Source organism: Caenispirillum salinarum AK4 (assembly GCF_000315795.1).
GTDB lineage: Bacteria > Pseudomonadota > Alphaproteobacteria > Rhodospirillales > Rhodospirillaceae > Caenispirillum > Caenispirillum salinarum.
In genome coordinates, this window is sequence record NZ_ANHY01000017.1 from 1 (window position 1) to 56,776 (window position 56,776).

General features: G+C 65.6%; 51 protein-coding genes, 1 tRNA gene and 2 pseudogenes (1 of these 54 cut by a window edge). 24 read left to right on the plus strand and 30 right to left on the minus strand.

All coding sequences use genetic code 11. The features are described 5' to 3' along the window. From C882_RS15990 to C882_RS16000, 3 genes and pseudogenes are all read left to right on the plus strand, one after another. On the plus strand, positions 1-969 hold a 969-nt coding region (locus C882_RS15990), incomplete at its 5' end, for an efflux RND transporter permease subunit (RefSeq protein ID WP_043646022.1). 23 nt (positions 970-992) lie between these two features. After that, on the plus strand, positions 993-1,340 hold the full coding sequence (locus C882_RS15995; RefSeq protein WP_009541689.1) for a copper-binding protein: 348 nt from the start codon (positions 993-995) through the stop codon (positions 1,338-1,340). A gap of 185 nt (positions 1,341-1,525) precedes the next feature. After that, a pseudogene (locus C882_RS16000) lies at positions 1,526-1,753 on the plus strand (aldehyde dehydrogenase family protein); the annotation flags it as partial. 111 nt (positions 1,754-1,864) lie between these two features. Here the strand turns inward: C882_RS16000 and C882_RS24055 are convergent. After that, positions 1,865-2,314 (minus strand): cupin domain-containing protein, encoded by a 450-nt coding sequence (locus tag C882_RS24055; protein ID WP_160166793.1) that lies wholly within the window; start codon positions 2,312-2,314, stop codon positions 1,865-1,867. 155 nt (positions 2,315-2,469) lie between these two features. Between C882_RS24055 and C882_RS24060 the strand changes: the two are divergent. Next, positions 2,470-2,865: pseudogene (locus C882_RS24060) on the plus strand (transposase family protein); the annotation flags it as partial. Between the two features lie 474 nt (positions 2,866-3,339). Next, positions 3,340-3,804, plus strand: a complete 465-nt coding sequence (locus C882_RS25835) for a transposase (RefSeq protein ID WP_083875956.1) — start codon at positions 3,340-3,342, stop codon at positions 3,802-3,804. Here C882_RS25835 and C882_RS25275 read toward each other — a convergent pair. The 3 genes from C882_RS25275 to C882_RS16025 form a co-directional block, all read right to left on the minus strand. After that, complete coding sequence (locus tag C882_RS25275) at positions 3,701-4,063, minus strand: hypothetical protein (protein ID WP_201448391.1); 363 nt, start codon at positions 4,061-4,063, stop codon at positions 3,701-3,703. The two genes, C882_RS25835 and C882_RS25275, sit on opposite strands and share 104 nt — an antisense overlap. An 81-nt stretch (positions 4,064-4,144) precedes the next feature. Continuing rightward, entirely contained in the window at positions 4,145-4,858 is a 714-nt protein-coding gene (locus C882_RS16020) for a hypothetical protein (protein ID WP_043646028.1), read from the minus strand. A gap of 118 nt (positions 4,859-4,976) precedes the next feature. After that, positions 4,977-6,605, minus strand: a complete 1,629-nt coding sequence (locus C882_RS16025) for a site-specific integrase (protein WP_043646030.1) — start codon at positions 6,603-6,605, stop codon at positions 4,977-4,979. Between the two features lie 724 nt (positions 6,606-7,329). On the opposite strand from C882_RS16025, the gene C882_RS16030 reads away from it, so the two are divergent. Together C882_RS16030 and C882_RS24070 are read left to right on the plus strand one after the other, a co-directional pair. Continuing rightward, a complete protein-coding gene (locus tag C882_RS16030) occupies positions 7,330-7,776 on the plus strand; it encodes a hypothetical protein (RefSeq protein WP_152415370.1) in 447 nt (148 codons plus the stop codon). Positions 7,777-8,019: 243 nt separating this feature from the next. Further along, positions 8,020-9,177 carry an AAA family ATPase gene (locus tag C882_RS24070; RefSeq protein WP_236262706.1) on the plus strand — a complete coding sequence of 386 codons (1,158 nt, stop codon included), beginning with the start codon at positions 8,020-8,022 and terminating at the stop codon, positions 9,175-9,177. 534 nt (positions 9,178-9,711) lie between these two features. Here the strand turns inward: C882_RS24070 and C882_RS24075 are convergent. The 4 genes from C882_RS24075 to C882_RS16045 form a co-directional block, all read right to left on the minus strand. Next, entirely contained in the window at positions 9,712-10,587 is an 876-nt protein-coding gene (locus C882_RS24075) for an HNH endonuclease (protein ID WP_085952445.1), read from the minus strand. A 270-nt stretch (positions 10,588-10,857) separates the two neighbouring features. Beyond that, positions 10,858-11,364 (minus strand): hypothetical protein, encoded by a 507-nt coding sequence (locus C882_RS16035; protein ID WP_152415371.1) that lies wholly within the window; start codon positions 11,362-11,364, stop codon positions 10,858-10,860. A 41-nt stretch (positions 11,365-11,405) separates the two neighbouring features. After that, complete coding sequence (locus C882_RS16040; RefSeq protein ID WP_009541698.1) at positions 11,406-14,207, minus strand: BPTD_3080 family restriction endonuclease; 2,802 nt, start codon at positions 14,205-14,207, stop codon at positions 11,406-11,408. A 4-nt stretch (positions 14,208-14,211) separates the two neighbouring features. Next, positions 14,212-17,460 (minus strand): site-specific DNA-methyltransferase, encoded by a 3,249-nt coding sequence (locus C882_RS16045; RefSeq protein WP_009541699.1) that lies wholly within the window; start codon positions 17,458-17,460, stop codon positions 14,212-14,214. 281 nt (positions 17,461-17,741) lie between these two features. On the opposite strand from C882_RS16045, the gene C882_RS16050 reads away from it, so the two are divergent. From C882_RS16050 to C882_RS25840, 3 genes are read left to right on the plus strand one after another with little or no spacing between them, the layout of a single operon-like run. After that, a complete protein-coding gene (locus C882_RS16050) occupies positions 17,742-18,821 on the plus strand; it encodes an SIR2 family protein (RefSeq protein WP_043646036.1) in 1,080 nt (359 codons plus the stop codon). Between the two features lie 9 nt (positions 18,822-18,830). Next, positions 18,831-20,597, plus strand: coding sequence for an ATP-binding protein (locus C882_RS16055; RefSeq protein ID WP_009541701.1), 1,767 nt, complete (start codon positions 18,831-18,833; stop codon positions 20,595-20,597). Beyond that, on the plus strand, positions 20,587-20,862 hold the full coding sequence (locus C882_RS25840; protein WP_083875962.1) for a DUF3375 family protein: 276 nt from the start codon (positions 20,587-20,589) through the stop codon (positions 20,860-20,862). Before C882_RS16055 ends, C882_RS25840 begins: the two co-directional genes overlap by 11 nt. A 571-nt stretch (positions 20,863-21,433) precedes the next feature. Here C882_RS25840 and C882_RS24085 read toward each other — a convergent pair. Continuing rightward, positions 21,434-21,691, minus strand: a complete 258-nt coding sequence (locus tag C882_RS24085) for a helix-turn-helix transcriptional regulator (RefSeq protein WP_043646041.1) — start codon at positions 21,689-21,691, stop codon at positions 21,434-21,436. Positions 21,692-21,787: 96 nt separating this feature from the next. On the opposite strand from C882_RS24085, the gene C882_RS23420 reads away from it, so the two are divergent. Continuing rightward, the gene (locus C882_RS23420; RefSeq protein WP_052000189.1) at positions 21,788-22,219 is read left to right on the plus strand and encodes a MucR family transcriptional regulator; all 432 of its coding nucleotides are present in this window, start codon (positions 21,788-21,790) and stop codon (positions 22,217-22,219) included. Further along, positions 22,194-22,859, plus strand: coding sequence for a hypothetical protein (locus C882_RS16075; RefSeq protein WP_043646042.1), 666 nt, complete (start codon positions 22,194-22,196; stop codon positions 22,857-22,859). The genes C882_RS23420 and C882_RS16075 overlap by 26 nt, the downstream gene beginning before the upstream one ends. A gap of 287 nt (positions 22,860-23,146) precedes the next feature. On the opposite strand, the gene C882_RS16080 is transcribed toward C882_RS16075, so the two are convergent. Both C882_RS16080 and C882_RS16085 read right to left on the minus strand, forming a co-directional pair. Then, positions 23,147-25,030 carry a site-specific integrase gene (locus tag C882_RS16080; RefSeq protein WP_083875963.1) on the minus strand — a complete coding sequence of 628 codons (1,884 nt, stop codon included), beginning with the start codon at positions 25,028-25,030 and terminating at the stop codon, positions 23,147-23,149. A gap of 109 nt (positions 25,031-25,139) precedes the next feature. Then, positions 25,140-25,213 (minus strand) — tRNA-Gln (locus C882_RS16085). Positions 25,214-25,557: 344 nt separating this feature from the next. On the opposite strand from C882_RS16085, the gene C882_RS16090 reads away from it, so the two are divergent. From C882_RS16090 to C882_RS16100, 3 genes are read left to right on the plus strand one after another with little or no spacing between them, the layout of a single operon-like run. Continuing rightward, complete coding sequence (locus C882_RS16090; protein WP_236262703.1) at positions 25,558-26,649, plus strand: Ppx/GppA phosphatase family protein; 1,092 nt, start codon at positions 25,558-25,560, stop codon at positions 26,647-26,649. 6 nt (positions 26,650-26,655) lie between these two features. Then, positions 26,656-27,447: an RlmE family RNA methyltransferase gene (locus tag C882_RS16095; RefSeq protein WP_009541706.1), complete on the plus strand. Its 792-nt coding sequence runs from the start codon at positions 26,656-26,658 to the stop codon at positions 27,445-27,447. Further along, on the plus strand, positions 27,444-28,055 hold the full coding sequence (locus tag C882_RS16100) for a septation protein A (RefSeq protein WP_009541707.1): 612 nt from the start codon (positions 27,444-27,446) through the stop codon (positions 28,053-28,055). The genes C882_RS16095 and C882_RS16100 overlap by 4 nt, the downstream gene beginning before the upstream one ends. A 256-nt stretch (positions 28,056-28,311) precedes the next feature. Here C882_RS16100 and C882_RS16105 read toward each other — a convergent pair whose 3' ends face one another. Beyond that, positions 28,312-29,259 (minus strand): homocysteine S-methyltransferase family protein, encoded by a 948-nt coding sequence (locus C882_RS16105; protein ID WP_009541708.1) that lies wholly within the window; start codon positions 29,257-29,259, stop codon positions 28,312-28,314. Between the two features lie 187 nt (positions 29,260-29,446). On the opposite strand from C882_RS16105, the gene C882_RS16110 reads away from it, so the two are divergent. Next, positions 29,447-30,109, plus strand: a complete 663-nt coding sequence (locus C882_RS16110; RefSeq protein WP_236262704.1) for a TetR/AcrR family transcriptional regulator — start codon at positions 29,447-29,449, stop codon at positions 30,107-30,109. On the opposite strand, the gene C882_RS16115 is transcribed toward C882_RS16110, so the two are convergent. After that, a complete protein-coding gene (locus tag C882_RS16115; protein WP_009541710.1) occupies positions 30,088-31,032 on the minus strand; it encodes a LysR family transcriptional regulator in 945 nt (314 codons plus the stop codon). The genes C882_RS16110 and C882_RS16115 overlap by 22 nt on opposite strands. Before the next feature lie 127 nt (positions 31,033-31,159). Here C882_RS16115 and C882_RS16120 point away from each other — a divergent pair, with 127 nt between their 5' ends. Both C882_RS16120 and fghA read left to right on the plus strand, forming a co-directional pair. Then, positions 31,160-32,275 (plus strand): S-(hydroxymethyl)glutathione dehydrogenase/class III alcohol dehydrogenase, encoded by a 1,116-nt coding sequence (locus C882_RS16120; RefSeq protein ID WP_201448387.1) that lies wholly within the window; start codon positions 31,160-31,162, stop codon positions 32,273-32,275. An 11-nt stretch (positions 32,276-32,286) separates the two neighbouring features. Beyond that, positions 32,287-33,144 carry an S-formylglutathione hydrolase gene (gene fghA / locus C882_RS16125; RefSeq protein WP_009541712.1) on the plus strand — a complete coding sequence of 286 codons (858 nt, stop codon included), beginning with the start codon at positions 32,287-32,289 and terminating at the stop codon, positions 33,142-33,144. A gap of 84 nt (positions 33,145-33,228) precedes the next feature. Here the strand turns inward: fghA and C882_RS16130 are convergent, their stop codons facing one another. After that, entirely contained in the window at positions 33,229-34,422 is a 1,194-nt protein-coding gene (locus C882_RS16130; protein ID WP_009541713.1) for a phosphoglycerate kinase, read from the minus strand. Between the two features lie 233 nt (positions 34,423-34,655). Further along, positions 34,656-35,663, minus strand: a complete 1,008-nt coding sequence (gap, locus tag C882_RS16135) for a type I glyceraldehyde-3-phosphate dehydrogenase (protein ID WP_043646049.1) — start codon at positions 35,661-35,663, stop codon at positions 34,656-34,658. Between the two features lie 278 nt (positions 35,664-35,941). On the opposite strand from gap, the gene pap reads away from it, so the two are divergent. Then, on the plus strand, positions 35,942-37,507 hold the full coding sequence (pap, locus tag C882_RS16140) for a polyphosphate:AMP phosphotransferase (protein WP_009541715.1): 1,566 nt from the start codon (positions 35,942-35,944) through the stop codon (positions 37,505-37,507). 200 nt (positions 37,508-37,707) lie between these two features. Further along, entirely contained in the window at positions 37,708-37,965 is a 258-nt protein-coding gene (locus tag C882_RS16145) for a YjhX family toxin (RefSeq protein WP_009541716.1), read from the plus strand. Between the two features lie 56 nt (positions 37,966-38,021). Here C882_RS16145 and C882_RS23425 read toward each other — a convergent pair whose 3' ends face one another. From C882_RS23425 to C882_RS16180, 7 genes are all read right to left on the minus strand, one after another. Next, a complete protein-coding gene (locus C882_RS23425) occupies positions 38,022-38,630 on the minus strand; it encodes a DUF6647 family protein (protein ID WP_009541717.1) in 609 nt (202 codons plus the stop codon). Positions 38,631-39,053: 423 nt separating this feature from the next. Further along, entirely contained in the window at positions 39,054-40,352 is a 1,299-nt protein-coding gene (locus C882_RS16155) for a bifunctional folylpolyglutamate synthase/dihydrofolate synthase (RefSeq protein ID WP_009541718.1), read from the minus strand. Between the two features lie 8 nt (positions 40,353-40,360). Further along, positions 40,361-41,497, minus strand: coding sequence for an acetyl-CoA carboxylase, carboxyltransferase subunit beta (gene accD / locus C882_RS16160; RefSeq protein WP_009541719.1), 1,137 nt, complete (start codon positions 41,495-41,497; stop codon positions 40,361-40,363). A 48-nt stretch (positions 41,498-41,545) separates the two neighbouring features. Beyond that, entirely contained in the window at positions 41,546-42,406 is an 861-nt protein-coding gene (gene trpA, locus C882_RS16165; protein WP_009541720.1) for a tryptophan synthase subunit alpha, read from the minus strand. Beyond that, entirely contained in the window at positions 42,403-43,629 is a 1,227-nt protein-coding gene (trpB, locus tag C882_RS16170; RefSeq protein ID WP_009541721.1) for a tryptophan synthase subunit beta, read from the minus strand. The genes trpA and trpB overlap by 4 nt, the downstream gene beginning before the upstream one ends. A gap of 39 nt (positions 43,630-43,668) precedes the next feature. Continuing rightward, on the minus strand, positions 43,669-44,343 hold the full coding sequence (locus C882_RS16175; protein WP_009541722.1) for a TetR/AcrR family transcriptional regulator: 675 nt from the start codon (positions 44,341-44,343) through the stop codon (positions 43,669-43,671). A gap of 322 nt (positions 44,344-44,665) precedes the next feature. Further along, on the minus strand, positions 44,666-45,100 hold the full coding sequence (locus tag C882_RS16180; RefSeq protein WP_009541723.1) for a hypothetical protein: 435 nt from the start codon (positions 45,098-45,100) through the stop codon (positions 44,666-44,668). Positions 45,101-45,277: 177 nt separating this feature from the next. Here C882_RS16180 and C882_RS16185 point away from each other — a divergent pair, with 177 nt between their 5' ends. After that, positions 45,278-45,910 (plus strand): YfbR-like 5'-deoxynucleotidase, encoded by a 633-nt coding sequence (locus tag C882_RS16185; protein WP_009541724.1) that lies wholly within the window; start codon positions 45,278-45,280, stop codon positions 45,908-45,910. A 108-nt stretch (positions 45,911-46,018) separates the two neighbouring features. Further along, the gene (locus C882_RS16190; protein WP_009541725.1) at positions 46,019-47,233 is read left to right on the plus strand and encodes an MFS transporter; all 1,215 of its coding nucleotides are present in this window, start codon (positions 46,019-46,021) and stop codon (positions 47,231-47,233) included. A gap of 24 nt (positions 47,234-47,257) precedes the next feature. Here the strand turns inward: C882_RS16190 and C882_RS23430 are convergent, their stop codons facing one another. The 7 genes from C882_RS23430 to mbhE all read right to left on the minus strand — a co-directional run bounded on the left by C882_RS23430 (position 47,258) and on the right by mbhE (position 54,368). Then, complete coding sequence (locus C882_RS23430; protein ID WP_009541726.1) at positions 47,258-48,385, minus strand: GGDEF domain-containing protein; 1,128 nt, start codon at positions 48,383-48,385, stop codon at positions 47,258-47,260. Between the two features lie 122 nt (positions 48,386-48,507). After that, entirely contained in the window at positions 48,508-48,906 is a 399-nt protein-coding gene (mnhG, locus tag C882_RS16200; protein ID WP_009541727.1) for a monovalent cation/H(+) antiporter subunit G, read from the minus strand. Further along, entirely contained in the window at positions 48,903-49,289 is a 387-nt protein-coding gene (locus tag C882_RS23435; RefSeq protein ID WP_009541728.1) for a monovalent cation/H+ antiporter complex subunit F, read from the minus strand. Before C882_RS23435 ends, mnhG begins: the two co-directional genes overlap by 4 nt. After that, positions 49,286-49,759, minus strand: a complete 474-nt coding sequence (locus tag C882_RS16210) for a Na+/H+ antiporter subunit E (protein ID WP_009541729.1) — start codon at positions 49,757-49,759, stop codon at positions 49,286-49,288. The genes C882_RS23435 and C882_RS16210 overlap by 4 nt, the downstream gene beginning before the upstream one ends. Then, on the minus strand, positions 49,756-51,273 hold the full coding sequence (locus C882_RS16215) for a Na+/H+ antiporter subunit D (protein WP_009541730.1): 1,518 nt from the start codon (positions 51,271-51,273) through the stop codon (positions 49,756-49,758). Before C882_RS16215 ends, C882_RS16210 begins: the two co-directional genes overlap by 4 nt. After that, complete coding sequence (locus tag C882_RS16220; RefSeq protein WP_009541731.1) at positions 51,270-51,629, minus strand: Na+/H+ antiporter subunit C; 360 nt, start codon at positions 51,627-51,629, stop codon at positions 51,270-51,272. The genes C882_RS16215 and C882_RS16220 overlap by 4 nt, the downstream gene beginning before the upstream one ends. A gap of 3 nt (positions 51,630-51,632) precedes the next feature. Beyond that, entirely contained in the window at positions 51,633-54,368 is a 2,736-nt protein-coding gene (mbhE, locus tag C882_RS16225) for a hydrogen gas-evolving membrane-bound hydrogenase subunit E (RefSeq protein ID WP_152415372.1), read from the minus strand. Positions 54,369-54,631: 263 nt separating this feature from the next. Here mbhE and pyrF point away from each other — a divergent pair, with 263 nt between their 5' ends. Together pyrF and C882_RS16235 are read left to right on the plus strand one after the other, a co-directional pair. Continuing rightward, positions 54,632-55,387, plus strand: a complete 756-nt coding sequence (pyrF, locus tag C882_RS16230) for an orotidine-5'-phosphate decarboxylase (RefSeq protein WP_009541733.1) — start codon at positions 54,632-54,634, stop codon at positions 55,385-55,387. Then, a complete protein-coding gene (locus tag C882_RS16235; RefSeq protein ID WP_009541734.1) occupies positions 55,387-56,028 on the plus strand; it encodes a phosphoribosylanthranilate isomerase in 642 nt (213 codons plus the stop codon). The genes pyrF and C882_RS16235 overlap by 1 nt, the downstream gene beginning before the upstream one ends. A 187-nt stretch (positions 56,029-56,215) precedes the next feature. Here C882_RS16235 and C882_RS16240 read toward each other — a convergent pair whose 3' ends face one another. Beyond that, positions 56,216-56,776 carry the 3' portion of a creatininase family protein gene (locus C882_RS16240; RefSeq protein WP_009541735.1) on the minus strand. 195 nt of this gene lie beyond the right edge of the window, so the window shows 561 of its 756 coding nt (coding positions 196-756); its start codon lies off the right edge, out of view — the gene reads right to left on this strand; it ends in the stop codon at positions 56,216-56,218.

Below are 56,776 nucleotides of genomic sequence, written 5' to 3' on the forward strand. Positions count from 1 at the left end.
GACGTGGTGCGCACCGCCATCGGCGGCATGCGCATCTCCGAGACGGTGGAGGGCCTGGAGCGCTACCCCATCAACATCCGCTACCCCTACGACGACCGCACCAGCATCGAGGCCCTGCGCGACCTGCCCATGGTCACGCCCTCGGGCGCGCAGATCGGCCTGGGCGACGTGGCGGAGATCACGGTCACCGACGGGCCGGGCATGATCCGGTCGGAAAACGCCCGCCTGAACGGCTGGATCTACGTCGACATCGCCGGCCGCGACCTTGGCGGCTACGTGGAGGAGGCGCGCCGCGTGGTGGCCGAGCAGGTCGACCTGCCGCCGGGCTATTCCGTCGCCTGGTCGGGGCAGTTCGAGTTCCTGGAACGGGCGGAGAAGCGGCTTGGCATGATCGTGCCGGTGACGCTGCTGCTGATCGTCGTGCTGCTGTTCATGGCGTTCGGGCGGGCGGTCGACGTCGCCGTCATCGTCGGCACCCTGCCCATCGCCCTGTCGGGCGGGTTCTGGCTTCTGTGGATGCTGGACTTCGACCTGTCGGTGGCCGTGGTGGTCGGCTTCATCGCGCTCGCCGGCGTGGCGGTGGAGACCGCCATCATCATGCAGGTCTACCTCAACCTCGCGCTCGACAAGCGGCGGAAACAGGCGGCGGCGGAGGGGCGGCCGGTCACCATGGACGACGTGCTCGACGCGGTGACGGAAGGCGCGCTGCTGCGCCTGCGGCCCAAGATCATGACCGTCGCCACCATCTTCGCCGGCCTGCTGCCCATCATGATCGGCAGCGGCACGGGGGCGGAGGTCATGCGCCGCATCGCCGCGCCCATGGTCGGCGGCATGGCGACCGCGACCCTTCTCACCCTGTTCGTCATCCCGGCGGTGTTCGTGCTGGTCAACCGCATCGACGCCGTCCGCAACCCCAAAACCCTGTCCCCCACCCCCGGCGCCATGGCCCACGGCCACCCCGCCGAATGAGTCACTCCAGGAGACTTGAACCCATGAAGACGATCCTTTTCACCGCCGCCGTTCTCGCCGTTCAGCCGGCCGCCGCCATGGCGGGGTCCTCCCACGCCATGTCCGACCACTCCAAGATGGCCGGGGCGGCGCATAGAGAGGAAGCGGCCGTCGCCGGTACCGGCACGGTCAACAGCGTCGACGCGGACGCCCGCAAGATCAACGTGACGCACGAGCCCATCCCGGCCATCGGCTGGCCGGCCATGACCATGGATTTCGCCGTGGCCGAGGGCGTGGACTTCGCCGCGCTGGAGGCGGGCGCGCCCGTGTCCTTCACCCTGAAGCGGGGTGTTGACGGCATCTATATGATTGAGACGGTGCAATCCCGGTAAGGGAAGAAGCGGCGGCGGACGCCTTGGCGCCTCCGCCGCCCTTCGTGTCCGCCTGCTCGGCGGCGGGCCGTGCTGCGGTCGCTCTCTTTCGCAGGCCCTAGGCGACGGCGCAAGGCGACTCCTTTCCCAAAGCCCCTCCGACTGTCCCATAGGCGCGAACGTCGGAGAGTTACGGGTCTGGGCCGGAGGTGGGGGAGCCGCCTGGCTGCCACATGGACGTGGACATGGTCTCCTTCACCGGATCGACAGAACCGGGGCGCCGGTTCCTGAGCTATTCCGCCGGCTCCAACCTGAAGGAAGTCGTGCTGGAGATGGTCGGCAAGAACCCGTGCATCGTCATGAATGATGCGGAAAACCTGGAGGACATCCCGACGCCGGTCTATGGCGTGCAGCAGGGCCACCACCTGTCGTGACCGCCAAGCGGACCCGGCCGGCCCCCTGCCGGCCGGGTCTTCGGCTGGTGCCGTTGCCGATGGTCTCTGGCGCGGGATGTGGACCCATCGACGCGGATAAGTCCTTTTCGCTCACTGCGCCGCATCGTCTGCCTTCGCTTCTTGCTCAAGGAAGGCGGCGTCGACGGGGCTGACTTGGAAGACCACTGCCTTGGCGGGCACGTCGCCCTTGTTCACGACGCGCATCCGGGCGTTCAACGGTTCCGCCGTCGCGTCCCCGGCAGTCAGTTCGTTCACCTCCTTGCCTTCGACCTCCATCGAAAGGGAGCCTTCTCGAACGAAGACGTAAACCGGCGAGGGGTGAGTGTGCCAGGCGGCCGCGGTTTTCGGATCAACGGTCGCGGTGACGACTCTGATCTTGTGCTTGCCGGCCGGCAGTTCGATCTCCTGGCCCAAGACCTCAACGAGTTGGGACGCCGGCTTGTCTATTTCCTTGATGCCACCAGCGTCTTGAGCCAATGCGGCGGGTGCGCCAACAGCGAGCATGGAGGCGGCGGCGGAGACAAGTAGAACCTGTCGCATTTGCTTTCTCCAATGCCATTCCCCCGCTGTCCACCGGGTAACAGGACGGCAGGCCGCGCGTTTCATTCTCTATCATGCAATTGTGGACGACCCTCACGACCCAAAGATTCGGGAAGGCTTCGACGGAAAGAGCGGCTTCAATCCGGCTGACCGACTTCCACGGCCTGCCCGAGGAGATCGTCATGGACAACGGCCCGGAGATGACCAGCAAGGCCATGTTCCTGTGGTCGCTCAAAACGGGTGTCCGGTTGCGGTTCATCCAGCCGGGCAAGCCGATGCAGAATGGCTTCGTCGAGAGCTTCAACGGGCGGTTCCGTGATGAATGCCTCAACGAGCACTGGTTCACCAGCCTCACCGAGGCCCGCCGCATTATCGAGACCTGGCGGCGCCACTACAACGAGGAGCGCCCGCACAGCGCCCTGGACTACGACACGCCGTCAAACCTTGCCCGACGGTCTGCTGGCCTTCGGTCGCACACGGCTCCCTCCGGCCAGCAGCCCGTCGCCAGCAGCGGCCAGAACATGATATCAACCGAAACACTCACCCTCTGAACGGATCGACTTCAGGGGGAAGGTCAGCTGCTCCAGATCAGGAGGTTGCCGGGCGTCGTTGCCGCCCCGCCATATTGGCAGCGGCTATGCGCGTTCGCTCGCGCCGGTTACCTTGTGGACGTTCTTCGGGAGTTTGATTTCGACGTTCAGGACCTGTCTATCGCTGTCAATGCCATGCACGACGGCCTTGATTGGCTGGCGCAGGCGGTGAGCCTGCGAACAGAGCCGATGTGGGCGTCGACATCGGTTCAGAACGTTGAGTTGGCTGCGGAAATAGTGGGAAGGCTCTGTTTGCTGCGCGAGCGAGAAACGCTCGCCGGGCGATCTTTTCCGATGAGCATAAAACTAGACGCAGCTATCCGACCGATGACCGACCGAGGCGCTCATCCGTTCGCGCCCGGCCCTCTGTGCCAACGTCCTTGCGGCACTCTAATGGGTGTCGTTTAGTGAGTTCGACAGAGGGGAAGCCGAGCGATGACCAAGGGTGCGCCTACGTTTGCAGTTGATGGGCCCGTGCCTTCACCGGCACCTCCGGATCCGGAGGTGCCGGTGAAGGCACGGCGGCGCACGTTCACGGCCGCCTACAAGCTGGCGATCCTGGCAGAGCTGGACAAAGCCAAGCCCGGCGAGACGGGCGCGGACCTGCGGCGAGAGGGCCTGTACTCATCCTCTCTCGTCGAGTGGCGGCGACAGCGGGCGCAGGGAAAGCTGCGGCCGAAGGAGCCCGCGCGGCGGGGGCCGCCCGCCACCGTTCCGGCGGCCGATGCCGCGGAGATGGAGAAGCTCCGGCGCGAGAACGCGCGCCTTGCCCGCCAACTCACCAAGGCTCAGCTTGTCATAGATATCCAAAAAAAGCCTCCGGATGCACCTCCTTCTGATCGCCCCGCTCGTCCAAGGGCTTTTCAAAGATCTGGCCCAGTTGCGAGAGATACCTGTTGATCGTCTTTAAGGAGAGGCGGCGCGTCACGTCCTCAATGCTGGTCTTGCCCGTCAGACGCTCTGCAATCTGCCGCTTTGCCGCCCTGTCACCACGAGCGGCGCGGGCCTTGAGATCATCCATCTTCTTTGCGAGGGCGACCTGCTGCTGGACCGTCATGCCCTTTCTGTAGATGCTCCGGTTAACGAGATACGGTACTTCGCACAAGAAGTCTCGGAACTTCAGGACCTGCTCTCTGGTCAAGTCGGCCTTCGTCGTCACGCCCGTGACCTCCTGGAACCAGCTCAGAGCGCGCCGCGCTTGTTCGGTTGTCTTCACATTTTTCCAGTCCTGCTTCGTCTTTTAGCGCAGGGCCGTCTCGAAAGCCTCATCCAGTTCGGTCTTTTCGCCCGACTTCCTGGCTTGCTCCGCGGATGCCGCCGCTTCGGGCGCATTCGATGGTGCCGCGATAGCGGTGACGGCGGCCTCGCGGTCGCACGTTTCCGACTTGCCGCTTTTCTCGTCGGCGGGCTGCTTTGCCGGTTCCGGGGCCTTCGCGTGGATGGGCGTGGCGCGCGGTTTCGGCACGGCCGCAACCGTTTCCGTCGTGACCATTGGAGGGGCGACCGCCGGCGCGGTCGGCGCGGAAACGGGAAGGGGCGCATCGCCGTAGTTCCCCGCCATCCGCGCCTCGAAGACATCATGCGCCCGGACCACCGCAGACAGGGCGTTATGGCAGAGCGCGCGGTGCGCATGAGTGTCGGGAGCCACGGAATGCCCCAGAATGGCCGCAGCAACTCCGGCCCATTTCTCGCCCATCCACCACTGGTACCCGTTGCGGGCGCGCTCCGCGATCTGCCGTCCCAATGCGTAGCTCTGGCGATGGTGCGCATAGCCCTCGGGCTCCGCGTCGGCGAACGCCAGTTCCGCGGCCTCCAGCCCCTCCAGAACCCGTTCAAACACCCAATTGCTCACAGCGTCGCGCATCTCCGGCTGGAGTGCCTCTTGCACGGACGACATGAGGGCAGCGGGATCGAGAACCGTGGGCAGATCGGCAAGGGCAGCGGTGGCTGACATAACGAGGGAACTCTGCGGCTGTGCTCCGGCCGAGCGCCGCGCGCGCGCTCGAGCCTTCCACACCCTTGAGATATGCGGCGTTCTGAAAACGAGCGCGAATTTCGCAGAAAATTTTCGATCAGCCGCCGGAATGCCCTTCTTCACTCCCCTCGGTGATGGCCAGAGCACGCCGCACGTCGCCCGCGTAATGCACGTCTTCGAGGTAGGGCAGAAGGTCCGCCACCTCGAACCCGCTGAAGTAGTGCTCGTAGTTCACCCCGCCGTGCTCGTGGCCGAGCAGATAGTGGCGGCCGGCGTCGGATCGGTGCTTGCGCTGGATGGAGGTGTTGAAGGTCTTGCGGAGAGCGTGGAAGTCGCGGCCCGGATGGTCGAGCCCGATCCGCTTCCGGTAGCTGCCGAACACCTTCGAGAACTGGTACCCGAGCGTGTTGTCGGGGCCTCCGGGCCGGAGTTCGGGGAAGATCGCCTTGTGCCCGCGGGCGCGCATCGCCGCCGCGTGCTCGGGAAGGCCGAGGTCGACCAGAAGCGGGTGGAGCGGCACGGTGCGCTCCGACGCCTCCGTCTTCAGGCGCTGCGTCTCGGAGGCCTGGATGCGCAGGCACCAGGCCCCGCCGATGTTCATGACGGCGTTGACGGGAATGCGCAGCGCCTCCTCCAGGCGAAGGCCGTTGAATCCGGCAAGGAGCGGCGCCCAGTAGAGCGCGTCCTTCGTGATCCGGGCGCCGGGTTCATGCCGGGCGTCGCCGTGTCCCTGATACAGGGGCGAGGCGAACAGCCGGACCAGGTCGTCGTCGCTCCAAACGTCACGCCGCCGGCGCTGGTTCTTCTTCATCTTGGCCTTGCTGAAGAACAGGCCGGCGAAGGGGTTCGTGTCCTTCGCCCGGTAGTGATGCTCTTCGGCGAAGGCGAAGATGGCGCGGAGGGAGCCGACGTGCTTGTTGTTGGTCTTGGGATGCAGCCGCTCGAGCAGTTTCTCCACCGCCATCTCGGAGCGCCCGATCATGCGGTCGCGTTCCTCGGCGGCGGCCGCGTCGCCCTGTTCGGCCCGGCGGACGAGCGTCTCGAGCCGGTCGGCCTTGGCGATCGACTGTGGCCCGGTCAGGCCCTTGTAGATGCTCCGGCCGTGCCACGCCGGGAGCCGCCCGAGCAGGCGCTGGAAGTCCGATGCGTCGATTGCCGTGAGACCGCGCGCCGTACGCTCCCCGATCATCTCGGTGAAGAGGGCGACCGCCCGATCCGCGTCGCGCACCGTCTTGCCGGTCCATTCGGTCTGGCCCTTGCTCTCGACGCAAGCGGCGAAGAGGTCGGGAAGGGCGACGTCCCGACGCAGGGTCTCGGCCGGCACCGGCGTCGGAGGCGTCGGCGCCGCCGCCTGCGGTTGGGGCGGCTCGGCAAGCGGCGGGGCGACGAGCCTCTGCACCAGATCGACGGCCCCGGCGATGGCGGCCCGCAGAAGCCGGACGAGCCTGTGGGCGAGGGAGGCGGGCTCGGGATCAGCGGCGGGAAGAAGGGCGGCGATCCGATCCGCGGGGTCCGGCGGGATTCTCAGCGGCTGAGAATCCTCCTCGGCATAGGCGACATGGGCGAAGACGGCGGCCACGCGGGCCGCGCGCGCCCGGGCGGTCCGAAGGCATCGCGTGTGCAGGGAAAGCTGGATTTCCGCGGGGTCGCCGGCCTCGCGGAGCCGGGAGGGGATGCGTCTGCGCCAGTGGTAGACGGCGCCGCGACGGAACACGTGCTCGGGCATGACGGCCTCCTTGTGGGCCGCCTCGTCGTCGGATTCTCAGGGATGTGGGGCACCCCTGTGGTACAAACGACGAAAGCGGCCGCCTGGGGCGACCGCTTTTCGAGGACTTCCGCGGCTTTCAGCGCGGGTTTGGCTGGGGGACCAGGACACGCAGCCAAGCTGGAATGGCCTGCGTAAGCCCCTCAAAAACCTGCAAATTCGTTGACGCGCCGGAATGCAGCGGACGCCTCAGTGGACCACTGCGGCGGACCATTGTCAACGGCCGTCTTGTCGCCGGAGATGCCGCTCATGCGGCAGTGGCTCGCGGGCCGTTGAGATTCTCCGCAAGCAGACAACAAGGATAAATCACGACACAAGGAGGTGCATAAGCACATAGATGGCCGACACATCTAAAGCGCTGCAAAGTAATGTTGACAACTGGCGAAGTACCCAAGGATAAAAAGCGTTGCGATCAGGCTTGTATTCTGTAGTGTAGCTGACGTGCTCGATGCGGCATGCAACGTGAGCACCGCATTTATCGGTGAGCGGAGTGCGAGGATGACAGGCGTCACTAACTACAGCCAATGGCTATGCCGAGGAGATGCGCTGGTGCTGGTGGCAGATGACGGCGCGTGCCTGGGAGTTCGCCGAGGTGTGGTTGTCGCCATCCAAGCCGATTGCATGGACGGAGATGAGACTCGCCTCCTGGTGGGGCGCGAGTGGCTGTCGGTGGAGGCGCCGTTTAGTGCAATTGCTGACTGGTTTTCTGGGCATGGCTCTGAGCGACGAGCAGGGCATCGTCGGAAGGTCTCCGATGTACGATGAGGTGGAGCCGCATGAACAGGTGCTTATCATTAAGAGACTGCTGCGCCTCGCACACCGTGTCTTGGCGCGGCAACTTGCGACCGAGCCGGAACTCGTGGATAGGATCCGAGAGGCGCTTGATGTCGCATTGCAGCAGCCGATGACTCTTGCCGACCCAGCGGCGCTGCTGGAGTGGCAGAGGTTGCTCGATTTCCCACCAACCCTCGTGCGGCGTGCGATCACCATGCAGGGCCGGGCGATGGACCTGATGCGTGCCGTCAGCCCACTCCTATCAGCAAGGCCATGCAGTGAGGCCGAGCGGCAGCGGCTATGGCAACTGGCGGTCAAGGGCTGCCTTCACGCGAAGTCGCGTCTGCCTCTGGAGTGATGGAGAGGAGCGATGACCGACAGCTGGAGGCCGCATGATGAGACTGACGCAGCGGAAAATGCTCAGCTGGAACTTGCGGCTTGGCGAAAGTGGCCGAGAAATCAGCTTAAGGCGAAAGCGAGCGATCTTCTGAACTTACTGTTGAGCAAGACCTCGTTTGCGCCATCCGATCCGGCGCTCCCGCTTATCGGGCGCGCTAGCAGGGCTGAGCCGGAGGCCGCATACCTGATTGCGTTGGCGGTCATGGACAGAGACCGTAGCTCTGATCTCGCATGGTCTTGGGCGTCGCTCGCGGCCCTTCGGGGGCATCCGATTGCTCAGCAGGGGCTGGTCGCCGAATTGCGGCGGCGGGCTGCCGCTGCGCATGGACTAAGTACATCGAGATACAGGCGAGTCGTTCTGTCTTGGGCTGACCACGTCACGCTGGCTGATTTACATCCTGGCGGACCTAACAGCAGCAGGTTGTACGAGGCCCTGACAGAGGCCGTGCCGAACAACCCAGCCTCCCGGCTGTCGGACGGGTTAAGTGCTGATGCTCTCCTAGTGCTGAAAGGACCGCTGCCCGACGACAATCGGGAGGACAAGTACCTTAGCAAGGCGTGGCAGAGCCTGACGCAGCCGCTTCCGCTAGCGTCGCCGCCACCTTTGGAGATTCTGCGGGCCGTTCTGGATGAGGAGTTTCCCTGGCTCAAGGAAGCGATAGCTGCCGTGTTGGCAGACCTACAACTTCACCAGTGGGCTGGATGCACAAGGACCAAATGGCGGCCTTTGTTGTTGGTGGGACCACCAGGCACCGGAAAGACGCGCTTTGCGCGCCGTCTGGGGGAGCTCACTGGGGCGGGGTTCGGCGAGGTGAACGCCGCGGGTAGTTCGGATAATCGGGCTCTGCAGGGAACTGCCCGAGGCTATTCAAGCGCCAGCCCCTCGCAGGTGTTGCATGTTATGCGGAGGACGAAGACTGCAAATCCAGTGATCCTGGTCGACGAGATCGACAAGGCGCAGGGATCGCAAAACGGGGACATCCGGCAAACCCTTCTCACCATGCTTGAGCCTGAAAGTGCCAAGTCGTGGCCTGACGAATGCCTGTGCGTGCCGTGCGACCTTTCGGCAATTAATTGGGTTCTTTGCGCCAATGATGTTTCCCGTCTCAGGGGGCCTCTGCTAAGTCGCCTGCGCGTTGTCCAAACGCCTCAGCCGGAACATAGGCATCTTCCTGCCGTACTCGCAGGCATTCAGCGCGATCTCTGGTTGGTGATCGCGCCTCACGATCTCCCTGAACTTGATCCCCAGCATGTGGATGCGTTCGCGCACGGACTACGGCGTGGCGTTTCATTACGTCGAATAGCAATGGCATACGAAAAGTTCGTTCAGAATGCGCAAGCGCCCAAGCGTCTCAACTAAGGCAACGGTGAGTGCGGAAGCTGGCTGCGACACCGGAAAAAGAAAGGAAACTCTTGATGCGGGTAGACCTATCGTGTGCTCTTTACGAGGCGAATGAGTGGGAAACCGGAGGGATCCTGGAGGTGCTGGAAACTCACGCTGCATCCTTTGAGGCCGTCTTTGAACCTGAACGCCTTCTTGGGATGGAACCGGGGGCATCAGTCGTCGTGGAGGGTGTTCGCAGCGAGTATTTGCGGACATCCGAGACCGGCATTCTTGTCCCGCACTGGCAAGACACGAATGGCCGGTGGCAAGTTCGGATCCCGCGACTTTTGTCTGCGCGGAGGGGTCTTACAGAGGAGCAGTTCCTAGCCGCGACCAGAACCACCCGTGCCAGGGTTGTATTTTGTCTCGGGCACGGAATTCGACTGCTCCCCGAAACCATTTACATCCACCATCTCAATAGAAATCCGAGTGATGACAGGCTGGAAAATCTCGCGCCAATGTATGCGGCGACGCATATGCTAGGCCATCGCACCGAGGCTGCGGAGCGGGCTAACCTTCGGCGGTCCTGAGGTCGTGGATAGTCCCTGGATTGATCGCGGCCCGTGGTAACGGCCGCGAAGAAAGCAACTGCAGGACCGCATCACGATCCATGGTCAATGGCACGTCAATTCTCTTTCCATCCAGTTCCTGGTAGTCTCTGGATATACTGCTGTGGAAAATGGCCACACCGTCGGAACGGAAAGTTAGGAGGCCCGCGTCGAACAAAGCATGCAGATCGGCTCTGAGGATGATGCTGTTTTGCACAAAGTCGCAGCCACCCTCTGAGACGGGATGGATATGACAGGCTTCTAAAGCCACCTCTGCAGAACAACCTGATAGAGCACATGCGCCTCCCCAGTAGCGTATAGCTATGCAGCGAAATAGGCGAGACCTCATTCTCCGTCGCGCAAGTTCGAAGGGACGTTCCTCCAGTCCATCTGCCGTGCACGCCGTTTCCGCCAGCGCCAAGACGGCCTCTCTGGTGTGCCTCAGGCGCGAGAATCCGGCAATGCGAGGAAGACCTGAGGGTAAATTTTCCGGGGAAACCTCTGCCCAGGAAACCTGCCGAAAGTGCCGATAGCCCTCTACGCGCGGCTGAAAATAATAGCGGGACTCAACCACACCAACGGCAGCCCTCTGACGGCTGTGGTCACGGGTGACAACCAGATCACCTGGCCGGACCTCAAACATGAAGTCCACGCAACTCTTGGCTCCGCCCCTGTTATACCCCTTGGATCGGACGTGCTGCTTGAGCTCTTCTGGGGAACAGAAAGATGAGAAGTCATCGGTGCCGTTCCACCCGATGCGCATCACGCCTTCGCTGATGAAACTGTCCCAATAGTCATCGCCATCGAGGGAACCCGTCCTAACGAGCCAGGCTTCCATTTGTGCGTCCCCCGCTGCAGCGCTTGTTATCCGTCGGCAATGGGACGTTCGTGTCCCCCTCTCCGCAAGCAAGCTGAAAAGCACCGTCTTCACGAATATCACGAACCGCACGCGGGCCACTATGGGATGGCAACCGGGCGATCCGCCAGCTGGGCTTCCGATAGCTGTCATTATCGGAAGTTGGTATCGCTTTCAGCGGCTACATATAGACCGGCTTCGGGGGCAGGCATCATGGATGCTCTGGTAGAGGGCGAGAGCCCGCCCGGCGCCTCACGCGAGCGCATCCTCAAAATTCCTAGTCGAAGCGCGCACGTAATCGATCACCTCGACAAACGCCATCCATTCCTTCTTGCCGAGCCGCCCACGTAGCCGTAGGACTGGCTTGTCCGGGTCGAAGATTTCGACGCTTTCCGCATGAATGATCTTGTTGCAGGCTTCACGGAGTTCGAGCGGAATTTTCTTGTCTTGCTCGGCTTCCGGATAGAGTTCGCCGCATACGGATTCGACCATACTGAAGCTCAGTTCATCCGGATTCTCCCGCAGATTCCGCATGTGCTCCATTTGCAGGCGGTTCATAATGGCCGTGCTGACAAGCTGATGCACAATCTCGTCTTCGGTGAACTGCTCTTGCAGCGCTCTCAGAGGATCATTCTCGGCCGCCGCGACGGCCCTGATTGGCGAATATGCGAGAAACGCAGACAGAAGCCTGTGCAAATCGCGTAAGATCGTGGCTGAGTTCAGCCGATAGCCAGGGGTATGTGGTGAATCATTACTCATGAACCTTTTCCGCTTTCCATGGTTTAGGAGCGCTGGCGTGATCAGTTCTTCGCGTGTCTGTCTGAGCCAGCATGCTTCCCAATGATGTCCTGCACGTCACCGGGCTTGAACGCGACATCCCATGCCCACTGGCCGAAGCCGCCCGCAGCGTTGATGGCCTTGACCCACTCGCTAAGCGCCTCGCGCTTGGCCTTGTTCTGCGGGCTGTCCGTACCCTTGATTTCGAGCGCCAGGATCGTTCCGTCCACTAGTCTCACCAGGAAGTCCGGAACATACCGTCGCCGCGAGCCCGCCCACATGTAGTAAATCTGGAACCCGAGGTGATCGTTCTTGGCATAAGCGGCGACTATGTCAGTCCGCTTCTCGAAAACGTTGGCGGCATGGCCTTCCCACGATGAGTCTCCCACAAGGTGGCTGATATGCGACCTGTTGGTCGGGAAGCACGGCTTGGAGGTGTACCAAGTCCGCATCCGGCCGGTTGCACCGATCGGGTTCTCCTCGTCGAACACGGGGGTGAGGCGTTCGGCGTTCTGCTCGGTCACGTTGCTCAACACATGCTGGACGACCCGGTCGATGTTGAGCGCGATGAGGATGCGCCGCCGGAGCGGGTCCGAGTGGAACAGGGACGGGATCTCAAGGCGCTCCGACGTCAGGAACGTCTCGACAATCCTGACCAACTGGGCAGCCAGGTATTCGGGCGTCCCTGAGAAGCCGTGGCTGAGTTCGGCAAAAGCCTTTCGGGCGGCCTGAAACACGAGGCGCTGCAGACGGAAGCCGTCTGGCAGCTTTTCGAGATCAATCTCCGTGACCTTTCCCATGTCGGTTGCGCCGCCGAGAGCCGGGGCGAGTTCTGCGCTGATCGCTGTTTCGGCAGGGTCGAGCTCAAGCGATGAAACCACGCTCCAGTCGATCGTCAACTGCGGACGGATGACCGTCTCCACGCGCAGCACGTTTGGCCACCGGATCTCCAGATGAGCCCGGTCGGGCATGACTTCGATCTGCGTGGTCGGCTTTGGTGGCGGCGGGGCCTCACCGCCTTCTCCGGTTTCCGAGATAGTCAGAGGCACCCCGAAGACGTTGACGTATTCGGGGAGGAACAGCCCGTTCTCGTCAGTGTCGTAAGACACCCGCCGTAAACCGCGCCCGACGACCTGCTCGCAGAGCAACTGGGAGGTGAATGCCCGAAGCCCCATGATGTGGGTAACATTCTTGGCGTCCCACCCCTCCGAGAGCATCGCCACAGATATGACATTCTGAAGATCCTGCCCAGCCGCTCCTCGCTTCCCAACGTTGTCCACGATCTCGCGCAGTAGTTCCTCTTTCTTCAGCGCGAGGAACTTCGCGCGGCGCGTCTCAGGAATGCCTGCCGCATCAATGATCGCCTTCAGGCGCGCATCGTAGTCTTTGTCAGATGATGCTTTTTCACCGCTCTCCGCCTTCTCCAGCACCTTCGAATCGACGCGAAGCGTCTGGGTCGGCGCATGAAGTTCGGGCCAATGCGCATCGCCCTTGTTGAAATAGTTCTCGATACGGGCCGCGGTCTCCGTGCGATTGCAGACGGTGAGCATGACGGGCGGCGAATGGTGCCCGGCCTCCTCCCACTGCCGCCGCGTTTCCCGCCAGTCGGCGCCAAGCAGCGTGTAAGCGTCCTGTACCAGCTTCGGCAGGGCCTCGTGCGGTTCCGCCTTTGGCCGGTTCAGGTCCTCGGAGACGGACGGATCGCGGTAGATGTGATAGAGCTTCGAGCGTAGCGTCTTGGCATCCGGCACGGCATCATCGCGCACCACGACGCGGGGCGTCTTGACTAGCCCAGCCTCAATGGCATCGTTCAGACCGAAGTCCGAGACGATCCAGTCAAACAGGCCGACATCCGTGCTCTTCTTACCGGTCGGCGCGAAGGGCGTGGCCGAAAGGTCGAAGCAGCGCTGGATCCGCCGGGTCTTGTGGATGCGGTCCAGCCCCTCGATCCAGCGCGTTGCCTCGTCCAGGTCGATGCCCTGCTCGGCGGCCGCCTTCTTGCTGATCTTCACCTCGGGCGGCTTACGATAGGCGTGGTGCGCCTCGTCGTTGATGACGATGATGTCCTTGTGTGTGGCCAGCTTGCCCAGAACGCGCCGCGTGAACGCTTCGTCGGACTCGCGCCCCTTTCTCACGACTGACCGGTCCGCTTCTTTGAGCGGCATAAGCGTGTGCCAGTTCTCGATCAGGACCTCGGCCTGGTTTAACTTCTGGCGCAGCGCCTCGGAGGGACACAGATTGAACTCGTCATAGTAGCTGCCCTCACTCGGCAGCAGCACCTGAAGCCGTTCCTTCACGGTCAAGCCAGGCGCAACGATGAAGACGGCGCGGCTGAAATCCTTGTTGCGCTTCGGATAGGTCAGAGCGTTCAGCACCTGCCACGTGATGATCATCGCCATCACGGTGGTCTTGCCCGCACCCGTAGCCATCTTGTTGCAAAGACGCTGCCACGCCCCGCCGTCGCCGGGAATCGCTATACCCTGCTTGTAAGCCTCCGCGCCCTCGACCCACCAGATCAGGGTCTCGATAGCCTCGAGTTGACAGAAATAGAACGAGTACTGCCGAGCGTCGCGGTCGTACCAGTGCTCCAGCAGCTTCCGCGTGACAATGGTCACGCCGGGCCAGCCGTCCGCCCGCCACTCGTCCACACGTGCCCGGATCGTGTTCACCAGATCCAGACCCTCGGTGCGCTTGGTGTTGTTGCGCGCGTCGAAGACCTCGTAGCTCGCTGGACGCCGCTCGGACTTGATCTCCAGTTTGCTACCTTTGCCTTCGACCCAGTGCTGCGTCGGACAGTCGAAGGGCGAATTGATGATCAAGGACATCCGCTCACTCCCCGAGCGGCATGATCTTGAGCGACTCGATGCCGCGGTCATCCACAATCTTGACCGCGATCCGCCGGTTGTCGCCCGCCTCGAAGGGCAGAGAGACGGTGCCGTGGAACTGCTCCAGCAGGTCTTCGTCCAGTTCTGCCCGCACAGTCTTACGCAGACGATTCCAGCCGCCCTTCGCATCCGCCATCGGGAAGAACACCTGATGCGGCATCAGCGAGCGATTGTCGTAGTCCACGTCCAGAGACCACATGGCAATTTGCTTCTTTCCGCCCGAGACGAGGTCGCCCTTCTTCGGGTCGAAATAGTCAAAGCCGTTGACCTCGACCTCCCACATCCCGTCCTTGCGCTTGCGCAACTCCACGTCGGGCTGGCCCATCAGCCAGAACGACTGGTTCGAGGACCGCTTCTTCTTCAGGTCCTCCGTCAGCAGATCGGTGTTCATCTGCGCCTTAAGGAGCGTGACGCCAGGCCAGGTCACTTCGTCTATGTCCTTTGCAGCTTCCGGATCGAAGGTGAAAGCGCAGAACAGGACGAACTTGGGTGACGGTCGCAGCGACTGGGCCTCATCAAGTGCAAGCTCCACCTGCCGCTGCTCCAGCGCTGCGTGCTCGGGACCAAAGCTGACGACGACGCGGTCGCCCGTTTTGGCGAGGGAGCCACTGGCGTGGATGTACCTCAAGCCGGGAAGCGTTTCGAACTCGGCGAACCGGAGCATCGCGCCCCCCTTGCCGCGCACGCCAGTCTTCAGCAGTTCATCCCGCCACATCGCCTGTCGAGACGTCTCGCCGGAGCGAGCTACGGTCTCATCAGCTTCTTGCGGCGGAATGCTCTCGTCCAGCGACAGGACGGTCGGCGCTGGCACGGCCTCAACGGAGAAGGGCCCGCAGATGCGCAGCTTGTTCGGGTCCTTGCGAGGCTGATCGTAAAGCGTCTCCTGCTCGGCATGGTCTGCGATGGACTGGTCCATGCGGCGCTGCATCGCCTGTCGGGCAGCGTGGAAGACATCGAAGGGCTCACCGGCGCCCTTAGGCCAGTCCTTCGGCCAATCGAATGGCACCTCCCATTCGTGCAGGGTGTCGCCCTTGGCGAAGTCCACCAGCTTGCCCTTGCGCACGCCCTGCGTGGGCTTGAGCGGCTTCGGCGGGGCGGCGACCAACGCGGCGTTCAGGTTGGCCAGCGCCGCCGCGATCTTCGGGTGGTCCTCGTCGTAGATCGTGTCGATGTCGGGATTGTTGGCGATGCTTTTCAGCGTGATGTGCGGCACCGTCTCGTAGTCGAATCCGCCCTTCAGCCCCTCATGCGGATAGCGGAGGCTGTAGTAGTCGAAAGAGGCGGTCATCAGCCGCTGCTTGGCCAGCGTAATCGCCACGCGCGAGGTGTCGCAGGTGATCCAGCGCCGCCCCCATTTCTCGGCGACGAAAGCGGTGGTGCCGCCGCCACACGTAGGGTCGAGCACCAGATCGCCGGGATCGGTGGTCATGAGGAGGCAGCGTTCGATGACTTTTGCATTGGTCTGAACCACATAAGTTTTTTCTGCCCCGTAACCTCCGCTCGCAGTGTCTGTCCAATTATTCGAGTACGGAAAAAAGGGGAAATCGTCCGTGTATCGTCGGAAGGCGAGAGTGGTGCCGTAGCTTTCCAAGCGATTGCTTCGATAGAGTTTTGAAAGACCATCGGAATTTGTCTTCCAGCCTCCCTTGCCCGGCGCAAAAGTTTTCCCAAACGCCTCAAACGGGACCAATGTGGATTCACTGCTGGAGGCTGACGTCAGAGGTGAGCGCCGGTAAACGGCCGCATCATCAGGCAGGTTCTTCGAGTCGCTTTTCTCGGCCTTCGTCATTTTCCGGAAGGCGACGTCATCATGACGGATGAAATCGTAATTTACCCACCCGAATCCTTCGCGCTTCTGATACACGACGTTGAACTTAGCGGCGCTTTTATTACGCGCATACCAAGCTATGTAGTCGTTCGTGTCTGGTAAGAAATTTCCAGATTGACCTGTTGTCTTCCGAAACGAAACAATGCCTACGAAATTCTCAACGCCAAAAATCTCGTCCATCATTTCGCGCACGTGATGCAAGTTTTCATCAGAAATCTGCACGAACACTGAACCGCTTTCTGTCAGTAGTTCCCGTGCCAGCGTCAGCCGGTCACGTAGATAAGTGAGGTAGGAGTGGATGCCCAGTTCCCAGGTATCCCGGAACGCCTTGATCATCTCGGGTTCCTGGGTGAGGTCGGCGTCCGACCGGTCCTTCACGTCGCGTTTGTTCGTGAAGGGCTGGAAATTGGAGCCATATTTAATGCCATAGGGCGGGTCGATGTAGATCATCTGAACCTTGCCGCCCATGCTCTCCTTGGTCAGGAGAGAGTTCATCACCAGCAGGCTGTCGCCAGCCACCAGTCTGTTCATCCAGTCCATGGGGTGTTTGTAGTACTCCATGGCCTTGCGGAGCGGCAGGCGCTCAAAGTTTGCCTCGAAGAAACTGGCTTGTCGCCAGTCATGCGCCGCTTCCTTCCCCTTCAGCCGCTTCGCCGCATTGGCCAGGATCGTCGCCGGGTCCACCCGTTCATGGACATGAAGCGAGACGGTATCAACTTCGAAGCTCGTCTTCTCCGCTTTGCCCGTCCAGTTGAGATAGGGCTCCTGCAGCCGCTTCAACTCCTGCAGCGCGTCCTTCATCCGCTCGGGATCGTCGCTGGCCAGCGCGTCATCTATCAGCCGTTCGATCCCCGCCCGCGCGCTATCAAAGTTCAGCACCGGGTCCAGATGCGGGTCGTAGGCCCAGGCCGTCTTGTCACCATCGGGATCAGTGCCCGCATGGACCATGCCGACCTCGGGGTTGTTCACCCGTGTTTCGCCATGACGATAGCTCAGCACCTCCACTGGGCCATCCGCCTTGCGGGCGGCTTTCTTCTGTCGTCCCGCGCCCGACCGTTTCCGTGGCGTCGGCTCGTCCGTCGGGACCAGTTCGAACCCGTCCACCTCGTCTTCATCATCCTCGTCGGAGGTGCTTTCGTCCTCCTCATCGTCGGCATCGTCTACCGCGCGCATGATCGATCCGCCCCGCCCACGGCCGCGAGCCAGAATCCCCTCATCGACCAGCGCATCGCGCGCGGTGAAATAGTCTTCGTCGGAGAGGCTCGGCACGTGTTCCCGCAGCAACGCCATCATCGCGCCATTGCCGATGGAAGAGCCGTCTTCAGGAGTCAGAGAAAGGATGAGGTCGGTCAGGTCATTGGACATCGCTGGGCGCTTCTCACTGGTTCAAAATGCGCTTACCTCTCAGCGGATAGCACAGCTGAGCTAACGTCGCACGCTCCAAAATCGGGATACATGCCTGAAAATGCAGCGCACGGTGGCGCAGAAGCCCGCGCCCGGAGATAACGCAAGCGGCTCAGCCTATCAGCCAGAATCGGGAATCGAACTGTAACAGGAGACCGAACCAGTTCGGCCTGATTGCCACCGGAGAAGGGATTGTATATAGCTATCTTTTATCTGCATAAGTTGAGCGACCGGAGAAACTAATGGCAGCGGATGCACTGGATGTGGACCCAAAGGCGGTCGCTGAGCACGCTGAAGAGCTTGTGCGGGACTGCTTGGCCTTAAACCCTGTTGTCGTCCTGGGCAGCGGCGCCTCGGCAGGGCTTGGTCTTCCCACCATGCCGGAACTTGCAGACCGCATCCTTGAGGCGGTCGACGTCAAGACGCTCAAAGACCCGGACAAGCCCAGGTGGGACATTTTCCAGAAGGCGCTCGCCGCGGACGAGGGCCTTGAGCCAGCGCTGAACAAGGCAAACCTGGACGAGGATTCGCCCCTATTCCATCAGATCGTTGACATCGTGTGGAAGGCGGTGATCGAGAAAGACGCAGCCGTTTTCGAGGGGTGCCGCATTGGCAGTGAGCTCCCGCATGCCCGGCTTTTCTCCTACTTGCTTGGCAGTGCCGCGCGCCATGTATCGGTGGTGACGCCGAACTACGACCGCCTAGCGGAATATGGAGCGGACCAGGCTGGCATTCCGTGCCGAACAGGGTTCTCAGGCTCGTACTTCAGGCAGTGGTCCGGGTGGACAAGCGGTTCTCAGTACGAGCGCCACGACCGGCGCCGCCTGGACCTGTACAAGGTCCACGGCTCTCTCGACTGGTTCCGCGAACAGGCGGACCATGATCCGACGTCCCTGCCCGTGTCGCCGGGCGGTTCCGTCCCTACCGGTATGCGTCCCGTCATCGTGCCACCCTCCAGGGACAAGTACCGTCAAAGCCAGTTCGACCCTTATCGTTCACTCATGACGGAAGCCGACCGTGTCCTGAAGTCAGCGGACGCCTTTTTCTGCGTCGGGTATGGTTTCAACGACGTTCATGTGCAGCTGTACCTGAACCAGGCCCTCCGCCAGCGCCCGAAGCCCCTCGTCATGATCTCTTGGGGGCTGACGGAGAATGCGCAAGCCGCCATCACTCAGGCGTCCAAGGATCTGCGCTACTGCGTGATGACCCGTGCCGATGACGGGTCCGGGACAGTCGTTCGAACGCATGAGCATCGTGATGGTGTCTTCATTGAAGGGCTGGACACGTGGTCCTTCGATGGCTTCGCCAGAGAATACCTATAGGGGGCTGCCATGGACCTGTTCCGCCTGAATGACGATGACGCTTTTGGCAGCGTCCTGAACGTGGATTCCGGGTCGGTGACCGTCCAGGTGTTCGACCCGCAGAGCCTGCGCAAGCTGCAGGTTCAACGGCCCGTGCTCCTCCATGGCCGCCCTGGGCGGGCGCTGATCGGTATGATCAAGCGCATCACCCGAAAGGCCGAGCCCGTGAAGGCGACCGCCGACGAAGCCGATGAGGATGGTGCTGAACAGGAGGCCATCTCGGTCGATGCCGTGGAGATCGCCCTGATCGGGACGCTGCATGCGCGCAGCGGCGGCCGTCGCCCTCAGTTCAAGAGGGCTCTGGAGGCCGTACCCGAGATTGACAGTCTGTGCTTTTCGTTGGACGGCGACCGGCTGTCCATCTTCATGAAGGCCGTCTCGGAGGTCAGCGAGGAAATGGGCCATCCGCTGTCACTGGGATGCTATGCCCTGGATCCGTCCGCGACGGCCTACTTGAATGGTGACCGGCTGTTTCAGAGGCATGTCGGGATCGTCGGCAGCACGGGCTCGGGCAAGTCGTGGACCACGGCGCGACTGCTTGAGCAGATGGCAGCACTGCCGAACGCAAACGCCATCGTCTTCGATGTTCACGGCGAGTATGGAACCCTCACGGGAGACGGCTTCCGTCATCTAAGGATCGCGGGTCCTGGCGATCTGGACGCCCCCGGCGACAACGTCCTGTTCTTGCCTCATTGGCTTCTCGGTGCCGACGCCCTGCGAGCGCTCCTCGTCGATCGAAGCGACCAGATAGCGCCGAACCAGACGATGCTGCTCCGGCGGTTCGTCCGGGAAGCCAAGGAAGATTTTCTGGGGGCTGTGGGCGATGAAGACTTGCTGAAAGCCTTCACCGTCGACAGCCCGATCCCGTTCCGCCTCCAGATCCTCATTCGAAAGCTGACCGATCTGAACGAGGAGATGGTGGATGGCGCGAACGGAAAGCCAAAGCAGGGTGACTACCATGGCAAGCTGAGCCGCATGATTGCGCGGCTAGAAGCCAGGGCGGAGGATCGCCGTCTCGGCTTCCTGTTTCCGGAGGGTGAAGATGACGATCTGACCCTAGAAAGCCTTGGCGAACTCGCCGTCCGGCTCATGGCGGGGCGATGCGATCAGCCGGACGGCAAGGGCGGCGTGAAGATCATCGACTTCTCTGAGGTTCCGTCCGACGTTCTCCCCCTGATCGTGAGCATGGTGGCCGGACTTGCGTTTTCCATCCAGCAGTGGACACCTTCGCAGCGGCGCCACCCTGTCGCGCTGGTCTGCGACGAAGCCCACAACTACATCCCCGACCAAGCGTCCGAGGACTCGGAAGGCCGGGTCGCGGTGCGGATGTTCGAACGAATTGCCAAGGAGGGCCGCAAGTACGGGCTGGGACTGGCGGTCATCAGTCAGCGCCCGGCGGAGGTCAGCCGCACGGTCATCAGCCAGTGCAACAACATCATCGCCATGCGCCTGACCAATCCGGAGGATCAGTCCCGCGTGAGGGCGCTCCTCCCCGATACTCTGTCCGGTTTCACCGATTTCCTTCCCACGCTGGATACGGGCGAAGCCGTCGTCGTCGGCGACGCCAGCCTCCTGCCCAGCCGCGTCCGGATTGCACCCCCGCGGTCGAAACCAGATAGCCGCACATTCGACTTCTGGCAGCGGTGGTCGGCCGCCGAAGAAATCGGCGGCCTTACTCAGGCTGTAGACGCATGGCGCAGGCAGAGCCTGCAACCGGCAAAGGTGGATCCAGTATAGGGGCCAAACCGGCCGTGCTGGATGGCGCCTTCTAGCAGCCGGTCATGCGCCGCTGGTCGCAAGTTTTCTCCATGCCAGCTTTATCGCGCCGAACCTGCGGACGCTGACGCGGCAGGAATTGGTGGTCCGTCTTGATGATCTTCTGCACCACCTCAGGGCGGAATACGGAAGGCTATTCTTACCTCCGCCAACCTCCTCTCGTCGAGGAGGGCGACGACTTCTCCCTGAGCCCGCTGCTGGTCCTGCTACGGCGACGGCTGGCTGAGTCCGATACGTCCAGGGCAGAGGAACGCCTGATCCTGGCACGCGCCGACATTATCGATCTGGTCCGGCTATACCATTGGCGGCGTAACCATCGCCAGGATTAGCTTAATCCAGCCGCCAACCTGTCAAGCAACCGGGGCCGCCTCTAGGTTCCTGCTTAATGGTGCGGACACGAGGCACTTCGGCATGAGGATGCAGTAACGCCACAATTTCTGCTCTCCCCGTTACTCCATCAAAATGTAACGGAAAAATTGAATCGCGTAACACTTTTGTTGAGGCTGCCCTGCGCAGCAGGTAACGCTTATATGGAAGAATGTAACGCTTTTGTTTAGGAAGGTAACGCTTTCGGGCAACCTATCACAGGGCAGATTGATGCACAGTGATTTGCGCGCGCCCTGACATGCCTTTTCTGCAGGGCATCATGCGGCATAGAAGGTGAGGAAAGCGTGTCTCAGATGCGCATCTTTTAACTGTTCGGTTGGCAGGTAACGAAAATGCGCGATTCTGTAACGGATTTGGGCAAGCGTGTAACGCTTTTGTAGAACCGCGCTGCAGGGCGCAGAGAAGGCTCATCAGCCTTTCAGGCGCGCGCCAACACCCAGGCCATTCTCTGAATCAAGAAGAAGCACTCCGGCGTCCTCCAGGGTGGAGCGGATGTCTCGGAGCGTCCTGTCATAGGGCGTTCGGGCGCCTCGCTCAAAGTCCGCCAGGGTCTGCTTCGCCACCTCAGCTTTCTCTGCCAGCTGCTGCTGGGACCAGCCTAGTAGCGCCCTGGCTGCGCGAGACTGGGAGGGGGTCAGGATTTTTGCATCAACCTCAATATTTTTCATTGATCTTCGGCCAAGGTTTGTATAATGTATTGATGTTGGCGGCTGCCACCGCCTTCGAAGAGATAGTCCCAACCAAACATTCCACGGAGATTCTGCATGCTGACCAAATCCGAAATCACTGCCCTGGCCACGGAGCTTACCACGTCGCTGGCGAAGGCTGGCAAGCTCGAACCGGGCGAGGCCATGACGTTCTTCAGAAACGCTGTCGAGGAACTGATCACCCTTGGGCCGCATGACCAACCCCACGCGAACAGCAACGATAAGGTAGCGCCGCGACCCGTGCCTGCCGTTCCTGTTGAGGAATCCGTAACGTCCGATTTCCTCATCTGCCTCGAAGACGGCGTCAAGAAGACGATGTTGAAGCGGTATCTCGCTCGCGTGCACGGCATGACGCCGGACGAGTACCGTCAGAAGTGGGGGCTCCCGCCCAACTACCCGATGGTCGCCCCTCGCTACTCTGCGCAGAAGAGCGCCTACGCCCGCGCTGTGGGCCTTGGCACCTATGAACGCGATCGACAGGCCTACTGACATGGCGGAACTTGTTATTCCCGGCGCTCCCCATGTCGCGCAGGCTGGCAATGCTCTCATTGCTGCCGCGGACCGAAGCGCGGACGACCTTCTCGACAAGATTGATCGGCACATCAACGGAGGCATGCCGTATGCCGAGCTAATGGGCTGGATCGGTCATTCTCTGGACAGGCGAAAAGGCTTCCTGCTTCAGCGCGCTGTTGCCGCCGCCATCTCCTGCCACGACAGGTACCACGTTGACGAAGATGTAGTCATCCGGTTCCCCAGGCCGCAGGCGGGCCAGCGGCGGTTTCAGGTAGACTGCATGGTCTTCGACCGCCAGAGAGGGGCCACCAGCGTTTTTGAAGTGACCCACTCCCTCAGAAGAAAGACGCCTGTCGATCTGGCCCACCGTATCGACAAGATCAGCGACCTCCTCCAAGACCGCGCGCCGCCGTGTGGTGGTGACTGGGACTACCCCATGGTGACGTTCGTGACCCTGGACCCGGCCGACCGCCTGCATCCGGACTTGGATGCCCGCCTGCTGACCGTGGAGGGGCTCTGTCGTCACCTGAACCTAAGCGCATGGTGGGCAATCAAGGCGGTCATGGCCCGTTTTCACTACCGCTTTGCCCAAGGTATGGCCGATGTCGGACTTTGATCTTCCGTCGATCATCAGCGGTGGGCGATGCGGTCCCCTGCTAGTCATGACCACGGCTGAAGGGCGACGCTTGGCTGTAAGGGATTCCTCTGTCCGCGCGGTCTATGAGGTCGTTGAGGATGGCAACTGCATCATCGATCTCGGCGGTGGACGGCAGCTTTGCGTTGAGGCTCCCATGGAAACGGTTCTCGACCGGCTGATCCACCCAAAGCCGCCGCCTTAGCCCCTGAGGCCCTCCATCTTGCCTGCGCATGAGTGGCATCGCCCAGGGGCCTCACTGACATCGGCTACTTTTTGTAGAGGTGGCTCAGGTCGATCCCCAGATTGATCGCGTTGACCGTTTTCTGCAGGTTCTGAAGCCAGATGCGTTTGGTATAGCGATGCCCTTCGGAGCGGCGCTTCTCGGATTCGTGGCCCATCACCTCGTCGATCCACCCCTCGGGCAACTCGGTGTTCTTCAGCAGGGTGCTGACCGTGTGCCGGAGGCTGTGAAAGTCCACCTTCTCCTCATAGATGCCGAGGTACTGCCTGTAGCGAGTGAACCACTTGCTGATCCGGATGCCGTACTTTTCGTCCTTGCCGCGGGGAGAAAGCTCCTTGAACAGACGCTCGCTCTTGTCTCGCCCCGCAACGCGGTCCTGGATGAAGCCCATGCGAAGAAGCTCGTCGTGAAGGGGGACCAGGCGCTTCGAGGCGTCGTTCTTGATGTGCCCGGAGGCCCACTTGATGTCGAACACCCAGACGTCCTGCTCCTGTCGCACGTCTCCGACGCGGAGATGGCAGATTTCCTCGATGCGCATCCCCGAGAGGACCGAGATTAATGGCACCCAAAATTTCTCGCAGCGCGTGATCTGCGTGCCGGGAAGATGTAGATACCGTCCGTGACCCGTCCATGCCGGTGACGTCAGCAAGGAGCGTAGGAGAGAGTCTTCCCAGTCAAGACGCTCGTGTCGAACGTCGCCCTTTCCTCGGCCTTTCTTGCCGCGCTTCTGGAAGTTGAGGAAGGGGTTGTCCCGCTCGACGTACCCCTTGTCGGCCAGCCATGACCAATAGCCACTGAGGGCGGAGATGTGGCGGCGGACCGTCTTCTCGGAGAGCGTCTTCCCGATCCGTTCGTCGTCTGGCAGCGCTTCGCCGTCCGCTTCACGCTCTTTAGCACTCCGAACGGCGGCAGCCATCTCGGGGCCGCTCATCCCTTTCCAACGCGGTGACTTTCCGTTCAGCGCAGGCAGGTATCGCAACATCGACTGGTAGGCGCCAATGTGACGGCGCTTCAGGTCGGCGGCGCCCACGTCACCATGAAGCTGACGGAAGAACCTCAGGCTGCAGTCGTTCTGGCCGCGCGTGTGGTTCGTCCACATTCTGGTGGCCAGCATCTCCTGGGCGTAATCCTCCCACAGCGCGAACGTGTCACTCTCCAGGCGCTCAGTGATGGGGTCGGTCTCAGCATCATCCTCAGCATCGCGTGCTTGCGTCTGCTGGTCCGACGCCTTCTGCTCCAACCGACCGTGCTGATCGTGATCAACGGCGACTGGCTCTGGCATGGTCGCCGTCGCAGGCGCGGGCACCGGCGCAACCGCAGTATGGTTTTGGTTAGCAGCGACCTGTGTCACCTCAACGATCTGCTCGGGCCGGTAGTCCCCTTGGCGGCGACGCCGCACCTCGGCGGTCAGCGTCAGCGTGGCGCGCATGAGTGCGCGGCTGAGCACCAGGCCGTCAGGCCCGCTTCCCTGGATATTGTAGGTTCTGGCAAGTTCCTGCGCACGGGCGGCGACCAGACTGTAGTCGTTGCGGGCGAGACCGTCGCGGACGCGGCGCTCCATCAGGTCGATGTCATCTGCCTCGGCGGGACGCGGCTCCGAGGGCATTTCAAATACAGGCTGCCCCAGGGCCAGGCGCTCCTCGGCAAGCCAGAGCGCATCGCCCAGGAAGTGATCGATCACCCCCTGGACCTGCGCCCGGCTCAAGCCGGGGTTCTGTTGAAGCGCCTGGAACATTCCGTCACACCGAAGCCAAAAGATCCTGGCCCGGCGACGCGCCTTCACTGGATCGCGCGTGCGGAGGGTTCGCAAAATTTCTTTACGACCGACCACGGTTACCAGGGCCAGAGGTACTTTTACCCGGCCGTGATAAAACTGGGATTTAAGTTTCAGGCAGTTTGCGAGCGGCATGGCCCCGGAACGACTCCCAGAAGTGGACCAGCCCGGTGGACCTGCTTGGTCCACCGGGCTGTCCGCTGCTGGAAATTATCCAGGAGTATCAACGCTCTTAGCGTCAGGTTGGCTGGGGGACCAGGACTCGAACCTGGACTAACGGAGTCAGAGTCCGCTGTTCTACCATTAAACTATCCCCCATCAGGGATGGCTCCGAGAGGGCCGGAAGCGCCGTGGCGCGGGGCGTTTCCCCTCGAGAGGCCGCGTATGTAACACCCTGTTCCGGCGGTGTAAAGGCCTTTGTGTTGAAAAAATTTCAGCTCCTGCGCCCGCCCCGGGGCATCTGCCCCCTGCGGCGGGGTTTCATCGGGCTGCGGCGTGCGATAAGTTAGAGACCAAGTGGAAACCATGCCGCCAGGCGGCGCGCAGGATCAGACATAGGAGGCGGAGCCGGCCCCGTTCGGATCGCTTCGGGAGAGGCCAGGCCCGCTCCGCCGTCGACCAGCACGCCCGCGGCGGCCGATTGAGAAAGGTTGATCGAACCCGTGGTTGCGACACGCGCTGACACCCCCATCGCCGGCGCTCCGCCCGGCGGCGCGGCGGCGCGGCGCGGTGGCGATGCGGTCCGGACCCGCGGCGGCGCCCAGCCGGGGCCGCAGGACGGCCCGCACAACGGCATCTACGCGGCCATCGATCTGGGGACCAACAACTGCCGCATGCTCGTCGCCCGGCCCAGTGCCGAAGGCTTTCGCGTCATCGACAGTTTTTCCCGGATCACCCGCCTGGGCGAGGGGCTGGCCGGATCGGGCAAGCTCTCGCGCCTGGCCATGGACCGCACCATCGACGCGCTTGGACTGTGCGCCGAGAAGATGCGCCGGCGCGGCGTCACCGCCGCCCGCACCGTCGCCACCGAGGCCTGCCGCAGGGCCGCCAACGGACGCGCCTTCGTGCAGGAGGTGCGGGACCGCACCGGCTTGCGCCTTGAGACCATCACCCCGGCCGAGGAGGCCCGCCTGGCCCTGGGCGGCTGCGCGCCGCTGCTGGACCCGGACATACCCTACGCCCTGGTGTTCGACATCGGCGGCGGCTCCACCGAGCTTCTGTGGGTGGAGATGGACCCTGCCGGGGAGTTGTCCGTCCAGGGTCTGGCCAGCCTGCCGCTGGGCGTGGTGACCGTCGCCGAGGAATGTGGTGGCGGCGATCTCTGCCAGCGCACATATGACGCCGTGAAGGACCGCATCGTGCAGTTGCTGCGGCCCTTCGACCTGCAGCACGCCCTGGGCGACCGCGTCCGTCACGGCGAAGTGCAGATGCTAGGCACCTCGGGCACCGTCACCACGCTGGGCGGCGTGCACCTGGGGCTCAAGCGTTACGACCGGTCGCTGGTGGACGGCATCACCATCGACTTCAACGACATCGTGGAGGTCAGCCGCCGGCTGTCCACCATGACCCTGCGGGAGCGCGCCCAGCACCCCTGCGTCGGCCGCGAGCGTGCCGACCTTGTGTTGTCGGGCTGCGCCATACTGGAAGGCCTGTGCGAGCTGTGGCCGGTGGGGCGCCTGCGCGTCGCCGACCGGGGCCTGCGCGAAGGCATGTTGCTCGACCTCATGCGGGTCGATGCCATGGAGGTTGCTTAAGAGATCATGGCCAAGAAGCCGTCTGCCGCTTCCGGACGCGCCCGGCGCTCCGGCAGCGGGGCCGTCGCCAACACCGGCAACCGTCAGCTGACGGTCAAGGTGAAGTCCGCGCGCGGCCGCAAGAATTCATCCACCCGCTGGCTGCAGCGCCAGCTCAACGACCCCTACGTGGCCGAGGCCCGGGCGCTGGGCCTGCGCTCGCGCGCGGCCTTCAAGCTGCTGGAGCTGGACGACCGCTTCCACTTCCTCAAGCCGGGGCAGAAGGTGGTCGACCTGGGTGCGGCGCCCGGCGGCTGGACGCAGGTCGCCGTCGACCGGGTGAACGCCATGAAGCCGGGCGGCGGCACCGTCGTCGGCCTGGACATCCTGGAGTGGGAGACGGTGGCCGGCGCCACGTGCATCACCAAGGATTTCAACGACCCCGACGCACCCGACGTGCTGAAGGCGGCCCTGGGCGGCCCGGCCGACGTGGTGCTGTCGGACATGGCCGCCCCCACCACGGGTCATCCGCCGACCGACCACCTGCGCATCATGGCGCTTCTGGAGCTGGCGTGGGACTTCGCCGAGGACGTGCTGGCGCCCGGCGGCACCTTCGTCTGCAAGGTGTTCCAGGGCGGGACGGAAGGCGAGCTGCTCACGCGCATGAAAAGCCTCTGCGAGACGGTGCGCCACGCCAAGCCGCCGGCCAGCCGCAAGGAAAGCTCGGAAATGTACGTGATCGCGTCCGGCTTCCGGGGACGACCGGCGGACCGCGATCACGATGACGCCAGCGACGACGACACGGAGACCCGCGCGTGAGTACCGAAGGTCAGCAGCCCGCCGAAGCCGCTTCCTCCGGCAAGAAGCCCATGAACCAGTGGCTGAAGCTGCTGCTGGAGGTGGGCCCGCTGGTGGTGTTCTTCGTCGGCAACAACAAGTACGGCATCATTCCCGCCACCGGCGCCTTCATCGTGGCAACGGTGGTGGCCTTGAGCGCCTCGTGGCTGATCGCGCGCAAGGTGCCGGCGCTGCCGCTGATCTCGGGCATTTTCGTCATCGGCTTCGGCGGCCTGACGGTGCTGCTGGAGGACGACCTGTTCATCAAGCTCAAGCCCACCATCGTCAACGCGCTGTTCGCGGCGGTGCTGTTCGTGTCGCTGGGATTGAAGCGCAACGTGCTGAAGATCGTCTTCGACGCCGCCTTCCACCTGACGGACGAGGGCTGGCGCAAGCTGACATGGCGCTGGGCCTGGTTCTTCTGCCTGCTGGCGGTGCTGAACGAGATCGTCTGGCGCAGCTTCGACACCGATACCTGGGTGCAGTTCAAGGTGTTCGGCATCATGCCGCTGACCATCCTCTTCAGCCTGACGCTGGTGCCGCTGCTGAGCAAATACCACCCGGAGAACGAGGCGAAGGCGCAGGGGTGACGTACGCCGCGCCTGGCGTGGTTCGAGAATAGCCACCAAGGACACCAAGAGACCGGGAGAACGCGGACCGCCGTTCCCGGTCTTTCTTTTTGAACCACCAAGTCACCAAGAAACCAAGACAGCGCGGGAAGGCGCGCAATCATTCTCCCGGTATCTTCTTTGCCCGGTTTTCGCCTATGTAATGAAGAATGAACCGAGGGAGCGCGAGGGAGCCCGTGGCTCCCTCGCATTCATGTTCCGGCGCAGCCGGAACGCTCTACAGACACGCCCGCGCCACGGCTTCCACGTGCCGATGGTCGGTTCCGCAGCAGCCGCCCACCACGGCCAGCGCCGGCAGCAGGGCGTGCAGGTCCTTGTAGCGGGCGCCCAGGTCCTCGGGGTCTCCGTCGTCCAGGGTTTCCGAGGCTTCCAGTTCGGCGTGGCTCATGCGCGAGGCATTGGCGCGGATGCCGCGGATACGGGTCTTCCACGCGCCTTCCTCGGACAGGGTTTCGGCAAAGTGGGTGGGGTGGGCGCAGTTGATCATGTAGTAGGCGGCTGCCCCGCCTGTCTCGGCGTCCACGGCCTCGATGGCCTCGCGCAGGGTCTCGCCGGAGGGCAGGCGGCCGTCGGTCTCCACGGTGAACGACAGGGCGCAGGAGATGCCGGCGGCGGTGGCGGCATGGGCGATGCCGGCGGCCTCGGCGGCGTAGGACAGTGTCATGGCCGAGACCATGTCGGCACCGGCGTCGGCGAAGGCCTCCACCTGCGGAGAGTGGTAGGCGGCTGCCTCGGCGCTGGCCATGCGGTCGCCGGGAATGTAGCCGTCGCCCCGCGGCCCGATGCAGCCGCTGACGACGCCCTGCTGTCCGGTCTCGGCCGCCAGGGCATCGCGGATACCGGAGACGAAGGCGACGCTGTCGCGGTTGATGGCGCGCAGCGCGGCGCGGTCGTAGCCCAGTCGCGCGCCCCAGTCGCGATTGGCGCGCCAGGTGGGCGTCTCATAGATGAAGCCCGCACCGTGCGCGGCGGCGATTTCGGCGTGCCGGCGATACCAGCGCTCTAAGGTCGCCCGGCCGTCGCGCGTGGCCAGTAGCTCGAAGGCGGCGAAGTCGCGCAGTTCGATGCTCTCGTGGAAGATCAGCCAGGTTTCCATGCCGCCGTCGCTGACGAAGGGGCGGCCGGCAAGCTGGGGCAGGGTGGTGATGCGGGTTTGCGCGGTCATGACGTGTCCTCCGGTGTTCGTCGGTTCGTATGGCGCCAGGATCGCGCCATCCGGTGCCTACGACCATTGGACGCGCGGTGCACCGCATCCCTTGTGTGGATCGGCCGGAAAATCAGTATATTAGGAGGGCAGGGTGGCGCTGCGCGGCGCCTCTTGGGCGCCCGGCGCGGGGGAAACTGGACCTGTGGTGCAGTATGGCACGGAGGACCCCGCCATGGTCGGCAAGGGCGAGACGACGCGCGACCGCATCCTGGAAGCCGCCGAGGCGGCGGTGCTCGCCAAGGGCTTCGGCGCGACTTCCATCGACGAGCTTATCGCCGCCGTCGGCATCACCAAGAACGGCTTCTTCTATCATTTCCGCGACAAGAACGAACTGGCCCGCGCCCTTCTGCTCCGCTACCTGGAGCGGGAGGAGGCGATCCTGGACGACCTGTTCGCCCGGGCGCGGACGCTGAGCGACGACCCGCTGCACGCGTTCCTCGTCGGCCTCAAGCTGTTCGCCGAGCTGATGGAAGACCTGCCGGAGGGTCATCCGGGCTGCTTGGTCGCCACCTATTGCTATCAGGAGCGCCTGTTCGACGCCGAGGTGCGGGCGCTGAACCGGCGCATCGTGGCGGGCTGGCGGGCGCGGTTCCGGGCGTTGCTGGAGGACATCGCCGCCACCTATCCCATGCGCGAGACGGTCGATCTGGACGACCTGGCGGATACGGTTTCGGCCATCGTGGAGGGCGGGCTGGTGCTCGGCCGGGCGATGGGCGACCACTATATCCTGCCGCGCCAGGTGATGGTGCTGCGCAGCTTCGTGAAGCTGCTTTTTGCGCCGCACAGTCAGCCGGTCGCGGCGTCCTGAGGGCCTCCGCCGGGCGCTGCCGGAAGCGGCGGGGCGTACTCCGGCCGTCGGGCGAGTCCGGCCTTCAGGTGCTCGATCGCCAGGCGGACCTTGGCCGACAGGTGCCGGCGCTGCGGATAGGCCGCCCACACGGCGGTGTGCGGCGGCCGGTGGTTGGGCAGCAGGGAGACGAGCCGCCCGGCGGCGATAGGCTCCGTCACATAGTAGTCGGGCAACTGGCAGAGGCCGAAGCCGCGCAGGGCGGCGTCAAGGACGGCGCTGCCGCTGTTGCAGCGCCACCGGCCGGCGGGGCGCACGAGCGTTTCCCGTCCGCCTCCGTCATCGAACAGCCAGGTCTCGGCCGTGCCGACCAGGCAGTCATGGCCGGCGATCTCGGACAGGCTGTGGGGCGTGCCGTTGCGCGCCAGATAGGTGGGCGCGGCGCACAGGTGCATCACCCGGGGCGCCAGCCGCGTCGCGACGATGCCGGAGTCCGTCAGGCGGCCCAGGCGGACGGCAAGGTCCACCTGTTCCTGCACCAGGTCGATGGTCGTGTTGGTCAACTGGATGTCCAGGTGAAGCGCCGGGTGCTTTTCCACGAAGGCGTTCATCAGCGGAACGATGAACCGCTCGCCGTAGGAGACGGCGCAGGTCATGCGCAGCACACCGCGCGGCTCGCCCTCCTCGCGGTCTACGGCGGCGCGCAGGGCTTCGTCGCGCTCCTCCACCAGGCGCTGGCACCGCTCCAGCAGGACGCGGCCGGCGTCGGTCAGGGTGACGCGGCGGGTGGTGCGATAGAAAAGGCGCGTCTGGAGCCGGTTTTCAAGCGCCGCGACCTGCCGACTGACCTGTGACGACGAAACGCGCAGGCGCTCCGCTCCGGCGCGGAAGCTTCCCGCCTCCGCCACCGCGACGAACTCGTCTATGCCGTCCCAGCGGTTCATGCGCGGCCTCCCGCCGCTGATATTGTCCCAGATGCGCAACAATATCATGCCGGATCGCAACACTCGAACCCCTGGCGCAGTGATATCGTCGGACTTTGACGATCGAGCCTTGAGGAGTTGCCCGATGCTGAAGTCTCGTGCCGCCGTGGCCTGGGAGGCGGGAAAGCCGCTGGAGATCGAAGACGTTACCGTCGCCGCCCCCAAGGAGGGCGAAGTTCTGGTGCGTATCGTCGCCACGGGCGTCTGCCATACCGACGCCTACACCCTGTCGGGCGCTGACCCCGAGGGCATCTTCCCGGCCATCCTGGGGCACGAGGGCGGCGGCGTGGTCGAGGACGTCGGGCCGGGCGTCACGTCCGTCGCGGTCGGCGACCACGTCATTCCGCTCTATACGCCGGAATGCGGCAAGTGCAAGTTCTGCCTGTCGGGCAAGACCAACCTGTGCCAGGCGATCCGCGCCACCCAGGGCAAGGGCCTGATGCCCGACGGCACCACGCGCTTCTCCGTCAACGGAAAGGGCGTGTTCCACTACATGGGCACCTCCACCTTTTCGGAATACACGGTGCTGCCGGAAATCGCGCTGGCCAAGATCAACAAGGCGGCGCCCCTGGAAAAGGTCTGCCTGCTGGGCTGCGGCGTCACCACCGGCATGGGCGCGGTGAAGAACACCGCCAAGGTAGAGCCGGGTTCCACCGTCGCCATTTTCGGCCTGGGCGGCATCGGCCTGTCGGCCATCATCGGCAGCGTCATGGCCAAGGCCGAACGCATCATCGGCATCGACATCAATCCCGACAAGTTCGAGATCGCCCGCCAGCTGGGCGCGACCGACGTGGTGAATCCCAAGGATCACGACCGTCCCATTCAGGAGGTCCTGGTGGAGATGACGGACGGCGGCGTGGACTACAGCTTCGAGTGCATCGGCAACGTCGACGTCATGCGCTCGGCCCTGGAGTGCTGCCACAAGGGCTGGGGCGAGTCCGTCATCATCGGCGTTGCCGGCGCCGGCGAGGAAATCCGCACACGGCCGTTCCAACTGGTCACCGGCCGGGTCTGGCGCGGGTCGGCCTTCGGCGGGGTGAAGGGCCGGTCGGAACTGCCGGAGTACGTGGAGCGCTACCTGAACGGCGCCTTCGAGCTGGACACGTTCATCACCCACACCATGGGCCTGAACGACATCAACCGCGCCTTCGACCTGATGCACGAGGGCAAAAGCATCCGCTCCGTCATCCTGTACGACCGCTGAGGAGGACTGGCATGACCGAGGAGCTGTCCATCGTCGCCGAGAACAAGTGTTTCGGCGGCTGGCACAAGCGCTACACCCACCGTTCCACGGCGCTGAACTGCGCCATGACCTTTGCCGTCTTCCTGCCGCCCGACGCCGCCGAGGGGGCGCCGGTGCCCGCCGTCTACTGGTTGTCCGGCCTGACCTGCACGGAAGAGAATTTCATGCAGAAGGCCGGCGCCATGCGCGTGGCGGCGGACCTGGGCCTGGCCCTGGTCGCGCCGGACACCAGCCCGCGGGGCGACGACGTCCCCGACGATCCGGCGGGTGGGTGGGATTTCGGCAAGGGGGCCGGATTCTATGTGGATGCGACGGAAGCCCCGTGGTCGCGGCACTACCGGATGCACGACTACGTGGTCAACGAACTGCCGGCGCTGGTCGAGCGGCATTTTCCGGTGACCGGCGGGCGCGCCATCTCGGGCCATTCGATGGGCGGCCACGGCGCGCTGGTCTGCGCCCTGCGCAATCCGGGGCGGTATGTCTCGGTGTCCGCCTTCGCGCCCATCGCCAACCCTTCGGCGGTGCCCTGGGGAGAGAAGGCGCTGGGCCACCTGCTCGGCGCCGACCGGGCGCGGTGGCGGGAATGGGATGCCAGTGCCCTTCTGGCGGAGGCCAGGGAGCACCTGCCGACGCTGATCGACCAGGGCGACCGGGACACGTTCCTGGAAACGCAGTTGCGGCCCGAGGTCCTGAAGCACGCGGCAGAGGCGGCGGGCTATCCCGTGACGCTGCGCATGCAGCCGGGCTACGACCACAGCTACTACTTCATCGCCACGTTCATCGAAGACCACTTGCGCCACCACGCCAAGGCGCTAGGCGCGGCGGGGTGAGGGGCTGCCCGCCCCGGCAGGCTTCAAGGAAAAGGGCCGCTTCATGACGAAGCGGCCCTTTCCGATCCGGGAAGACCGGGGTCCTTAGTCTTCCAGCGCGGCGACGCCGGGCAGTGTCTTGCCCTCCATCCACTCCAGGAAGGCGCCGCCGGCCGTGGAGACATAGGAGAACTGACCCTCCACGCCCGCGTTCGCCAGGGCGGAGACCGTGTCGCCGCCGCCGGCGACCGTCAGCAGGCTGCCGGCCTTGGTGAGCTTGGCCGCTTCCTGGGCGACGGCGTTGGTGGCGGCGTCGAAGGGCTTGATCTCGAAGGCGCCCAGCGGACCGTTCCACACCAGCGTCTTGCAGTCGGCCAGCTTCTTCTTCAGGGCTTCGACGCTGTCCGGGCCGATGTCCAGGATCATCTTGTCGGCCGGCACGGCATCGGCGGGGACGGTTTCGTTGGCCGCGCCTTCCTCGAACTTGTCGGCGACCACCACGTCGGTGGGCAGCACGATCTCGCAGCCCGCCTTTTCGGCCTTCTCCATGATCTCGCGCGCGGTGCCGGCCATGTCGGACTCGCACAGGCTCTTGCCGATCTCGATGCCCTTGGCGAACAGGAAGGTGTTGGCCATGCCGCCGCCGATGACGATCATGTCCACCTTTTCCACCAGGTTGCCGAGGACGTCGAGCTTGGTGGAGATCTTGGCGCCGCCGACCAGGGCCGCGGCCGGGCGTTCCGGCTTCTGCAGGGCCTTGGTCAGGGCCTCCAGCTCCGCCTGCATCAGCCGGCCGGCGGCCGACGGCAGCAGGTTGGCGACCGCTTCGGTGGAGGCGTGGGCGCGGTGGGCGGTGGAAAACGCGTCGTTGACGTAGACGTCCGCCAGTTCCGCCAGATTGCGGGCGAAAGCGGGATCGTTCTTTTCTTCCTCGGCGTGAAAGCGCAGGTTCTCCAGCAGTGCCACCTCGCCGGAGGCCAGGCCGTTCACAACGGTTTCGGCAGCCGGGCCGACGCAGTCGTCGGCGAAGGCGACGGACGTGCCGAGCGCCTGGCCCAGCGCCTCGGCCACGGGCTTGAGGCTCATCTCCGGCACCCGCTTGCCCTTGGGCCGGCCGAAGTGGGACACGACCACCACTTTGGCGCCCTTGGCGGTCAGGTCACGGATGGTGTCGCAGGACCGGTCGATGCGGGTGGTGTCGGTGACCTTGCCGTCCTTCATGGGAACGTTGAGGTCCGAGCGCACCAGCACGCGCTTGCCGGAGACGTCGATGTCGTCGATGGTCTTGAAGTCGGCCATGGGGGAGGTCCTCGAAGCTGTATACGCCCTGGCAAGCCAGGGCTGCGTTCAAGCGCCACGCAGGCTCACGCGCCTGACCGGCGCGGGGTCCCGGTCGGGACCCTATTCGCACTTTTCGCTCGCCGGCGACCGAAAAGCGCTCCCGCGTATCTCTGACGAACGACCGCCCCCGCCACGGGGTGCGTGGGCGGGGGCGGCCTGGGTCCGTCACATATGAAGGGCGTGGCCGCCGCTTAGAGCAGCTTGCCCATCACCACGGCGGTGTCGAGCATGCGGTTGGAGAAGCCCCACTCGTTGTCGTACCAGGACATGACGCGGACGAAGTTGTCCTCCAGCACCTTGGTGCCGTCGGCGTCGAAGGTGGAGCTGTTGGGGTTGTGGTTGAAGTCGATGGACACCAGCGGCAGCTCGTTGATGCCCAGCACGCCCTTCAGCTTGCCGTTGGCGGCTTCCTTCATGGCGTCGTTCACCTGCTCGGCGGTGACCTTGGTCTTCAGCACGGCCTTCAGGTCCACCAGCGAGACGTTGGCGGTCGGCACGCGGATGGCCACGCCGTCCAGCTTGCCCTTCAGCTCCGGCAGCACCAGGCCGACGGCCTTGGCGGCACCCGTGGAGGTCGGGATCATGGACATGCCGGCGGCGCGGGCGCGGTGCAGGTCCTTGTGCAGGCTGTCCACCGTGTTCTGGTCGCCGGTGTAGGCGTGGATGGTGGTCATGAAGCCGTGGTCCAGGCCGAACTTGTCGTTCAGCACCCAGGCGACCGGCGCCAGGCAGTTGGTGGTGCACGAAGCGTTGGAGACGATCTTGTGATCGGCCGTCAGGTCCTCGTGGTTCACGCCGTAGACCACCGTCATGTCCGCACCCTTGGACGGGGCGGAAACCAGCACGCGCTTGGCGCCGGCGTCCAGGTGGACCTTCGCCTTCTCGGCGTCGGAGAAGATGCCGGTGCACTCGGCCACGATGTCGACGTTCAGGTCCTTCCAGGGCAGCTTGGAGGGGTCGCGCTCGGCGATGACCTTGATGGAGGTGCCGCCGATGACCATGCTGTCGCCCTCGACCGAAACCTCGGCCGGCAGGATGCCGTGAACGGAGTCGTACTTCAGCAGGTGCGCATTGGCCTCGGCCGAACCCAGGTCGTTGATGGCGACCACCTCGACGTCCGAGCGGCCGGATTCGATGAGGGCCCGCAGCACCAGGCGGCCAATGCGACCGAAACCGTTAATCGCAACGCGAACTGCCATAACTTCCTCCGTCTGAAATGTCCTGTCGGCCATGGTTCGGCCGGTCGATGTCTCACCGCTCAACGTGCGGCGGGGAAAAACGGGTCCTATCGTTTCTCACAGAAGACCCCGCGAATCCAGCACCATTGAAGGGTAGGCCCGCCCAGGCCTTTGCCGCCTGGTCGTAGGTCGCCTATGCCCCGGGCCATAACCTCAGGCATAACAGGGGTTTAAGGCATTGCGCCGGGGCGGGAACGCGGTACTCTGTGCGCATGACAAACGCATGACGGGAGTGGGGAATGTTCAGGACCGCCGAGTTGGGCCGCACGGTCTCCAAAGAGGATTTCGACGTCGTCGCCGGGCCGTTGCGGATCGAGCTGATAGAACTGCAGCAGAAGCTGCGGGCGGCGGATTTCCCCGTCATCGTCATCTTCGCCGGCGTGGACGGCGCCGGCAAGTCGGAAACCATCAACCTCCTGAACGAGTGGATGGACCCGCGCTGGATCGTCACGCGGGCCTACGGCCAGCCCAGCGACGAGGAGCGCGAGCGGCCGCACTTCTGGCGCTACTGGCGCGACCTGCCGCCGCGCGGGCGCATCGGCCTGTTTCTCAGCCCGTGGTACTCGCAGCCGCTGCTGGAGCGCGCCTACGGCCAGATTGACGACGCCCGCTTCGACGAGCGCCTGTCGCGCATCGCCGCCTTCGAGAAGGAACTGGCCGACGACGGCGCGCTGATCCTGAAGTTCTGGATGCACCTGGGCAAGAAGGAGCAGAAAAAGCGCCTCAAGACCCTGGAGAAGGACCCCAACGAGTCCTGGCGCGTCACCGAGCGCGACTGGACCCATTGGGAGATGTACGAGGACTTCATCGAGGCCTCGGAGCGCCTGATCGTTCAGACCAGCGTGGCCCACGCGCCGTGGCAGATCGTGGAAGGCTCGGACAACCGCTATCGCTCCCTGACGGTGCTGACCGCCATCCGCGACGCCGCCCTGCGCCACCTGGAGGCGCAGAAGATGCGCAACAAGCTGGTCCATACGCTCGACGCCAAGCAGAAGAAGCAGGAAGAGCAGGTGGAGCAGGCCGCCGTCGAGGCCGGCGCCGACGTGGAACACGCCAGCGGACGGCAGATCCTGTCGCGCCTGCCGTCCATCCTCACCGCGCTCGACATGGACAAGAGCCTCTCCAAAAAGGAATACAGCGCCCGCCTGCAGAAGGGGCGGGCGCGGCTGAACGGCTTGTACCGCGCGGCCAAGGCCAAGGGCATCAGTTCCATCCTGGTGTTAGAGGGCTGGGACGCCGCCGGCAAGGGGGGCGCCATCCGGCGCGTGACCGCCGGTCTGGACGCCCGCGACTACCAGGTGATTCCGGTCGCGGCGCCGACGGACGAGGAGCGTGACCACCACTACCTGTGGCGCTTCTGGCGGCACCTGTCGCGCGCCGGCCGCACCACCATCTATGACCGAAGCTGGTACGGCCGCGTCCTCGTGGAGCGCGTGGAGGGATTCGCCACGCAGGAGGAATGGAAGCGGGCGTATTCGGAAATCCGCGACTTCGAGGAACAGCTGGTCGAACACGGATCGGTGCTGGTGAAATACTGGTTTCACGTCACCCCCGAGGAACAACTGGCCCGCTTCAAGAAGCGTGAGGAAACGCCCTACAAGCGCTGGAAGCTGACGGACGAGGACTGGCGCAACCGCGAGAAGTGGGGCGACTACGAGGCGGCGGTCAACGAGATGGTGGAGCGCACCTCCACTCATGCCTGCCCCTGGACGCTGGTCGAGGGCAACGACAAGCGGTTCGCCCGCGTGAAGGCGCTGGAAACCTACTGCGAGGCGCTGGAACGGCGCCTGGACGGGGAGAAGTAGGCGCCAGCCATGGCGGCTTGACTGGGGCGGGAGGCGGTGCTTAAGTCCTCCCGTCCTAATCCTCAGCGGATGGTTTTATGTTGGAGCTTGTGACCGCGCGCTGACCGTCTCGATTGAAGCGAGACATTCAGTGGCCTTCGCCCGCCCGGGTCTTCATGCCGGGCGGCGGCGCCCGCGCATGTCAAGTCACAGGTTTTCCCATGAACATCTCACGCAGCGAACAGCGCGTTCTGCACGTGCTGGCGCAGGGCGGGCACATCCGCCATGACCGGGCCGAAAACGGCCGTATCCGCGACGTCCTCTGCTACAGCCGCGACGGCCATGTGTTGGCCGATTGCACGCTGGACGTCTTCCAGAAGCTGCGGCGCAAGCGCCTGGTGGAGTCCAGGGCATCGTCGCCGTATCGCATCTCCGAGATGGGACGCCGATCCGTCCGCGCGCAGTTGAACAACCGGTAGGGCATCCTGATGCCCGGCCCGACGGTGCGGACCTTAGTCCGCACGGTCGGGCCCCCTCAGTCGGGCGCCTTTTCTAGCCCTGGATGCACGTTCGGCTGACAGCGCGAGATGGCGAAGATGAAGAACCAGTCGAAGCCCGCGTCGACGCCACGTTCCTTCAGCCATTTGTCCTGCAGTTTGTAGGCCTGCCACTCCGGCTCGTACATGCAGTCCCAGGTGCGCCGCGTCCACTGGACGTGGTGGATCAGTTCGTGCAGCAGCGACGAGACGTGCATGGGATCGTCCGCCGACCACGGCCGCACGAGAAAGATGTGCCGGGCCTCCATGTCGTAGGCGGCGCGCAGTTTCTCGTCCACCAGCACGATGCGGCCCTCGTAGTCGATGGACGTGCCGGGGCTGCACAGGCTGATCGCCGGCGGGTCGGCCAGGGCGTCCGCGATGTCGTAGGCGGTGTTCTCGCCGATCCAGGTGATCAGGTCGGTCACAAGCTCCCGCGAGGGAAAGGCGCTGGCGAGGCTCTCGGGAATGACGTGACGGGGCGCGGTAGCGTGGTCGGCCAGCGCCTGGGGCGCCGTCGGACATTCGGGCGCCGGCGCGTCCTCCGCCAGGGCCGGTGTTGCCGCCGCAAAAAGGCTCAGGGCCAGGACCGAGAGGGGCCGCGCCATGCTGGTCTCCTACCGCTGAAGGATCGCCACCAGAGGGTAACGCGCGCGGCCGGGGGCATGTTACGGCTCCAGACGAAATGGAGCGCGGCGGGATGGCGAGCAGCGGAAGTGGATTCCTGCTTTTCGCAGGAATCACGGTCGTTTTCATATTTTAGAGCAATAACTTGAAAGAACCGTCACCCCTGTGAAAGCAGAGGCCTGCGCATTCCGTCCTCGCCCTTGCGGCATCTCTGCCGGCAACCAGCCAATGTCCCGACCGACCTCTTTGCTGGGTGGTGGAGCAATTCGACGGAAAAGGAAACTTCGGTGCCCCGCCATTCCCGCGAAAGCGGGAATCCATCCTTCAACGGCCGCATCCTTCGGCGCGCGGCGACGAAGCCCGAGGATGCGGTTTCTCAGTACGCTCGAGCGCAGGAACCGCCCTCAGTCGTTATCCGCCAGCACAGACCCCGCCAGGTACAGCGATCCGCAGATGAGCACCCGCGCCGGCCCCGGCACGCGGCCCACCAGGTCGCGCACAGCCTCCTCCACGCCGCCGGGTGCCGCCGCCACGTCGGCGTGGGGCAGGGGAAGGGCCTGGATCAGAGCATCCGCCGGCTTGGCGTTGGGCTCGCCGGGGATGTCTACGGCGCGCAGGGCCGCAAGGTGCGGCGCCAGCGGGCCCAGGAAACCAGCGGTATCCTTGTCGACCATCATGCCGCAGACGGCGGCCAGCGGCTTGTCGCGCCAAGCATCGGCCGCCTGGGCGAGGCAGTGGCCGGCCGAGGGGTTGTGGCCGCCGTCCAGCCACAGTTCCCACCCCTCGGGCAGCAGGTCGACCAGCGGGCCGCGCGTCAGGCGTTGCAGGCGGGCGGGCCAGGATGCCCCGGCCACGCCGCGCCCCAGGGCGCCGTCGGAAAGACCGAGACCGGCGGCATGTGCGGCGGCGAGCGCGGCGCCCGCATTGGCATACTGGTGCGGCCCTGCCAGGCCCGGCCACGGGCAGTGCAGGTCCACGCCCTCCATGCGGAAGCGCAAGGACCCGTCATCCTCGCGCGCGACCGACCAGTGGCGGTCCTCCACGATCAGCGGCGCGCCGATTTCCCTGGCGTGGGCGTCGATGACCGCCATCGCCTCCAGCGGCTGGCGGGCGACCACGCAGGGCACGCCGGGCTTCATGATGTGGGCCTTTTCCGTCGCGATGGCCGCGATGGTGTCGCCCAGGAACTTCTGGTGGTCCAGGTCGATGGGGGTGAGCACCGTGGCCAGCGGCCTGTCCACCACGTTGGTGGCGTCCAGCCGTCCGCCCAGGCCTGTTTCCAGAAGCAGCAAGTCGGCCGGCGTGCGGGTGAAGGCGACGAAGGCGGCGACGGTGGTGATCTCGAAGAAGGTGATGGGATCGGTGCCGTTGACCCGTTCCGCCTCTTCCAGCAGGTCGGTCAGCGCTTCTTCGGAAATCAGGGCACCCGCCAGCCGGATGCGCTCGCGGAAGCGCACCAGATGCGGGCTGGTGTAGGCGTGGACACGCCTGTCGCCGGCCTCGGCCATCGCGCGCAGGAACGCGAGCGTGGAGCCCTTGCCGTTGGTGCCGGCCAGGTGGATGACCGGCGGCACGCGGCGTTCGGGATGGTCGAAGGCCGCCAGCAGGCGCCAAACCCGGTCCAGCGACAGGTCGATGACCTTGGGGTGCAGCGCCAGCAGGCGGTCCAGCACGGCGTCCGGGCGGCGGCCCTGGTGCGTCATGGAGGCGGTCAGCCCTTCTTCGGTTCGGACGGCTCGCCGGTCTCGGCGGGCTCCTTCTTCGGAGCCTCGGCCGGCGCGGCGTCGATGGGGCGGGCGTCCTCGTCGGCGGGCGCGGCGGTTTCGGCCACTTCCTCGTCCGGCGCCTTGGTGGGCTGGGCCTTGGCGGCCGGCGCCGCCGGCGCCGGCCTGGCCGCGGGCGTGGGCTCGGGCTTGCCGGCGGGCTTGGTCTCGGCCGTCGTGGTCTCGCCGGCGCCGAACACGCCCTTGCGCTCGAACGGCACCACCTGACCGGCGGGTCCGCGGTTGATGAGCAGGTTCAGTATGTTCGCCAGCTTGTCCTTCAGGTGGTGGCGGTGCACCACCGTGTCCACCATGCCGTGCTCGCGCAGGTACTCGGCGCGCTGGAAGCCCTCGGGCAGGGTTTCGCGGATGGTGCTCTCGATCACGCGGGCCCCGGCGAAGCCGATTACCGCGCCGGGCTCGGAGACGTGGATGTCGCCCAGCATGGCGAAGCTGGCCGTGACGCCGCCGGTGGTGGGGTCGGTCAGCAGCACGATGTAGGGCAGGCCCGCGTCCTTCACCTTGTCGACGGCAACCGTGGTCCGCGCCATCTGCATGAGCGACAGGATGCCTTCCTGCATGCGCGCGCCGCCCGAGGCCGGGATGACGATCAACGGCGCATCCTGCAGCACGGCCAGTTCGGCGGCGGCGACGATGCCCTCGCCGACGGCAACACCCATGGACCCGCCCATGAACGAGAAGTCGAAGGCCGCGATCACGGCGCGCACGCCGCCGACCGAGCCATGGGCGACGATGATCGCGTCCTGCTCGCCGGTCTTGTGGCGGGCGTCCTTGATGCGGTCGTTGTACCGCTTCAGGTCACGGAACTTCAGCGGGTCCTCGGGCGCCTTGGGCAGTTCGATCCGCTTGTACTCGCCGTCGTCGAACAGGGCTTCCAGCCGCTTCTTGACCGGGAGGCGCATGTGGTGGTCGCAGTGGGTGCAGACCTCCAGGTTTTTCTCCAGCTCGCGGTGGAAGATCATCTGCCCGCAGGCGGGGCACTTCTTCCACAGGTTCTCGGGCACCTCCTTGGGGCGCACAAGCTGCTGGATCTTGGGGCGGACGAAGTTGGTCAGCCAGTTCATCGCGTCTTCCGGTTGGATTCGCCGTGGGTTTGAAACGCGCCTTATACCTCAGGCGCGCGCCGCACGCACGCTTTCCGAAAGCTGTTTGACCAGCGCGAGCGCGGCATCGACGGCAGCCGGCGGATCGCCCAGGTTCTCCGCCACCTTGTTGACCACCGCCGAGCCCACCACGGCGGCATCGGCGATGCGCGCCATGCCGGCGGCCTGCTCGGGCGTCTTGATGCCGAAGCCGACGGCGATGGGCAGGTCGGTGGACGAGCGAAGATCGGCGATGGCGGCCGCCACCTCGTCCTCAACGGCCGAGGCCGACCCGGTGATGCCGGTGATCGACACGTAATAGAGGAACCCGCCGGCCTCGCGCAGCACCATGGGCAGGCGCTCGGCCTTGGTGGTCGGCGTGGTCAGGAAGATGAGATGGATGCCGTGGGCGTCCAGGTGCTCGTTCAGCTCCGGCGCCTCTTCCGGCGGCAGGTCGACGATGATGAGGCCGTCGGCCCCCGCCTCCCGCGCCTTGGCGGCAAATCGCTCCACGCCGTACTGGTAGATGGGGTTGTAGTAGCCCATCAGCACCACGGGCGTGTCGTCGTCGCCCTCGCGGAAGGCGGCCAGGGTGTCCAGCGTGCCGGTCAGCGTCATGCCGCCGGCCAGCGACCGCAGGGCGGCGGCCTGAATCGCCGGGCCGTCGGCCATGGGGTCGGAGAACGGCATTCCCAGCTCGATCACGTCGGCCCCGGCCTCCGGCAGGCCCTTCATCAGCTTGAGCGCGCTGTCGCGGTCGGGGTCGCCGGCCATGGTGTAGATCACCAGTCCGCCCCGGTTTTCGGCCTTCAGCTTGGCGAAGCGCTCGGTCAGGCGGTCGCGCTGGGCGGCTGTGGTGTCGGTGGTGGAGGTCGAAACAGCGGCGGTCACAGGGAACCTCCCATATCGGTGCCCATGGCCTGGGCGATGGTGTTGACGTCCTTGTCGCCGCGCCCGCTCATGTTGACCACCATGATGTGGTCCTGGGGCAGGGTCGGGGCGAGCTTCATGGCATAAGCGACGGCGTGGCTGCTTTCCAGCGCCGGGATGATGCCCTCCAGGCGCGTGGTCTCCTGGAAGGCCTTCACGGCCTCGTCGTCGGTGATGGAGACGTATTCAACGCGCCCCACATCCTTCAGCCAGGCGTGTTCCGGGCCGATGCCGGGGTAGTCCAGGCCGGCGGAGATGGAGTGCGCCTCGGTGATCTGGCCGTCGTCGTCCTGGAGCAGATAGGTCCGGTTGCCGTGCAGGACGCCGGGGCGGCCGCCGGTCAGGCTGGCGGCGTGCTTTTCGGTGTTCACGCCGTGGCCGGCGGCCTCCACGCCGATGATGCGCACGTCCTTGTCGTCCAGGAACGGGTGGAACAGGCCCATGGCGTTGGAGCCGCCGCCGACGCAGGCCACCAGGCTGTCGGGCAGGCGGCCCTCAAGCTCCTGCACCTGGCGCCTGGTCTCCTCGCCGATGACGCACTGGAAGTCGCGCACCAGCGTCGGGTAGGGGTGCGGGCCGGCGACGGTGCCGATGATGTAGAAGGTGTCGTGGACGTTGGTCACCCAGTCGCGCAGGGCCTCGTTCATGGCATCCTTCAGCGTGCGCGAGCCGGACACGACGGGCACCACCTCCGCCCCCAGCAGCTTCATGCGGAAGACGTTGGGCGCCTGCCGGGCGATGTCCGTCTCGCCCATGTAGATGACGCACTTCATGCCGAACAGCGCGCAGACGGTGGCGGTGGCGACGCCGTGCTGGCCGGCGCCCGTCTCGGCGATGATGCGGGTCTTGCCCATGCGGCGGGCGAGCAGGATCTGGCCCATGCAGTTGTTGATCTTGTGCGCGCCGGTGTGGTTCAGGTCCTCGCGCTTGAAGTAGATCTTGGCGCCGCCGCACTGCTCCGTCATGCGCTTGGCGAAGTACAGCGGGCTGGGGCGGCCGACGTAGTGGGTCAGCAGGCCGTCCAGTTCCTTGTGGAACTCGGGGTCGTCCTTGGCCTCGTTGTAGGCCTTCTCCAGCTCCAGGATGAGTGGCATGAGCGTTTCGGCCACGTAGCGCCCGCCGAACAGGCCGAAGTGGCCTCGATCATCGACGCCGTTGCGGTAGGTGTTGAGAACGGTGGACATCGGCTGTGCGCTTTCGTGCTTCGGGTGAACGGGTTCGGGTCAGGCTGAGGCTTTTACGCCGTTCAGGACAAGGTCGATGTGTGCCGCGAGAATTTCGTCCAGGTCCAGCGGGTCGATCTCCTGGAAGACCAGCGTCCAGACCAGGGCGAGCAGGGCCGGGCCCATGATGACTTCCGGCCGTTGCGCGGCGGGTCCGTCGCGGAACTCGCCGCGTTCGACGGCCTCGGCGACCAGGCTCCGCAACGCCGCGCCGCCGCGCCGCACGACGGCGGTGTGGTAGTAGGCCGCGAGCTTGGGAAACCGCCCGCCCTCGGCGATGATGAGGCGCAGAACCTCGCGCCGGTCGGTGGCGACCACCTCTGCGTAGAGGGCCTTGAAGACGCGCGTGAGCACGTCGGAAGCCGGGGCGTCGGGATCGTGGGCCAGGTCCTCCACCACGTCGATCAATGGCTCGACGGAGCGGCGGACGACGGCGTGGAACAGGTCGTCCTTGCTGGGGAAATACAGGTAGACCGTGCCCTTGGCGACGCCGGCCCGGCGGGCGACCTCGTCGACCTTGGTGGCGGCGAAGCCTTTCTCCAGGAACAGGTCCAGCCCGGCATCCACGATGGCCGCCTCGCGATCCTCCCGCGTGTCGCCATGCCGCGAGCGCCGCGACGGACGCGGCGCGTCGGCGGGCGGTGCGGAGGAGGCGAGGGCGGGGCGGGTACTCATGGCGGGGTTGGGTGTCCTGGACGGTGTGGGTACGTGTCCGAGACTATAGTGACTGACTGGTCAGTCATGCAAGGGGTGATGTGAGGGTGGGGCGGCCACCAGCTGCGGATCGGTCCCTGCTTCCGCAGGGGCGACGGAGTTCTTAACTTATTGTTATAGAAACAAAAAATCACCCGTCATTCCTGCGAAAGCAGGACTCCACCGCCGCTGCCAACCATCCTGCCGCGCGCCCGTCGGGGGACCGTGCACCGTTTTCTTTACAGCCTCGAAAGCAGGAATCTGCATCCGTTTTAATATGGCCTGCGAACGCCTGAAACCAGCCTTACGGCCCCAGGAAATCGCCCGGGCTGGTGGAGGCCTTGAAGTCCATCAGCAGCCAGCCGTCGGACCCGCGTGCGAACTGCGTCAAGAAGAACATGAACCGCCGGCCGCCGTAGTGCACCTGGTAGACCCGGCGCAGCAGGCTGGAGCCGTAGTTCTGGTTCAGCAGCAGATCCACGTAGATCACCTGGTCCGTCCCCGCCCACTGGCGCAGGCGCGCGACCATGTCGGTGAGCTGGCGCGGGTCGGCCTCCAGGGCCTCGCGCAGGCGGGTCTCGAAGCCGTCGTAGCGGCCGGCGCGCAGCTCGTTGAAGGTTCCTTCGGTCCAGCTTTCCGGACTGTCGATGACCTGTCCGGCCGCCGGCCCGGTGGCGGCGGTAAACATCAGCGGCACCAGCACGAGAACGGCGCGCAGGCGGTGCAGCACGGCGGGCATGATATACAATCCTCCCCTACGGCGGGCCGCAAGGACTTGATCGGCACCGCGGGAGCAACCATAACCCGCCGGATCGTTTCCGGAAACGACGCCCCTGCGCCCAAAGGCGTCGCCACATCAAACTCTTATGAAGTGTTGCCGCAGTGCAACGCTGTTGCCGGCTGGAGACCCCGCTTCGTGACCGACACCAACCGCCTTCTGCAAAAGCACGCTCCCCGCACCTGGCAGCGCATGCTCTCGGGCCGGCGGCTCAACCTGCTGGAGCCCTCGGCCGTGGATGTCGAGATCGAGGACATCGCCCTCGGCCTGGCCCGCAACACCCGCTGGAACGGCCAGACGATCGGCGAGCACGCCTGGTCCATCGCCCAGCATTCCGACCTGGTGGTGGACATCATGCGCGGGTTCTCGCCGGCCCCGCCCCCCTGGGTGCTGATGGCGGGCAAGCTGCATGACGCCAGCGAGTACGTCACCCACGATCTGATCACGCCGCTCAAGGCCGTGGTCGGCGACGTGTTCAAGGAGGTGGAGGCCCGCCTGACGGAAGCGATTCACATCCGCTTCGGCCTGCCCGCGCGGCTCGACCCCAAAATCAAGCAACAGATCAAGAAGGCCGACCAGATCGCGGCGGCGACGGAGGCCGTGCAACTGGCCGGCTTCACAGCGGACGAGTTGAAGCCCATCCTCGGTATCAAGGCCAGGCCGCTGGCCGGCGTGACCCTGACTCCGCTGCCCAGCGACCAGGCGCGGCGCACCTTCCTCGAGGGCTTCCACGCGCTGGAGGCGGAAATGGCGGCGGTGCGGCGCACCTGACCTGCCCGGAGGCCGTGAATGGACCGGGACGGGACTTTCCAATCTTTCTAATGTACGGTCCGCGTTCCATTCCATTCCCGTTTCCGACCCCGTTCCGCCGGAGGAGCCGTGACCGCCGCCGTCGCCCACCCTGCGCCCGCCCACATGCGGCGCAACGTGATCGTGCTTTCCGCCGCCCAGGCGTTGAGCATGTCCACCGCCGTGCTGGTGTTTTCCGTCTCGGCGCTGGCCGGGGCGACCTTCGGCGTGGACCCGGCGCTGGTCACCCTGCCGCTCAGCCTGCAGATGGTCGCCACCATGCTGGCGACCTTCCCCCTGGCGCACCTGATGGCGAAGGTGGGGCGGCGCGCCGGGTTCTCCGTCGGGCAACTGTTCGGCATCGCCGGCGGGCTGGTGTCGATGGTGGCGCTGAACACCGGCGACTTCGCCCTGTTCTGCGCCGGCGGCGTGCTGCTGGGCATCCACAACGCAAGCTGGCAGTTCCTGCGCTTCGCCGCCGCCGAAACCTCCAGCGAGAGCTTCCGCCCGCGCGCCATTTCCTGGGTGCTGGCGGGCGGCATCGTCGCCGCGGTGATCGGCGGCGAACTGGCCAAGGAAAGCCGCGAGTTCCTGCCGGCGATCTTCGCGGGCTCCTACGTCGCCACCGCGCTGCTGGCGGCCGCCTGCATCGGGCTGCTGCAGCTTCTGCGCATGCCGCCCCTGCCGCGCGCGTCGGAGGAGGAGGGCGGGCGGCCGTTCAAGCAGATCGCGGCGCAACCGGCCTTCATCGTCGCCGTGCTGGCGGCCATGTTCGGCTACGGTGTCATGAGCCTGGAAATGGTGGCCACACCGCTTGCCATGACCATGTGCGGCTTTTCCTTCAATGAAAGCGCCTGGGTCATCCAGTGGCATGTGCTGGGCATGTTCGTGCCGAGTTTCTTCACGGGCAATCTCATCAAGCGGTTCGGGGTGCTGCCGATCATCATCACGGGCGCGCTTCTGAACATCGCCTGCGTGGCCGTCGCACTGGCCGGCGTCGATCTGGCCAACTTCTTCCTCGCCATGGTGATCCTGGGCGTGGGCTGGAACTTCATGTACATCGGCGGCACCACGCTGCTGACGGAAACCTACCGCCCGCAGGAGCGCGCCAAGGTCCAGGCCTTCAACGACTGCATGGTCTTCGGTGCCGTGGCGCTGGCGAGCTTCGGCTCGGGTGCCATGCAGAACGCCCTGGGGTGGAGCGCGGTGAACCTGTTCACCATCGCCCCCATCGGCCTGTCGCTGATGGCGGCCCTGTGGCTTCTGATGATGCGCAGGCGCGCGTCGGCGGCGCAGGCGGCCTGACGGCCTGACGGCCGGTACGGGCGCCTACTCGGCGGCGGAGAAGTCCACCACGTTCGGGTGCTGCGGCGCGGGCGCGTCCGCCGCCGCACGCGCCGGCGCGCCGCCCAACACCCGGTTGCGGCCGGCCGCCTTGGCGGCGTACAGCCGCTGGTCGGCGGTGGCGAACAGGGCGGTCCAGTCATCGCCCCAGCGCATTTCCGCGACGCCGATGCTGGCGGTGACGCGCACCCCGTCGACGGGCTGCGCGGCCAGGGCCCGGCGCAGCTTTTCCGCCACGGCCGCGCCCTGCGCCTCGGCCGTTTCGGGCAGCAGCAGGGCGAATTCCTCGCCGCCGATGCGGCCCGCCACGTCCTGCCGTCGGGTGCCGTCGACCATGCGCTGGGCAGCGTGGCGCAGGACCTGGTCGCCGACGTCGTGGCCGTGGGTGTCGTTGATGGCCTTGAAGTGGTCCAGGTCCACCAGCAGCAGAGTCAGCGGCCGATGGTGGCGGCGGGCGCGCTCGGCCTCCAACTCGAACACCGTCTGAAAGTGGCGGCGGTTGACCAGTCCCGTCAGGAAGTCGGTGTTGGCCGCGTCCTCCATGGTGCGCTGGGCGGTGGCGCGGCCGTGTTCGTAGTAGAACAGGATCGCCGTCATGCCGACCGTCGCGCCCAGCGTGTTGTAGATGGCGACGGGTGTCACCCCCGGCACGCCGCGGGCCAGCATGTCCGCCAGTGCGACGCCCAGGCCGAGGACGAAGGTCAGCGCCGCGGCCAGTCCCCACCGCGCGCCCAGCATGAAGAACGGGATGGCCGGAAAGAACGCCGCCCAGGCGAAGACGGCGTCATAGGGGTTGCCGGTGGCGATCAGGAAGACGATCAGGATGCCGACGGTTCCCGAACTCACCCACGAGATGGCGCGCGCGTCGCCGCTGCGGCGGTAGATGACGTAGGCGACCGTGATCGCAGCCAGCGCCACGGCCTGGGCGGCGGCGTGATGGACGTAGCCGGTGTAGAGCAGGTCGAAGGGAATGAAGAAGGCCAGCAGGCCGCCGCCGAAGACGTACATCCACGTCGCCAGCACGAAGTGCCGCCGCTGGTCGCCGCACGCCAGATGCGGCGGCGGTTCCAGCCAGCGGCTGATAACGGATCGGCGGGGCCGGACCTGCGTCATCCCCTTGTCCCCCTCTGCACGCCCCTTCCGCGGTGGCTCCTTTTACCGCCGCCGAATTACCCCGTTCGGATGGTACGGCAGCAGGCAGCCCTTCGCAACAGCAGGGGACGGGGGATTGGCGCTCAGGGTCGCGCGTTCTGGCCGGCCTCGTGCCGTGTCTCGGGCGTATCGCTCGCTTGCGCCGCAACGGGTGCCGGCGGCCGGGCAGCCCACTCGTCCACCACGCTGCCCGACCACAGCGGCACGCCGGTGCGATAGGCGGCGCGGCCGATGATGTGGGCGCCGATGGGCGCCGTGATCAGCAGGAAGGCGATGATCGCGACGGCCCGCGCCGTCACCGCCGCCTCGCCGAAGAACAGCGCCACGGCGGCCAGGATCAGCCCCGCGCCCAGCGTGCCGGCCTTGGTGGAGGCGTGCATGCGGATGAACACGTCGGGCAGCCGTGCCACGCCCAGGGCGGCGACGAAGGCGAAGAAGGCGCCCAGCACCAGCAGCAGGGCGATGACGATGTCGGCGATCATGGGCGGTGCTCCTTGGGCGTGTCGTCGTCGTCCTCGGGTTCCTCCAGGTCCGGCCCGCCGGGGATGCCGATGCTGGCTTCGGGCCGGGTCTCGGCGAACCGGGCGAAGGCGAGCGTCCCCAGGAAGGCCACCAGTGCCAGCGCCAGCGCCGCGTCCAGCATGGCCGGCGCACCCGCGGTCAGCGCCAGCAGCCCCGTCACGCACAGCGCCAGCAGGGCGACCGTATCCAGCCCCACCACGCGGTCGGGCAGGGTGGGCCCACGCGCCACCCGCCAGGCGGCCAGGGCGAAGGCGGCGGCCAGCAGGACGCTTGCGACGACGGCGGCGACGGCGATGATCGGGCGGGCCTCGGCGAAGGCGGTCACGTCTTCCATCATCATCATCGCACGGTCTCCATCACGCGGCGCTCCATGCCGTCCTTCAGGCTTTTCCGCAGGGCGTCGGGATCGTCGACGAACATGCCGTGCACCCACAACGTCTTACGGTCGGGCGAGATGTCCAGGCTGAGCGTGCCGGGCGTCAGCGAGATCAGGTTGGCGGTCAGCATGATCTCGCCGTCCTTCTCGGCGGTCAGCGGCACGGCGATGATGCCCGGGCGCGCGTGGTGGCTGGGGGTCAGCACGTCCCACACCACCGCCACCGACGACCGCATCAGGTCGTAGAGGAAGTACCCTGCCAGCCCCAGCACCCGCCAGACGGCGCCGAAATAGCGGCTCGGACCATAGAGGGGGCGGCTCGCCAGCAGGGCCAGGTAGCCGACGACGAAGCCGCTGAGAAGCGTCAGCCAGCCGAAGTTGCCGAGCAGGATCGCCCAGGCGACCATCAGCACGAGGTTGAGCATGAACAGGATCACGGCAGGCCTCCCAGCACAACACGGACATAGGCTTCCGGCGCCAGAAGTTCCTGCGCCGAGCGGGCGGCGAGGTCGAGGAACGGCTGCGGCGCCAGGCCGATGATGACGGTGATTGACGCCAGCAGCACGATGGGCGCGACCAGGGCCACCGTCTCGCCGCGGGTCAGCGCCACGGCGCCGACGGCGGCGTCGCCGTCGGGGTGGGGCTTCCAGAAGGCCTCCAGCCAGATCTTGCTCATGGAGAACACCGTCAGCAGGCCCACCACCAGCGCCACGCCGGCGATGACCCAGGCTTCCACCTCGAGGCTGGCCTCGATCAGCACCAGTTTGGCCCAGAAGCCCGACAGCGGCGGAATGCCTGCCAGCGACAGGGCGGGAATGAGGAACAGCACCGCGAGCCACGGCTTCGCCTTGTAAAGGCCGCCGATGCGGTCCAGCTCGAAACTGCCGGTGATGCGCTTAGCGACGCCGCCGACCAGGAACAGGTTGGCCTTCACGATGATGTGGTGGACCAGGTAGAACACCGCGCCCAAAAGCGCCAGCGGCGTGTACAGCGCCAGGCCCATCACCATGTAGCCGATCTGGCTGATGATGTGGAACGACAGGATCTTGCGCACCTGGTTCTGCGCCGCGGCACCCAGCACGCCCGTCACCATGGTCGCGCCGGCGATGACCAGCAGGATGCCGTGCGTGTAGTCCACGTCGGCGGTGAAGACCAGCGTGAACAGGCGGATCAGCGCATAGACGCCCACCTTGGTCAGCAGGGCTGCGAAGATGGCCGACACCGCCACCGGCGGCACGTGGTAGGACGCCGGCAGCCAGAAGAACAGCGGAAACACCGCCGACTTGATGCCGAAGGCACCCAGGAACAGCACGGCGATGGTTGTCACCAGCCCCGGCGCGTCCACGGTTTTCAGGGTGACGTGCAGGTCGGCCATGTTCAGCGTGCCCGTCAGGCCGTACAGAAGGCCGATGGCCATGAGGAACATGACGGTCGCCACCAGGTTCAGCGCCACATAGCGCAGGCCGCCGTCCAACTGCGCCTTGTCGCCGCCCAGCACCAAGAGGCAGAACGAGGCGATGAGCATCACCTCGAACCAGACGTACAGGTTGAACAGGTCGCCGGTCAGAAAGGCGCCGGTCACCCCCGCCAGCAGCACCAGGTACAGCGCGTGCCAGCCCAGCTTCGCGCGGCCCTCGTCGATGTCGGCCATGGCGTAGACGGCGACGGCCAGGCCCGAGAGGGCGGTGATGACCACCATCACCGCGCCCAGGATGTCGGCGACCAGCGTGATGCCGAAGGGCGCGGCCCAGCCGCCCATCTGGATCGCCTGCGGCCCGTCGCGCCACACGGCCGACAGCAGCAACAGCGAGACCAGCGTCATCAGCGCCGTGGTGCCCACGTTCACCCACTGGGGCGCCCGGCGGTCGCCCGCGCGGCCGGCGATGAACGCCAGGACCGCACCGGCGAAAGGCAGGGCGATGGGCAGGAACAGCAGCCAGGCGGCGCTCATGTACGGTCACTCCCCTCGGCGATGGTCAGGGTCTCGGAGTCCGTGGTGCCCAGGTCCTTGTGGGCGCGGTGCACCAGCGACAGGGCGAAGGCGAACAGCCCGAAGCTGATGACGATGGCCGTCAGGATCAGCGCCTGCGGCAGGGCGTTGGAGACGTCGCCTTCCGGCGCCGCCGCCCCCTTGGCGATCAGCGCCGGGGCGCCTTCCGTCAGGCGGCCGCTGGCGAAGATCACCAGGTTGGCGGCGTTGCCCAGCAGTGCGAGCCCGAACAGGAAGCGCACGAGGGACCGGTCGAGCATGAGCCAGACACTGGCGGCGGCCAGAACCCCGGCGAGCAGGGCGAGCACAACGTCCATGGATCAGGCCTCCTCTTCCAGTCCGAACACGATGGCGAGCACCGATCCGACGACCACCAGGAACACGCCGATGTCGAACACCAGCACCGTGGACAGCGGAATGCCCTTGTCGCCGGCGGCCGGGTCTCCGCCGAGGAACAGCCACAGCCCCTCGAACGGCGCGCCGCCGGCCAGTGCCCCGGCCAGCCCGGACAGCAGCGCGATGCCCAGGCCCGACAGGGCGACGATGCGCGGCGCGCCGCCCAGAGCCTGTCGGGCCAGGCCGACACCGTGTGCGAGGGCGAGCAGGGTGAAGCCCGTCGCGGCGATCAGGCCGGCGATGAAGCCGCCGCCAGGATCATTGTGGCCGCGCAACAGCATGAACACGGCAAACACCGCCAGCAGGGCGGCCAGGCCGCGCGTCGCGGTGCGCAGGATCAGGCTCTCGATCGGCTGCTTGGGCACCGCCATCCCACCCTTCAGCAGGGCGTAGGCGCCCATGCCCGCGACCGCCACCACGGCGATCTCGCCGAAGGTGTCCAGGGCGCGGAAATCGACCAGGATCACGTTGACGATGTTGCGGCCGAAGGCCTCGGGCCAGGCGGCGGCCTCGAAGAAGTCGGTGACGCGGCGGTCGAAGGGCTCGGCCAGTACGGCCAGCATCACAAGCGTCACCGTCAGCCCGGCGCCTACGGACAGGATGCCGTCACGCAGGCGGGCGCGGCGGTTGCGGCGCGGGGTCTGGGTCAGGCGCGGCAGGCGCACCAGGGCGGCGGCCAGCAGCACCACCACCAGCGTTTCCACCAGGAATTGCGTCGTCGCGACGTCCACCGCCCCATGCATGAGGAACAGCACGGCGACGGCCGTCCCGACGATGCCGAGGGCGCCGATGGCGGCCAGGCGCGAGCGCGTGGTGACGACGATGGCCGCGCCCGCCGCCGCCGTGACGGCGACGGTGACGCCCAGAATGCTCAACGACGGCGATCCGGCGGCCGGCAGCGCCAGGGCATCGGCCCAGAACAGGGTGAACAGCGTCAGCGCCACCACGGCGCCCAGCGTCGTCGCCATGTAGACCCGCAGGTGCCCGCCCTGAAGGATGCGCGTCTGCCACGCCGCCAGGGCCTTGAGCCCGGCCAGCCAGCCGTCATAGGCGCGCTCTCCGGTCATGGGCAGGCGGCCGACGAAGGCGTTCAGCCCGGCGACCACGGGCGTGCGGAAGATGTAGAACAGCACGCCGAGCGTGAAGGTGGCGATGCTGAGCACCAGCGGCAGGTTGATGCCGTGCCACAGCGCCAGCTTCACCGTCGCCGGCCCGCCCAGCACCGAGGTGACCGCCGGCTGCACCAGCGGGCCCGAGATCACCCCCGGCGCCAGCCCGAAGGCAAGGCCCAGGCCCGCCAGCAGCAGCGGCCCCGCCAGCATGGATTTCGGCGGATCGTGGGGACGGGCGGAGACACTCTTGCGCTGGCGGCCGAAGAAGGGGTCGATGGCGATCATGCCGGCGACGGCGACCATGCCGGCGCTCGCCAGCACCAGGCCGAAGGCGGCGACGCCGGGCGCGGCGACAAGCGCCAGCGCGCCCTCGTACTTCAGCTCCTTGCCGATGAAACCCAGGAACGGCGGAAAGCCGCCCATGGAAAAGGCCGCCAGCACCGCCGCGGCGGCGGTCAGCGGCATGGCGCGCGCCAGACCGGCCAGCTTGTCGCGCTCGCGCGTGCCGGCTTCGTGGTCCAGGATGCCGACCACCATGAACAGCGTCGCCTTGTACAGCGCATGGACGACCAGGAAGGTCATGGCGGCGGCGAGGGAAATGGGTGCCGAGCCCGCCAGCAGCAGCGTCAGCGCCCCCAGCGCCATGACGGTGGTCCAGGCCAGCATCTGCTTGAGGTCCGTCTGCCGCAGCGCCCAGGCAGCGCCGATGACCGCCGTCAGCGCACCGGCGACGGTCAGGCTCCACACCCACAGCGGATCACCGCCCAGCGTGGGCGACAGGCGGGCCAGCAGGTAAATGCCCGCCTTCACCATGGTGGCGGAGTGCAGGTAGGCCGACACGGGCGTCGGCGCGCTCATGGCGTTGGGCAGCCAGAAATGGAAGGGGAACTGGGCGGACTTGGTGAAGCAGCCCAGCAGGACCAGCACGATGATCCCGGGCAGCAGCGCCGAGCCCTGGATCAGCACCGGGTCCATGGCCGAGAGGCGCAGCGTTCCCGACTCCAGCCCCATGAGCAGCAGGCCGGCCAGCAGCGCCAGCCCGCCGCCGCCCGTCAGCAACAGCGCCTGCAGGGCGTTGCGGCGGGATTTCGGGTCGGTGTGGGTGAAGCCGATCAGCAGGAACGACGTGACGGTGGTCAGTTCCCAGAACACGAACAGCGCCACCGCATCGTCCGCCAGCACCAGGCCCAGCATGGAGAACATGAAGGCCGTCATGTAGAGGAAGAACCGCCCCAGGTGGACGTGCCCCTTCAGGTACGACCCCGCATACAGCATGATCACCACGCCGATGCCGCTGACCAGCAGGCCGAACAGCAGGGCCAACCCGTCGATGCGGAATGCCAGCGACACGCCCAGCGTCGGCGCCCAGTCCACCGCCCAGAGCACCGGACGGCCTTCGGACACGCGGGGCAGCAGGCTGAGAAGCCAGGCCGCCACCAGGGCCGGCGGCACGGCGGAGGCGAACCCCATCCATCGTCCGCCGTCCCGGAAGCGGTTCCGGCTCCTGGCCTCTGTCGGCGCGGCGGTCTCCAGGGTTCCGTTGCCCACGTCTATCCTCCCAGCCTCAACGTCATTGATCCGTCGTGCGCGGGGTACGCCCGACGATATCTACCAGAAACGCACAAGATCGCATAAATCAGGATCAGGGCATACGAAACCCGCGGCGTCCCGTTGCGACGGCCACGACCCTGATCCTAGGCTGGATATTGGCTCGCCGCGACGGAACGCAAGCGTGGCTCCTCCCGTTGCCCGGCGGGCACCCGCTGGTGTAAGGGTGATGTTCCACATCCACCATCGGACCGCCCACGCCCATGACGCCTCTTCGCAATCCCGTCTTTTGCGCCCTGGACACCACCGACCTGAACAAGGCGACCCGGATGGCCGCGCGCATCGGTGATACGGTCGGCGGCATCAAGCTGGGGCTGGAATTTTTCACCGCTCAGGGCCGCAAGGGGGTGGAGCAGGTGCGCAAGGCCGGCGATGCGCCGCTGTTCCTGGACCTGAAGTTCCACGACATTCCCAACACGGTCGCCGGCGCCATTCGCGCCGCGACCCAGCTCAAGCCGGCCATCGTCAACGTGCACGCCGCGGGCGGCCGGGTCATGATGGAAGCGGCCGCCCGCGCCGCGACGGAAGCGGCCGAGGAATTCCTGGTACCGCGTCCGCTGGTGCTGGCCGTCACCGTCCTGACCAGCATGGACGACGAGGACCTCGCCGGCACCGGCGTCGACCGGCCTGTCCCCGATCAGGTGCGGGCGCTGGCGGAACTGGCGCAGAACAGCGGCATGGACGGTGTCGTGTGCTCGCCGCATGAAGCCTCGGTGCTGCGCGCCGACCGGGGCTCGGCCTTCAAGCTGCTGTGTCCGGGCGTGCGGCCTCACGGCTCGGCGCCCGACGACCAGAAACGAATCATGACGCCGGCGGAAGCACTGGAGGCCGGGGCAGACTATCTGGTGATCGGCCGCCCCATCACCGCCCACCAGGACCCCGAGGGCGCGGCCCAGTCCATCATCGCCGACCTGCCCAAACCGGCGGCACCGGCGGGGAACACGGAGGACGAAACCTGATGGCCGTCGCGAAAATCTGCGGCATCACCGACGAGGACGCCATGCTCGCCGCCGTGGAGCACGGCGCGGCCTATGTGGGGCTGGTGTTCTTTCCGCCCAGCCCGCGCGCGATCCTGCCCGAGGATGCCGCCGCGCTGGTGGAAGGCATGCCCGAGGACGTGCAGGTGGTGGGCCTGTTCGTCGATCCCACCGACGACGAACTGGACGCGGTGCTCAATCATGTGCGCCTGGACATGATCCAGCTGCACGGCAAGGAAACCCCTGAGCGGGTGGAGCAGGTCCGGCTGGAATACGCCACGCCGGTGATGAAGGCGTTCGGCGTCGCGCAGGCCTCCGACCTGCAGGACGCGCAGGCCTACGCCGATGCCGCCGACATGCTGCTGTTCGACGCCAAGCCGCCGGCCGATGCCGACCGCCCCGGCGGCCACGGCCTGCCGTTCGCCTGGGACATTCTGCGCGCCTGGGACCGCGACGACGTGCCCTGGATGCTCGCCGGTGGCCTGACCCCCGACAACGTCGCCTGCGCCATCGCCGAAAGCGGGGCCAGGATCGTCGACGTGTCCTCGGGCGTGGAGCGCGAGAAGGGCCGCAAGGACCCCGCGCTCATCAAGGCCTTCCTGGAGGCGGTGGCCGCCGCCTGAGGCGACGGCCCGACCTCACGCCAGCCGGTCTTATACGCCTCGATGATTGAAATCATCGAGGCTGCGGTGTGCGCGCTTCCGCGCACGCCTTCGGCTCCAGGCGCCACGCAGGCTCACGCGCCATAAGGCGCGGCGGCCAGTCGGCCTTGCCGGACGACCGGTATACGATTTCAAGTGTCGCCCGGTCTTACTCTTCCGCCATCAGCGTTTCGTAGCGGCCCAGCGCCTCGGTCACGGCGATGTCGAACAGGCGGCCGCCGTGGTCGGCGTTGGCCAGGCTGGGGTCGCTGCCCATGCGCCCGTCCGGGTGGACGCGGCGGAAGTGTTCGGCGTCGTGGTAGGCGCTGGTGGGGGCGACGCGCGGCTCAAGCCCGGCGGTGGTGGGCGCCTCGTCGGGATAGAGGAAATGCATGAGGCTCAGTTCGCCGCAGGTCGCGTGGCTGCCGTCGGCGGGACCGAAGACCTCGTCGCAGTAGGCCTTCACCTGCGTGCCCGCCCACCAGTTCTGCACGGCGAAGCGCAGGTCGCGGCCCTTGCCGCCGCGGTCGGTGGCCTCGCGGGTCTCGCAGTGGATTTCGTACCACGCCGACTGCAGGGTCGGGATGTTGCCGCCGTGGCCGTTGACGAACAGGAACCGCTCGAACCCGTGGGCGGCGAGACCCGTCACCCAGTCGCGCACCACGGCGATCAGGGTCGAGGGGCGGAAGGTCATGCTGCCGGCGAAGGTCATGTGATGCACCGCCATGCC

What these genes read in the sequence shown, in the direction of transcription:
- C882_RS16115 (WP_009541710.1), bottom strand. Translation starts at nt 31,032, where the DNA reads ATGAACCGCTGGGACGGCATAGACGAGTTCGTCGCGGTGGCGGAGGCG.
- C882_RS16025 (WP_043646030.1), bottom strand. Translation starts at nt 6,605, where the DNA reads ATGCCCGAGCACGTGTTCCGTCGCGGCGCCGTCTACCACTGGCGCAGA.
- C882_RS23435 (WP_009541728.1), bottom strand. Translation starts at nt 49,289, where the DNA reads ATGATGATGATGGAAGACGTGACCGCCTTCGCCGAGGCCCGCCCGATC.
- fghA (WP_009541712.1), top strand. Translation starts at nt 32,287, where the DNA reads ATGACCGAGGAGCTGTCCATCGTCGCCGAGAACAAGTGTTTCGGCGGC.
- mnhG (WP_009541727.1), bottom strand. Translation starts at nt 48,906, where the DNA reads ATGATCGCCGACATCGTCATCGCCCTGCTGCTGGTGCTGGGCGCCTTC.
- C882_RS24055 (WP_160166793.1), bottom strand. Translation starts at nt 2,314, where the DNA reads ATGCGACAGGTTCTACTTGTCTCCGCCGCCGCCTCCATGCTCGCTGTT.
- C882_RS23425 (WP_009541717.1), bottom strand. Translation starts at nt 38,630, where the DNA reads ATGGCGCGGCCCCTCTCGGTCCTGGCCCTGAGCCTTTTTGCGGCGGCA.
- C882_RS23420 (WP_052000189.1), top strand. Translation starts at nt 21,788, where the DNA reads ATGCTGACCAAATCCGAAATCACTGCCCTGGCCACGGAGCTTACCACG.
- C882_RS16175 (WP_009541722.1), bottom strand. Translation starts at nt 44,343, where the DNA reads ATGAGTACCCGCCCCGCCCTCGCCTCCTCCGCACCGCCCGCCGACGCG.
- C882_RS23430 (WP_009541726.1), bottom strand. Translation starts at nt 48,385, where the DNA reads ATGACGCAGGTCCGGCCCCGCCGATCCGTTATCAGCCGCTGGCTGGAA.
- C882_RS16215 (WP_009541730.1), bottom strand. Translation starts at nt 51,273, where the DNA reads ATGAGCGCCGCCTGGCTGCTGTTCCTGCCCATCGCCCTGCCTTTCGCC.
- C882_RS16045 (WP_009541699.1), bottom strand. Translation starts at nt 17,460, where the DNA reads ATGTCCAATGACCTGACCGACCTCATCCTTTCTCTGACTCCTGAAGAC.
- accD (WP_009541719.1), bottom strand. Translation starts at nt 41,497, where the DNA reads ATGAACTGGCTGACCAACTTCGTCCGCCCCAAGATCCAGCAGCTTGTG.
- C882_RS24075 (WP_085952445.1), bottom strand. Translation starts at nt 10,587, where the DNA reads ATGGAAGCCTGGCTCGTTAGGACGGGTTCCCTCGATGGCGATGACTAT.
- C882_RS24085 (WP_043646041.1), bottom strand. Translation starts at nt 21,691, where the DNA reads ATGAAAAATATTGAGGTTGATGCAAAAATCCTGACCCCCTCCCAGTCT.
- C882_RS16105 (WP_009541708.1), bottom strand. Translation starts at nt 29,259, where the DNA reads ATGACCGCGCAAACCCGCATCACCACCCTGCCCCAGCTTGCCGGCCGC.
- C882_RS16040 (WP_009541698.1), bottom strand. Translation starts at nt 14,207, where the DNA reads ATGTCCTTGATCATCAATTCGCCCTTCGACTGTCCGACGCAGCACTGG.
- C882_RS16155 (WP_009541718.1), bottom strand. Translation starts at nt 40,352, where the DNA reads ATGACGCACCAGGGCCGCCGCCCGGACGCCGTGCTGGACCGCCTGCTG.
- pap (WP_009541715.1), top strand. Translation starts at nt 35,942, where the DNA reads ATGTTCAGGACCGCCGAGTTGGGCCGCACGGTCTCCAAAGAGGATTTC.
- C882_RS16220 (WP_009541731.1), bottom strand. Translation starts at nt 51,629, where the DNA reads ATGGACGTTGTGCTCGCCCTGCTCGCCGGGGTTCTGGCCGCCGCCAGT.
- trpB (WP_009541721.1), bottom strand. Translation starts at nt 43,629, where the DNA reads ATGTCCACCGTTCTCAACACCTACCGCAACGGCGTCGATGATCGAGGC.
- C882_RS16235 (WP_009541734.1), top strand. Translation starts at nt 55,387, where the DNA reads ATGGCCGTCGCGAAAATCTGCGGCATCACCGACGAGGACGCCATGCTC.
- C882_RS16095 (WP_009541706.1), top strand. Translation starts at nt 26,656, where the DNA reads ATGGCCAAGAAGCCGTCTGCCGCTTCCGGACGCGCCCGGCGCTCCGGC.
- C882_RS16050 (WP_043646036.1), top strand. Translation starts at nt 17,742, where the DNA reads ATGGCAGCGGATGCACTGGATGTGGACCCAAAGGCGGTCGCTGAGCAC.
- C882_RS15995 (WP_009541689.1), top strand. Translation starts at nt 993, where the DNA reads ATGAAGACGATCCTTTTCACCGCCGCCGTTCTCGCCGTTCAGCCGGCC.
- C882_RS16075 (WP_043646042.1), top strand. Translation starts at nt 22,194, where the DNA reads ATGAACGCGATCGACAGGCCTACTGACATGGCGGAACTTGTTATTCCC.
- C882_RS16035 (WP_152415371.1), bottom strand. Translation starts at nt 11,364, where the DNA reads ATGAGTAATGATTCACCACATACCCCTGGCTATCGGCTGAACTCAGCC.
- C882_RS16130 (WP_009541713.1), bottom strand. Translation starts at nt 34,422, where the DNA reads ATGGCCGACTTCAAGACCATCGACGACATCGACGTCTCCGGCAAGCGC.
- C882_RS16080 (WP_083875963.1), bottom strand. Translation starts at nt 25,030, where the DNA reads ATGCCGCTCGCAAACTGCCTGAAACTTAAATCCCAGTTTTATCACGGC.
- pyrF (WP_009541733.1), top strand. Translation starts at nt 54,632, where the DNA reads ATGACGCCTCTTCGCAATCCCGTCTTTTGCGCCCTGGACACCACCGAC.
- C882_RS16180 (WP_009541723.1), bottom strand. Translation starts at nt 45,100, where the DNA reads ATGCCCGCCGTGCTGCACCGCCTGCGCGCCGTTCTCGTGCTGGTGCCG.
- C882_RS16055 (WP_009541701.1), top strand. Translation starts at nt 18,831, where the DNA reads ATGGACCTGTTCCGCCTGAATGACGATGACGCTTTTGGCAGCGTCCTG.
- C882_RS24070 (WP_236262706.1), top strand. Translation starts at nt 8,020, where the DNA reads ATGGACAGAGACCGTAGCTCTGATCTCGCATGGTCTTGGGCGTCGCTC.
- gap (WP_043646049.1), bottom strand. Translation starts at nt 35,663, where the DNA reads ATGGCAGTTCGCGTTGCGATTAACGGTTTCGGTCGCATTGGCCGCCTG.
- C882_RS16145 (WP_009541716.1), top strand. Translation starts at nt 37,708, where the DNA reads ATGAACATCTCACGCAGCGAACAGCGCGTTCTGCACGTGCTGGCGCAG.
- C882_RS16020 (WP_043646028.1), bottom strand. Translation starts at nt 4,858, where the DNA reads ATGTCAGCCACCGCTGCCCTTGCCGATCTGCCCACGGTTCTCGATCCC.
- C882_RS25835 (WP_083875956.1), top strand. Translation starts at nt 3,340, where the DNA reads ATGACCAAGGGTGCGCCTACGTTTGCAGTTGATGGGCCCGTGCCTTCA.